51 protein-coding genes and 1 other RNA gene (1 of these 52 running past the window's edge) are annotated in these 49,094 nt (G+C 57.8%); 30 read left to right on the top strand and 22 right to left on the bottom strand.

All coding sequences use genetic code 11. The features are described 5' to 3' along the window. Positions 1-50: 50 nt before the first annotated feature. Positions 51-527, bottom strand: a complete 477-nt coding sequence (locus LSG25_RS20415; protein WP_232742695.1) for an Lrp/AsnC family transcriptional regulator — start codon at positions 525-527, stop codon at positions 51-53. A 220-nt stretch (positions 528-747) separates the two neighbouring features. Between LSG25_RS20415 and hppD the strand changes: the two genes are divergently transcribed. After that, complete coding sequence (gene hppD / locus LSG25_RS20410; protein WP_232742694.1) at positions 748-1,860, top strand: 4-hydroxyphenylpyruvate dioxygenase; 1,113 nt, start codon at positions 748-750, stop codon at positions 1,858-1,860. Positions 1,861-1,894: 34 nt separating this feature from the next. Here the strand turns inward: hppD and LSG25_RS20405 are convergent, their stop codons facing one another. Beyond that, positions 1,895-2,239 (bottom strand): c-type cytochrome, encoded by a 345-nt coding sequence (locus LSG25_RS20405; RefSeq protein WP_232742693.1) that lies wholly within the window; start codon positions 2,237-2,239, stop codon positions 1,895-1,897. Between the two features lie 116 nt (positions 2,240-2,355). Between LSG25_RS20405 and lgt the strand changes: the two genes are divergently transcribed. Then, the gene (gene lgt / locus LSG25_RS20400) at positions 2,356-3,153 is read left to right on the top strand and encodes a prolipoprotein diacylglyceryl transferase (protein WP_232742692.1); all 798 of its coding nucleotides are present in this window, start codon (positions 2,356-2,358) and stop codon (positions 3,151-3,153) included. On the opposite strand, the gene LSG25_RS20395 is transcribed toward lgt, so the two are convergent. From LSG25_RS20395 to zapB, 4 genes are all read right to left on the bottom strand, one after another. After that, positions 3,104-3,844, bottom strand: coding sequence for an SIMPL domain-containing protein (locus LSG25_RS20395; protein WP_232742691.1), 741 nt, complete (start codon positions 3,842-3,844; stop codon positions 3,104-3,106). The two genes, lgt and LSG25_RS20395, sit on opposite strands and share 50 nt — an antisense overlap. A 48-nt stretch (positions 3,845-3,892) precedes the next feature. Further along, positions 3,893-4,075: non-coding RNA, 6S RNA (gene ssrS / locus LSG25_RS20390), on the bottom strand. A gap of 46 nt (positions 4,076-4,121) precedes the next feature. Further along, complete coding sequence (locus tag LSG25_RS20385; protein ID WP_232742690.1) at positions 4,122-4,433, bottom strand: cell division protein ZapA; 312 nt, start codon at positions 4,431-4,433, stop codon at positions 4,122-4,124. Then, positions 4,433-4,843: a cell division protein ZapB gene (zapB, locus tag LSG25_RS20380; RefSeq protein ID WP_232742689.1), complete on the bottom strand. Its 411-nt coding sequence runs from the start codon at positions 4,841-4,843 to the stop codon at positions 4,433-4,435. Before zapB ends, LSG25_RS20385 begins: the two co-directional genes overlap by 1 nt. Before the next feature lie 528 nt (positions 4,844-5,371). On the opposite strand from zapB, the gene LSG25_RS20375 reads away from it, so the two are divergent. The 3 genes from LSG25_RS20375 to LSG25_RS20365 all read left to right on the top strand — a co-directional run bounded on the left by LSG25_RS20375 (position 5,372) and on the right by LSG25_RS20365 (position 8,377). Further along, positions 5,372-5,833 (top strand): tripartite tricarboxylate transporter TctB family protein, encoded by a 462-nt coding sequence (locus LSG25_RS20375; protein ID WP_232742688.1) that lies wholly within the window; start codon positions 5,372-5,374, stop codon positions 5,831-5,833. A gap of 13 nt (positions 5,834-5,846) precedes the next feature. Continuing rightward, on the top strand, positions 5,847-7,352 hold the full coding sequence (locus tag LSG25_RS20370) for a tripartite tricarboxylate transporter permease (RefSeq protein ID WP_232742687.1): 1,506 nt from the start codon (positions 5,847-5,849) through the stop codon (positions 7,350-7,352). Positions 7,353-7,471: 119 nt separating this feature from the next. Further along, positions 7,472-8,377: an NAD(P)-dependent oxidoreductase gene (locus tag LSG25_RS20365; RefSeq protein ID WP_232742686.1), complete on the top strand. Its 906-nt coding sequence runs from the start codon at positions 7,472-7,474 to the stop codon at positions 8,375-8,377. 100 nt (positions 8,378-8,477) lie between these two features. Here the strand turns inward: LSG25_RS20365 and LSG25_RS20360 are convergent, their stop codons facing one another. The 6 genes from LSG25_RS20360 to LSG25_RS20335 form a co-directional block, all read right to left on the bottom strand. Further along, positions 8,478-8,858: a hypothetical protein gene (locus tag LSG25_RS20360; RefSeq protein ID WP_232742685.1), complete on the bottom strand. Its 381-nt coding sequence runs from the start codon at positions 8,856-8,858 to the stop codon at positions 8,478-8,480. Between the two features lie 1,195 nt (positions 8,859-10,053). After that, the gene (locus tag LSG25_RS20355; protein ID WP_232742684.1) at positions 10,054-11,589 is read right to left on the bottom strand and encodes a tripartite tricarboxylate transporter permease; all 1,536 of its coding nucleotides are present in this window, start codon (positions 11,587-11,589) and stop codon (positions 10,054-10,056) included. A gap of 3 nt (positions 11,590-11,592) precedes the next feature. Beyond that, complete coding sequence (locus LSG25_RS20350; protein ID WP_232744779.1) at positions 11,593-12,006, bottom strand: tripartite tricarboxylate transporter TctB family protein; 414 nt, start codon at positions 12,004-12,006, stop codon at positions 11,593-11,595. Between the two features lie 243 nt (positions 12,007-12,249). Continuing rightward, a complete protein-coding gene (locus LSG25_RS20345) occupies positions 12,250-13,743 on the bottom strand; it encodes a sensor histidine kinase (protein ID WP_232742683.1) in 1,494 nt (497 codons plus the stop codon). Between the two features lie 3 nt (positions 13,744-13,746). Next, positions 13,747-14,424: a response regulator gene (locus LSG25_RS20340; protein ID WP_232742682.1), complete on the bottom strand. Its 678-nt coding sequence runs from the start codon at positions 14,422-14,424 to the stop codon at positions 13,747-13,749. Continuing rightward, positions 14,405-14,971: an RNA pyrophosphohydrolase gene (locus LSG25_RS20335; RefSeq protein ID WP_232742681.1), complete on the bottom strand. Its 567-nt coding sequence runs from the start codon at positions 14,969-14,971 to the stop codon at positions 14,405-14,407. Before LSG25_RS20335 ends, LSG25_RS20340 begins: the two co-directional genes overlap by 20 nt. 66 nt (positions 14,972-15,037) lie before the next feature. Here LSG25_RS20335 and LSG25_RS20330 point away from each other — a divergent pair, with 66 nt between their 5' ends. The 12 genes from LSG25_RS20330 to LSG25_RS20275 all read left to right on the top strand — a co-directional run bounded on the left by LSG25_RS20330 (position 15,038) and on the right by LSG25_RS20275 (position 25,327). Then, positions 15,038-16,771, top strand: coding sequence for a proline--tRNA ligase (locus LSG25_RS20330; protein WP_232742680.1), 1,734 nt, complete (start codon positions 15,038-15,040; stop codon positions 16,769-16,771). A 72-nt stretch (positions 16,772-16,843) separates the two neighbouring features. Then, positions 16,844-17,269 (top strand): tol-pal system-associated acyl-CoA thioesterase, encoded by a 426-nt coding sequence (gene ybgC, locus LSG25_RS20325; protein ID WP_232742679.1) that lies wholly within the window; start codon positions 16,844-16,846, stop codon positions 17,267-17,269. Between the two features lie 2 nt (positions 17,270-17,271). Next, positions 17,272-17,946, top strand: coding sequence for a protein TolQ (gene tolQ, locus LSG25_RS20320; protein WP_232742678.1), 675 nt, complete (start codon positions 17,272-17,274; stop codon positions 17,944-17,946). Then, positions 17,946-18,395, top strand: coding sequence for a protein TolR (gene tolR / locus LSG25_RS20315; RefSeq protein WP_232742677.1), 450 nt, complete (start codon positions 17,946-17,948; stop codon positions 18,393-18,395). The genes tolQ and tolR overlap by 1 nt, the downstream gene beginning before the upstream one ends. A 35-nt stretch (positions 18,396-18,430) precedes the next feature. Then, positions 18,431-19,540, top strand: coding sequence for a cell envelope integrity protein TolA (gene tolA / locus LSG25_RS20310; RefSeq protein WP_232742676.1), 1,110 nt, complete (start codon positions 18,431-18,433; stop codon positions 19,538-19,540). A 15-nt stretch (positions 19,541-19,555) separates the two neighbouring features. Then, the gene (tolB, locus tag LSG25_RS20305) at positions 19,556-20,866 is read left to right on the top strand and encodes a Tol-Pal system beta propeller repeat protein TolB (RefSeq protein WP_232742675.1); all 1,311 of its coding nucleotides are present in this window, start codon (positions 19,556-19,558) and stop codon (positions 20,864-20,866) included. Between the two features lie 33 nt (positions 20,867-20,899). Further along, positions 20,900-21,394 carry a peptidoglycan-associated lipoprotein Pal gene (pal, locus tag LSG25_RS20300; protein ID WP_232742674.1) on the top strand — a complete coding sequence of 165 codons (495 nt, stop codon included), beginning with the start codon at positions 20,900-20,902 and terminating at the stop codon, positions 21,392-21,394. Between the two features lie 75 nt (positions 21,395-21,469). Further along, the gene (ybgF, locus tag LSG25_RS20295; protein WP_232742673.1) at positions 21,470-22,156 is read left to right on the top strand and encodes a tol-pal system protein YbgF; all 687 of its coding nucleotides are present in this window, start codon (positions 21,470-21,472) and stop codon (positions 22,154-22,156) included. Beyond that, the gene (locus LSG25_RS20290; protein WP_232742672.1) at positions 22,156-23,208 is read left to right on the top strand and encodes an iron ABC transporter permease; all 1,053 of its coding nucleotides are present in this window, start codon (positions 22,156-22,158) and stop codon (positions 23,206-23,208) included. Before ybgF ends, LSG25_RS20290 begins: the two co-directional genes overlap by 1 nt. Positions 23,209-23,211: 3 nt before the next feature. After that, positions 23,212-24,024 (top strand): ABC transporter ATP-binding protein, encoded by an 813-nt coding sequence (locus LSG25_RS20285; RefSeq protein ID WP_232742671.1) that lies wholly within the window; start codon positions 23,212-23,214, stop codon positions 24,022-24,024. Between the two features lie 8 nt (positions 24,025-24,032). After that, positions 24,033-24,848, top strand: a complete 816-nt coding sequence (locus LSG25_RS20280) for an alpha/beta fold hydrolase (protein ID WP_232742670.1) — start codon at positions 24,033-24,035, stop codon at positions 24,846-24,848. Positions 24,849-24,883: 35 nt separating this feature from the next. After that, positions 24,884-25,327: a PaaI family thioesterase gene (locus LSG25_RS20275; protein WP_232742669.1), complete on the top strand. Its 444-nt coding sequence runs from the start codon at positions 24,884-24,886 to the stop codon at positions 25,325-25,327. Positions 25,328-25,374: 47 nt separating this feature from the next. On the opposite strand, the gene LSG25_RS20270 is transcribed toward LSG25_RS20275, so the two are convergent. After that, positions 25,375-26,328 carry a 2-hydroxyacid dehydrogenase gene (locus LSG25_RS20270; protein WP_232742668.1) on the bottom strand — a complete coding sequence of 318 codons (954 nt, stop codon included), beginning with the start codon at positions 26,326-26,328 and terminating at the stop codon, positions 25,375-25,377. Positions 26,329-26,456: 128 nt separating this feature from the next. Between LSG25_RS20270 and LSG25_RS20265 the strand changes: the two genes are divergently transcribed. The 4 genes from LSG25_RS20265 (at position 26,457) to LSG25_RS20250 (ending at position 30,610) form a co-directional block, all read left to right on the top strand. Continuing rightward, on the top strand, positions 26,457-27,377 hold the full coding sequence (locus LSG25_RS20265; RefSeq protein ID WP_232742667.1) for a bifunctional helix-turn-helix transcriptional regulator/GNAT family N-acetyltransferase: 921 nt from the start codon (positions 26,457-26,459) through the stop codon (positions 27,375-27,377). Continuing rightward, a complete protein-coding gene (locus tag LSG25_RS20260; RefSeq protein ID WP_232742666.1) occupies positions 27,374-28,267 on the top strand; it encodes a DMT family transporter in 894 nt (297 codons plus the stop codon). Before LSG25_RS20265 ends, LSG25_RS20260 begins: the two co-directional genes overlap by 4 nt. A gap of 75 nt (positions 28,268-28,342) precedes the next feature. Further along, complete coding sequence (locus LSG25_RS20255; RefSeq protein WP_232742665.1) at positions 28,343-30,085, top strand: IlvD/Edd family dehydratase; 1,743 nt, start codon at positions 28,343-28,345, stop codon at positions 30,083-30,085. A 96-nt stretch (positions 30,086-30,181) separates the two neighbouring features. After that, complete coding sequence (locus LSG25_RS20250; RefSeq protein ID WP_232742664.1) at positions 30,182-30,610, top strand: VOC family protein; 429 nt, start codon at positions 30,182-30,184, stop codon at positions 30,608-30,610. Between the two features lie 22 nt (positions 30,611-30,632). Here the strand turns inward: LSG25_RS20250 and LSG25_RS20245 are convergent, their stop codons facing one another. The 6 genes from LSG25_RS20245 to LSG25_RS20220 all read right to left on the bottom strand — a co-directional run bounded on the left by LSG25_RS20245 (position 30,633) and on the right by LSG25_RS20220 (position 36,105). After that, positions 30,633-31,703: a nitronate monooxygenase family protein gene (locus LSG25_RS20245; RefSeq protein ID WP_232742663.1), complete on the bottom strand. Its 1,071-nt coding sequence runs from the start codon at positions 31,701-31,703 to the stop codon at positions 30,633-30,635. A gap of 19 nt (positions 31,704-31,722) precedes the next feature. Next, complete coding sequence (locus LSG25_RS20240; protein WP_232742662.1) at positions 31,723-32,874, bottom strand: YbfB/YjiJ family MFS transporter; 1,152 nt, start codon at positions 32,872-32,874, stop codon at positions 31,723-31,725. Positions 32,875-32,979: 105 nt separating this feature from the next. Continuing rightward, positions 32,980-33,690: a class II aldolase/adducin family protein gene (locus tag LSG25_RS20235; protein ID WP_232742661.1), complete on the bottom strand. Its 711-nt coding sequence runs from the start codon at positions 33,688-33,690 to the stop codon at positions 32,980-32,982. 31 nt (positions 33,691-33,721) lie between these two features. Further along, complete coding sequence (locus LSG25_RS20230; protein WP_232742660.1) at positions 33,722-34,708, bottom strand: tripartite tricarboxylate transporter substrate binding protein; 987 nt, start codon at positions 34,706-34,708, stop codon at positions 33,722-33,724. A gap of 290 nt (positions 34,709-34,998) precedes the next feature. Further along, entirely contained in the window at positions 34,999-35,346 is a 348-nt protein-coding gene (locus LSG25_RS20225) for a carboxymuconolactone decarboxylase family protein (protein ID WP_232742659.1), read from the bottom strand. Between the two features lie 108 nt (positions 35,347-35,454). Beyond that, a complete protein-coding gene (locus LSG25_RS20220) occupies positions 35,455-36,105 on the bottom strand; it encodes an HAD family phosphatase (protein ID WP_232742658.1) in 651 nt (216 codons plus the stop codon). A gap of 132 nt (positions 36,106-36,237) precedes the next feature. Here LSG25_RS20220 and nadA point away from each other — a divergent pair, with 132 nt between their 5' ends. Then, on the top strand, positions 36,238-37,371 hold the full coding sequence (gene nadA, locus LSG25_RS20215; protein ID WP_232742657.1) for a quinolinate synthase NadA: 1,134 nt from the start codon (positions 36,238-36,240) through the stop codon (positions 37,369-37,371). Continuing rightward, positions 37,368-38,252 carry a carboxylating nicotinate-nucleotide diphosphorylase gene (gene nadC / locus LSG25_RS20210; RefSeq protein ID WP_232742656.1) on the top strand — a complete coding sequence of 295 codons (885 nt, stop codon included), beginning with the start codon at positions 37,368-37,370 and terminating at the stop codon, positions 38,250-38,252. Before nadA ends, nadC begins: the two co-directional genes overlap by 4 nt. A 4-nt stretch (positions 38,253-38,256) precedes the next feature. Here the strand turns inward: nadC and nadB are convergent, their stop codons facing one another. Further along, the gene (gene nadB / locus LSG25_RS20205; protein WP_232744778.1) at positions 38,257-39,912 is read right to left on the bottom strand and encodes an L-aspartate oxidase; all 1,656 of its coding nucleotides are present in this window, start codon (positions 39,910-39,912) and stop codon (positions 38,257-38,259) included. Positions 39,913-40,147: 235 nt separating this feature from the next. Between nadB and LSG25_RS20200 the strand changes: the two genes are divergently transcribed. The 5 genes from LSG25_RS20200 (at position 40,148) to LSG25_RS20180 (ending at position 43,099) form a co-directional block, all read left to right on the top strand. Next, the gene (locus LSG25_RS20200) at positions 40,148-40,627 is read left to right on the top strand and encodes an SRPBCC family protein (protein ID WP_232742655.1); all 480 of its coding nucleotides are present in this window, start codon (positions 40,148-40,150) and stop codon (positions 40,625-40,627) included. Between the two features lie 203 nt (positions 40,628-40,830). Beyond that, the gene (locus LSG25_RS20195) at positions 40,831-41,190 is read left to right on the top strand and encodes a DUF1428 domain-containing protein (RefSeq protein WP_232742654.1); all 360 of its coding nucleotides are present in this window, start codon (positions 40,831-40,833) and stop codon (positions 41,188-41,190) included. 92 nt (positions 41,191-41,282) lie between these two features. Beyond that, positions 41,283-41,729 (top strand): thioesterase family protein, encoded by a 447-nt coding sequence (locus tag LSG25_RS20190; protein WP_232742653.1) that lies wholly within the window; start codon positions 41,283-41,285, stop codon positions 41,727-41,729. A gap of 93 nt (positions 41,730-41,822) precedes the next feature. Beyond that, positions 41,823-42,764 (top strand): DnaJ C-terminal domain-containing protein, encoded by a 942-nt coding sequence (locus LSG25_RS20185; RefSeq protein WP_232742652.1) that lies wholly within the window; start codon positions 41,823-41,825, stop codon positions 42,762-42,764. Positions 42,765-42,766: 2 nt separating this feature from the next. Further along, a complete protein-coding gene (locus tag LSG25_RS20180; RefSeq protein ID WP_232742651.1) occupies positions 42,767-43,099 on the top strand; it encodes a chaperone modulator CbpM in 333 nt (110 codons plus the stop codon). A 664-nt stretch (positions 43,100-43,763) separates the two neighbouring features. Here LSG25_RS20180 and LSG25_RS20175 read toward each other — a convergent pair. Next, the gene (locus LSG25_RS20175; protein WP_232742650.1) at positions 43,764-45,803 is read right to left on the bottom strand and encodes an AsmA family protein; all 2,040 of its coding nucleotides are present in this window, start codon (positions 45,801-45,803) and stop codon (positions 43,764-43,766) included. Positions 45,804-46,004: 201 nt separating this feature from the next. Here LSG25_RS20175 and LSG25_RS20170 point away from each other — a divergent pair, with 201 nt between their 5' ends. After that, positions 46,005-46,709: a glutathione S-transferase N-terminal domain-containing protein gene (locus tag LSG25_RS20170; RefSeq protein ID WP_232742649.1), complete on the top strand. Its 705-nt coding sequence runs from the start codon at positions 46,005-46,007 to the stop codon at positions 46,707-46,709. A 247-nt stretch (positions 46,710-46,956) separates the two neighbouring features. Beyond that, a complete protein-coding gene (locus LSG25_RS20165; protein ID WP_232742648.1) occupies positions 46,957-47,772 on the top strand; it encodes an NAD(P)-dependent oxidoreductase in 816 nt (271 codons plus the stop codon). A gap of 828 nt (positions 47,773-48,600) precedes the next feature. Here LSG25_RS20165 and LSG25_RS20160 read toward each other — a convergent pair. Beyond that, on the bottom strand, positions 48,601-49,094 hold the 3' portion of the coding sequence (locus LSG25_RS20160; protein ID WP_232742647.1) for an enoyl-CoA hydratase/isomerase family protein. Its footprint extends 244 nt past the window's final position; the window shows 494 of its 738 coding nt (coding positions 245-738); its start codon lies beyond the right edge, outside the window; its stop codon occupies positions 48,601-48,603.

Below are 49,094 nucleotides of genomic sequence, written 5' to 3'. Positions count from 1 at the left end.
TTAGAGCCAGTTAAAGCCAGTTCACAAAGGCCGCCCACAAACCACTCCGGCTACACAGCAATTTCGGTAGTTTCCTTAATACGCTGCAACGTAAAACTTGAACGCATATCGACCACGGCGGGGTGCTGCATCAGCTTATCCATGGCGAATTTCGAGAATTGCGTCAGATCCTCGACCTGCACGCGCAACAAATAATCCATATCGCCGGTCATGGCATAGCACTCCACCACTTCCGGCCACAGCTGCACATCGCGCGCGAAATCGGACATAGGAGCATGACTGGCCCGCGCCGTTTTATTCAGCCGCACCGACACATACGCCAGCAAACCCAACCCAACCTTCTCCGCGTTCACCAGCGCCACATAATTTCGAATATAGCCCTCCTCCTCCAGACGCCGCACCCTTCTCAAGCACGGGCTGGGGGACAGGGCCACGCGGTCGGCCAGATCCTGGTTACTCAGCCGCCCATTGCGCTGCAATTCCATCAAAATTTGCCTGTCTGTCCTGTCTAAAGAATTTTGAGCCATATCTAACCCTAAAAACATATTATTACGACATTAAATTGCTTAATAAGCCAATATTCAAGCCATTTTTGCAATCGTCTGCTCCGGGTTTTTTCTTAAAATCTCCACTTGGCCGAGGGTATCGCAACACCACTCGTCAATCTTGACCAGGCAGGCATCTCAACCAGGCTCACCGCCTGGAACAACCCGGCCCATTTCAATCAACACTATTTGGAGCGCAGACATGAACACCGGTTTTCAGCCCTGGGACAACCCTATGGGCACAGCGGGATTTGAATTCATTGAATATGCGGCCCCCGACCCGGTGGCCATGGGCAAGGTATTCGAAACGCTGGGCTTCAAAGCCATCGCCCGTCATCGCAATAAAAACGTAACGCTCTATCGCCAGGGCGATGCCAACTTTCTCATCAATGCCGAGCCCGACTCCTTTGCCCAGCGCTTCGCCAGGCTGCACGGCCCCTCCATTTGCGCCATAGCATTTCGCGTGGACGATGCCGCCAAAGCCTACAAACGCGCGCTTGAACTGGGAGCCTGGGGCTTTGACTCGCGCAGCGGCCCCATGGAACTCAACATCCCAGCCATCAAGGGTATAGGCGATTCGCTTATCTATCTGGTCGATCGCTGGCACGGCAAAAAAGGGCATGGCGGAATCGGCGACATCAGCATTTACGACGTCGATTTTGAACCCATAGACGCCTCTACCGCCCAGGCCGACGTCAGCCACAAGGGCGCTGGACTGGCGCTCGTCGATCACCTGACACACAACGTTCACAAAGGGCGCATGGACGAATGGGCCGAGTTTTACGAGCGCCTGTTCAATTTCCGCGAAGTCCGATATTTCGACATCGAAGGCAAAATCACCGGCGTGAAATCCAAAGCGATGACATCGCCTTGCGGCAACATCCGCATTCCCATCAACGAAGAAGGCACCGAAGAAAAAGGCCAGATCCAGGAATACCTCGATCTGTACCACGGGGAAGGCATACAGCATATCGCCCTGGCCAGCACCGATATATACAGCACTGTCGAACAACTAAGGGCATCGGGCCTGCAATTTCTAAGTACGCCCGACACCTATTACGAACTGCTTGACCGCCGCTTGCCCGAACACGGAGAAAATGTCGAGCGCCTGAAAAAAAACCGGATCTTGCTGGATGGTGCTCCGGGTGGAGGCCTATTGCTGCAGATTTTCACCGAAAACCAAATCGGCCCCATCTTTTTCGAGATTATTCAGCGCAAAGGCAATGATGGGTTCGGCGAAGGCAATTTCAAAGCCTTGTTCGAATCGATCGAACTTGACCAGATGCGTCGCGGCGTCCTGAAAACGGTCGAATAACCGGAGAAGGCAACCGCCAGCAATTCCGCCGCGCTCAGGGCTTGCGTGCCGGCGCCTGATCGAGCGTCAATATCCATTCGGCAATCGCCTTGGCCTGCTCCGGACTGACCTGCGGCTGTGCCGGCATGGGCACAGCCCCCCACCGCCCCCGGCCGCCGCTGCGTATGGTCGAAGCCAGATAGTCCACGGCCCCCGCCTGTCCCGCAAAACGCCGCGCCACCAAGGTAAAGGACGGGCCGACCCGCCTTCCGTCCACCTGATGGCAGGACAGGCAATTACTGGCCCGGGCCAGATCCAGCCCCGTCGTTTGCGCGGTAGCCGGCAGTGCACAAAAAAGACTTGCAAGGCCCAGCCATGCACCAAAAAACTTTAAATTCATAGATCCTATTCCAGCCCGACGAAAAAACATAAAACAAGATTTTCGCACTACATCTTTCCAAGCTTCATCTCGGGGTATTATCGACGATATTTAATCCTAACCAAGAAAGCTTGCCCATGCTCCATTATCCCCAGTTCGACCCTATTGCCCTGCAAATCGGCCCTCTCGCCGTGCACTGGTACGGACTCATGTACCTGCTCGGATTCGGCCTGACCTGGGTACTGGGGCGATGGCGCATCAATCACGGTAAAACCGACCTGAGCGTGGGCGACCTCGAAGACATTATTTTCTACAGCGTACTCGGGGTAGTCATAGGCGGGCGTCTCGGCTATGTACTGTTCTACCAGCCATCCGAGTATTTTGCCCATCCGCTGGAAATTTTCTATCTATGGCAGGGCGGCATGTCGTTTCACGGCGGCTTGCTCGGCGTGATATTGGTGCTGTTTTTATTTGCACGCAAAAAAAACAAGACCCTGCTGGAAATCGGAGACTTCGTCGCGCCGCTGATCCCATTGGGCCTGGCCGCGGGTCGACTGGGAAATTTCATTAACGGCGAATTATGGGGCCGCCCGACAACGATGCCCTGGGGCATGATTTTCCCGCAGACCCATGACGGCATCCCCCGCCACCCCTCGCAACTCTACGAAATGGGCCTGGAGGGATTCGCCTTATTTGCCCTGGTATGGTGGTTTGCCCGCAAACCCAGGCCGGCCGGCCAGATCAGCGCTGTTTTCCTGATGGGCTATGGCACATTCCGCTTTCTGGTGGAATTTACCCGGGCACCCGATTATTTCCTGGGCCTGCTGTTCGAGGGTCTGTCGATGGGCCAACTGTTATCGATACCCATGATCATCGCAGGCGCGATCATTTTTGTGCTGAGTGCAAAAAAATCGAACCGCGCACCGAAACCGTGACCATCTCGGTTCCGCCTTCAAGCGGGACCGCAGCCTTGTCGGCCGCCATGGCCATCATGCGAGGCGCAGGCGCGTAATGCGCCCCGCCCCCGCTCAGATCGACATTGCGCACGGTATACGAAGCAAAGCCAAAGGCCTCGGTCAAGGCTTTTGCACGCTCGCGGAAGGCCTGCGCCGCCTGTGCCAGCAAGGCCTGCTCCTGCTTGGCGCGGGCTTGCGCTGACACGGAAAATGCCAGATTGGCAATCGGCATGCGATCGCTTACCTTGGCGGCCAGTTCTGATGCGGCGGCCAGATCGGTGGATTCCAGATATATTTCACCCCGGCCATGCCAACTGCTGATTTTGCCGTGATCATTATTCATGGGCCACACACGAAAGTTGCCGCTGCTGGCCTTGACCTTCGATTTGCCGCTGACTTCCTGCATGACGCTTGCCAGCGTCTTGCTGAGCTGATCGGCCACTTTGGCCTGGGACGCGCCATCGAGTTCGGATGCAAGCGTAATCTTGACGGTATCTTGCGCCACCTGTGCCGAAGCTTCGGCGCTCAGTGAAGCCTGCGGCCACTGCGCGTGGAAGGAATGCGCCGTTGACGCGGCTTCTTGCGCCTGAGCGGGAAGGATCAGGAAGCTTGCTCCGCCAGCAAGCAAGGCACCTAACAGCCATTTACGTTTTTCTTTAGACAGATACATATGGATCTCCATAAATGAAAAGCCCGCCGCGATGGACGAGCTTTTCAAAATTGCCCCGCATGTGCCGTCAAGGCCGGCATCCTGGAACCGAGGGTTCAAGGTGGTCGCTTTCAGTCAAGCTTCGGGTTCGCCTAAAAAGGAGATCACACCTACTTGCCAATCCAGCAACCTGTATGCCAATAGCATTGGTTCAAGGAATGTATGGCCATGTCACGAACACTGCAGGGACTAACCGCTGAACCGTCTTGCCAGGACAAGACCGTTCGAAATCTTTATTTCATTTGCCTGGAACAGCCCCGACCAGAACCTGATCAATCATGCTGTTCATGTCTTCAATTCTACGCTTGAAATCGCCAAGCGCAAGATTACTTAAAGGGCCGTCGGGAGCCCGCATGGATAAAAGCTCTCCGGCGATCTGTATGGCGGCCATGACCGCGATGCGCTCATTACCGGATACCTTGCCCGAACCTTTGATGCGCAACATGCGCTGGTCGACAAGCTTTACAGCACCCAATAAAGGGTCCTTTTCTTCAGGCGAGCATGCCAATGAATAGTCACGCCCCAATATCGATACGTCGACACGCTCCATCAGCTTTGCTCCTGGGCAGCGCCGGGCAGGCGCATGAGAACGGCGTCGATGCGTTCTCTGGCAACGTTGGCGGCGGCACGCAGACGCTGCGAATCAGCCTGGCTGACTTGCAAATCGTGCCTGACCGTTTCGTACTCGGCCTGATAACGTGTCGCCTCGACACGCAATTCAGCCTGGGCCGCATCGGACTGGGTGCGCAATGCATCGACTTCAGCCTGATGCTGATCGAGACGATCGGCGATGGATTGATGATCGGCATCACGGCGCTGAAGCTGATCGCGCAGGGCATTGCGTTCCTGCTCCAGGCTTTTGAGCCGTGCACGCAAGGTATCGCGCTCGGCCTGCATCAAGCGGGCGGCCTGAACCAATTGCCCGATTCGGGCAGCGAGAGAATCTAGATCTTGCAACATGGGCGTTATCGTAAACCATCCTGCCTCATAGTGGAAAGAGGCAATACGTATCCGAATAAGAGAATTGGCTCAACTCTACTATCCAACAAGCCGGCAATATAAGCAGCACGGCAAAACCGCAAGTATAGCCGCAGGCGCTCGACAAATGAGCCGTATCGCCCGGATCGGGCGAAAGAATCAGTTGGCGTCCGAAACGCAAGCGGAACAATGATGAGCAAATATTGAGCGATCGCAGCCGGCAGCCCCTGCGAATCCTTTCACCCCTCTTTCCTTCACCTTTCATTATTCTTTCAATTTCGCATCGACAACACCCGTGGCCAGGCCGAGATAATTCAAATTTGCCAAATTCTAGGGAAAACCCCAAACAAGCAAGGGGAAATCAGGGTTTTCAGCGGACGCCCAGTCCTTTACCATTGCCCACCTTTCAACTATTTTAAAGCCACCTTTCAATTGCCTAACACCAAACTTAAACGTTCAGGGGCGATTAAAGCGTGATTTCCACCACGCTGTCACGGAGATAGGATCACTATGCAGCTTAAACATAAACAGGACTTCTGGTCCGGAATTATGTTTGTCGCCCTGGGTGCGGGGTTTGCCCTGGGTGCGACAAGTTATTCAATGGGCACCGCAGCCCGAATGGGCCCCGGCTACTTTCCCTTCTGGCTGGGTATCTGCATGGCTGTGCTTGGTGCGCTGGTAACAGTAAGTGCCCTGGCAGCCAAGGCCGAAAAATCGGAAATCGAGAAATTCGACTGGAGAATCGCCCTCGTCGTCATAGGCTCGGTTGCCTTATGCGGAATCGTGCTGAATTTCCTGGGTGTCTACATTTCTGTCTTTCTGCTGGTTTTTCTCAGCAGCTTTGCCAGCCACGAATTCAACTGGAAAGTTGCGGTAGCCAACGGGTTCTTCCTGGTGATTTTCGTCTGGCTGGCATTCATCAAGGGCTTGGGTTTGATCTTCCCCTTGTGGCCCAGCTTTCTAAGCAACTGAAGGAGAGATCACTATGGAATTACTCGATCACCTGATGCTGGGTTTTTCGGTGGCCCTCACACTTGAAAACGTGGCTTATTGCCTGCTGGGCTGCCTGCTCGGCACCCTGATCGGCGTGCTGCCCGGCATAGGCCCGGTTCCCACCATTGCCATGCTGCTGCCGATTACCTATGTGTTGCCGCCCGTGGCCGGCCTGATCATGCTTGCGGGCATCTACTATGGCGCCCAATACGGCGGCTCCACAACCGCCATCCTGGTGGCATTGCCGGGAGAAACTTCGGCGGTGGTCACTGTGCTGGACGGCCACCAGATGGCACGCAACGGCCGGGCGGGTGCCGCGCTGGCCATTGCTGCGCTGGGCTCATTCTTTGCCGGCTGCTTCGCTACCGTCCTGCTGGCCGCCTTCGCGCCGCCATTGGCCGAAGTGGCATTCAAGTTCGGTCCAGCCGAATATTTCTCACTCATGGTCCTGGGCCTGATCGGCGCGGTCGTGCTGGCGTCGGGCTCCCTGCCCAAGGCCATCTGCATGATCCTGCTCGGCTTGCTGCTGGGCATGGTCGGCACCGATGTGAACTCCGGAGTAGCCCGCTATGACTTCGGCATTCCCGAACTCCAGGACGGCATCGATTTCGCCGTGGTCGCCATGGGCGTATTCGGCTTCGCCGAGATCATGACCAACCTCGAACTTAAAGACCAGCGCGTCGACATTACTGGCAAAGTCGGATCACTTTACCCCAACAAACAGGAATTCAAGGAAGCCTGGCCCGCCAGCGTGCGCGGCACCATGCTGGGTTCCGCTCTGGGCATCCTGCCTGGCGGCGGAGCAGTATTGTCTTCATTCGCTTCGTACACCCTTGAGAAAAAAATCTCCAGGAACCCGGAACGCTTTGGCAAAGGCCATCCCGCCGGCCTGGCAGGCCCTGAATCGGCCAATAACGCCGCTGCCCAAACCTCGTTCATCCCACTGCTGACGCTCGGAATTCCAGGCAATGCGGTCACGGCGCTCATGGTCGGCGCCATGACCATACACAATATCCAGCCTGGCCCGCAGGTCATGACCAGCCACCCGGACCTGTTCTGGGGGTTGATCGTCTCGATGTGGATCGGCAACCTGATGCTGGTCGTTTTGAATCTCCCGCTGGTGGGCCTATGGGTAAAATTGCTTAAAGTCCCGTATCGCATACTGTTCCCTGCCATTCTGGTGTTCTGCACGGTCGGTGTGTATTCACTGAACTACAACGTCTTCGATATCTGGATGACGGCAGCCTTCGGCCTGATCGGCTATATCTGGGCGAAGCTCAAATGCGAAGGCGCTCCACTGCTGCTCGGTCTGGTGCTTGGCCCCATGATGGAGGAAAACTTCCGTAGGGCCCTGCTCCTGGCTCGCGGTGACTTCACCACTTTCGTCACTCGGCCGCTGTCCATGTCGCTGTTGCTGGCGTCAGCCATTCTGATAATCATCGTGGCACTGCCATCGATCAGGAAGAAACGCGAAGAAACCTTCGTCGAAGAAGGCTAGATCCATTTCTCCCAAGTTTGAAAAGCGCCCTGCGGGGCGCTTTTCTTATCCACTCCCGAAACGAGATGCCGAATGCGGTAATCTTATGCCTTGCCCATCCAACTCACCGGAGAATTGCCATGCCTTCCATCAATGCCAAATCCTATAATCCCACCCCCGTTTTAAACGTAGCCTTTCTTGGGCTGGGCGTTATGGGCTTTCCCATGGCCGGCCATTTGAGCCGGGCGGGGCATCAGGTGACGGTCTACAACCGCACATTCGGCAAAGCGGAAGCATGGGCCAAGGAATTCGGCGGGCGTGCCGCCAAGACCCCAAAGGAAGCGGCGCAAGGCGCAAGCATCGTGTTCTGCTGCGTAGGCAACGATGACGACCTGCGCAGCGTTGTACTGGGCGAAAACGGCGCCCTGGCGGGCATGGGCAAAGGCACGATTTTCGTGGATCACACGACCGCCTCCGCCGAAGTCGCTCGCGAGCTGTATCAAACGGCCAAGCAACAGGGCATTGGCTTTGTCGACGCCCCTGTCTCGGGCGGCCAGGCGGGAGCCGTAAACGGCGTCCTTACCGTCATGTGCGGCGGCGACGAAACGCATTTCAACACGATCCAGCCCATTGCCGCCGTCTATGCCCAAGCCGTTACGCTATTGGGTGAATCCGGCGCGGGCCAACTTTGCAAAATGGTCAATCAGATTTGCATCGCGGGCCTGGTACAGGGGCTGTCGGAAGCCATTGCGTTTGGCCAGGCATCCAAGCTGGACATGCACAAGGCACTGAAGGTAATCAGCAAAGGCGCGGCCCAGAGCTGGCAGATGGAAAATCGCGGAACCACGATGGTGGACGACAAGTTCGACTTCGGTTTTGCCGTGGACTGGATGCGCAAAGACCTGGGCCTGGTGCTGAGCGAAGCCAAACGTAATGGCGCCAGAGTACCGGTGACCGCACTGGTCGATCAGTTTTACGCGGACGTACAGCATATGGGCGGCAATCGCTGGGATACTTCCAGCCTGATCAAGCGCCTTCGCGGCTAAGGCCAGCGTATTTTCTTCCCTCACGGCCCACACGGGCCAAGCGAACAAAAATGGTCGCGGTGGCGGCCCTTTCCCCTAACAGGAGAAAGGGCCATTTTACTTACCAGGTGCTTGTCGAGGTGCTGAAATCTACCTTTGTAAGCAGATCGGCCTTGTCATATTGCATGACAACTGTCTGCGACTGAACCGTCTTGCGCTGGTAGCTTGTGAATGAGTAGCTATACACCTGCGAAGACGTTCCATTCGAGCTTGTCGACGATGAAATTGGAGCACCTAAGCGTTGCGAGACGACGCTTTTCGATGTCCCCTTGGGGAACATGGTGTTTATGCTGGATTCCGTTGCCGTAGCCAAAACCGGCGAACCCGTTGCCTTGTCCGCCAAGGCGCCTCCCGGCGCGTACATGCTCGATTCGTTGTAACCTGAATAGAATGGAATACAGCCACCCAATACAGTGCTGGCCAGGATAATCGCGATCGACATTTTTTGTTTCATTTTGCCCCCGTTGGTTAATTTTTGAAAATATATCAGCAAAACATTCAGAGAATCGTAAGTTTCTTTAGGCTGATCAATGTCGTCGCGGAATAACCACGCAGAAAAATAAATCTGGTGTTTTCAAAAATTCTTTGGGTATTTTTTTATGGTCGAAAGTATGTGCTAGCGCATTTTCGATTCGAGTGTTTACAGCACAGAACGTGTTTCAGTGACTTTGTTTTTGAGCCGTTTTTTGGCTTGGGTAGTGACTTTGGGCTGTGCGTTGCTGTGTTGTCTGTGCGGGCGGTTCGTTCTATAAAGACGCCGCAGGGTGGGCGGTGCTGTGCAGTCCGGCACGTCCAGCGGTCGTGGTGCTGCGCACCCCGACTGCCCGGGTCTGCCTCGTCCAGGCGGGCGTCGGGCGAACTCGCGTCGCCCCGCGGCGCGGGGCGACACTCAGACAGCGCCCGCCGAAAGCCCCCGCCTTCCCTTCGTCAGCACCCGGCGCTGGACTACCGCCGGACTACACAGCACCGCCCACCCTGCGGCTTGCGTTGAAGCAATGCATCGGGGTATATGTTGGGGAAGTGGCGTTTAGCCAATCACAGGCTACGCTGAGGCGTCGGGCGCATAGTAAATCCAGGGTTTGGCACAGCGTGGTGTAGTGGCCACTCGATAGAGGCATGAGTGCGGGCACGTTAACTGTTGCATGGGTGCAGGCCCATTAACGGTAGGTGCAAGCAAGTTCATTCCAGGCAAGTCCTAACGTGAGCCGTCTATCGGGGCTTGGGGTCAGGACCGGCGTAAGGCGTGCGCCGGATGCTACCGTAGGGAAGGCGGGGGCTTTCGGCGGGCCATGTTTGAGCGCAGCCGCGCCAGCGGCGTAGCGAGTTTGGCCCGACGCCCGCCTGGACGAGGTAGATCCGGATCCAGCACGCCGTGCCGGCCCTGACCCCAAGCCCCGATAGACGGCGTCTTTAAATACCTATCCTCCACCCATCGAATCCCGTAAACCACTCGAACCAAAAATGCGCTAAATGTGTACAAGGGATGCCCTTGTGAGCACCCTCGCCATCCAGACCATTATGTATTGCACCGGACACGTGGGCCACTGTCGAACATGCCCTGTGCATCAAAAAAAACCCCGGACAAAAAGCCCGGGGCTATTTTTCCGGCAAGCAAGCGCTTGCCAAAGATCCGTCATTTAATCGGCAAAGACCGTTTCCTCAACCTTGGGAAGCTCAGGCTTACTTCGCTTCTTTCGCAGGAAAGAAATCACCTGCAGCAGTATCAGCAGCGCCGAGGCACCCACAAACCAGGCACTGATCGGACGCTCCACGAAGACGAATATATCGCCGCGCGACAGCAGCAACGCGCGCCGGAAATTTTCTTCAACCATGGGACCCAACACAAACCCCAGCAGAATCGGGGCGACCGAAAAATCCAGATAGATGAGAATGGCGCCAATAATACCGAAGACCAGCACCTCGCCAACCTGGAACAGACTGTTTTGAGTACTGAAGCAGCCTACTGCTATGAAGAACAAGGCCGAGGGAAACAAATACTTATAAGGTACCTGCAGCAGCTTGACCCAGAAACCGATCAAGGGAACATTCAGCACCAGCAACAACAAGTTGCCGACCCAGAAGCTGGCGATCAGGCCCCAGAAAATATCCGGGTGCGAAATGATCAGCTGCGGCCCTGGCTGTATGCCTTGTATCAGCAAAGCGCCCAGAATCAAGGCCATCACCGCATCGCCTGGAATGCCCAGGGTCATGGTAGGAATGAAATCGACCTGTGTTTTCGAGTGGGAAGCGGCTTCCGGCGAGGCAACACCTTCAATCGCACCATGGCCGAAACGCTCGGGATGCTTGGATATCTTGCGTTCCAGGGCATAGGCGACAAAAGTCGTAATGGTCGGTCCAGTACCTGGCAAGGCCCCAAACAGTACGCCAACCAGCGTGCCGCGCACCAATGGGAAGAAGGATTGCTTCAATTCCGCCATGGATGGGCGCATATCGCGCAAGCTCATCTTCATGCCGCTGCCGACGATCGACATGCGATTGACGCTCAATAGAAACTCGGCAACACCGAACAAGCCCATGGCAATGGCAACCAGATCGACGCCATCCTCCAGGCTCAGCATGCCAAAGGTGAAGCGCATCGTGCCGGTGTTGACGTCCGTGCCGGCTACGCCAATCAGCAGGCCGAACAGTGTCATGGCCACCCCTTTGATGGGCGACCCCTTGGACATGGTGGAGCCGGCCAGCAAGCCCAGCAGCATAATGGAGAATATTTCGGCGGGCCCGAATTTAAACGCCACTTCAACCAGGAGCGGTGAGAAAAACACCATGACCAGAATACCCACGGATGCCGCGAAAAACGACGCGATCATCGTGATGCCAAGAGCCGTACCGCCCTTGCCGTTCTTGGTCATAGGATAGCCGTCCAGGCATGTCACGGCGTGCGGCGGATGGCATGGCAGATTCAACAGAATCGCACCGATCGCCCCGCCATACATGGACCCGTAAAAAATCCCGGCCAGCATCAAGATGGCAGGCACCGGATGCATAACGTAAGTCAGGGGCAACAAGATGGAAATGGCAGACAAGGCCCCCAGCCCAGGCAAAACTCCGATCAGATTTCCGACCACGACGCCGAAAACAGACCACATCAGATTATGCAGTTCAAACGCAACACCGAACCCATACCAGAGGTCGATTAATGATTTCATTATCATGATTCAACCCCAATGCAACAGCGGAAACTGTAACTGCAGCGCCCACCAAAAAATGACAATGGCCACGACGCACATGGAAAGAGACAGAATGACGGCAGCCTTGATCGTGTTCTTTCTATCACCCAAAGCAGAGATAAACACGACAGCGAACGTGGCGGGCAGCAGGCCCGTGTATTCACCCAACACAATAAACGCCGCAATCCCGCCCAGAATACAAAACCAGCCTCGCCATTCGGGAGGCAGGTCATGAGGACCGGCAACGTTATGGTGTCCCCGCCCCCCAACTGCAATCAGCACCCCCATGAGCGCCATCAAGCCACCCACGGCGGCAGGGAAAAAGCCCGGCCCCATATGGCTTAACGAACCGATCTGGTAGCTCGTTCCCTCTAGTATGGCACCGAGCCCTAACACCACCATTAGGGCCCCGCCGTAATAATCCTTATTGATATTGCCCTTGAACACTGAAACAACTCCTATGCGAAATTCTGCCGAAATATCAGTGACTAAGGGAATAGAAAGTCACTCTAAGGACAGTCTCAAAAGTATGAAGGAGTGCTCTTTACAGAAAGCTGAATTCTAGGGTTTATCCCTAAGACAAAATACCAAGCACGAGTTTGAAAAGAACTAACCCGGAAAATGCTCGCCATGTCCAGGGAACCGTTATCTGAATCGCGGGATTTTCAACACCGCGCACAAACCGACCCCGCCATCGATCCCTGGCTCACCGTCCTTCAAGACCACGGTACCGCCATTGCGTTCGGCATAGGCCAGGGAGATGGCCAGGCCCAGGCCGGAGCCGGAACCCCTGGGCCCCTGTCTTTGCGTATTGCCACGCTCGAATCGCATGAAAACACTCTCGCGCAGCAGCGGATCGAGCCCATGGCCATTGTCGGACACCGACGCCCAGGCCCAATTTTCATCCATGCCGACCTCAACCGTTATCGTGCAGTCTCGCCCCGCATGATTAATGGCGTTGTGCACCAGGTTGGCCAGGGACTCATGGATTTCCGCTTCACTGCCCAATGCCCACACTTGAGACGGCGAGACCAAGGGAAGAACCTCGGCCGGTTCGGCCCAGCCCAGGTCCTGATTCTGTTCTCGCGCCAAGGGCAAATACTGTAGAACCACATCTCGCGCAAGCACGTTCAGGTCTACTTTTTCCTGGCGCGCGCCACCTTGCCGGTTCGCATGCGCCAGGGACAGCAGTTGCTCGGTCAGGCGAGTCATGCGGCCCAATTGCATCACTATGGCCGACAAGGATTCGCGCAGCCTGACGATATCCGGTTCGCGTCGTGCGTATTGCGCCTGCGTCAGCATGATGGCCAGCGGCGTGCGCAACTGATGCGATGCGTCGGCCAGAAATTGCGCCTGCTTGTCCAGAATGCCGCGATACAGGTCGATATGATGGTTGACCGCGTTAACCAGCGGCACAACCTCGCGGGGAACGTGCTCCGCATCCAGCGGCATCAAGTTATCGACCCTGCGCGCCCTGACCTCGTGCCGCAGGCGCTTGAGCGGGCGCAACGCCCATTCCACGCTGAACCATACCAACAGGACAACAATCAGCATCATGCGCCCGTCGCGGAACAAGGCGGCGATCCCGGCTTCGTGCTCGGTGCGCAAACGCACACTCATGCTTTCGCCAACCAGCACAATAATCTGCCGGTGTACCCCGTGATAGTGAAGATCGCGCCACAAGGCCACCATGCGCACCGCATCGCCGCGATAACTGGCATCGTAAAACACCGGCAAGCCTTCGTTATCGGCCAGATTGGCCGGACGCGGCAGGCCCTGCATGCCCAGCAGGGTTCTGCCTTCGGACTGCTGGGCATTGGTTCCCGCAAGACTGAGTACGCCCGGGGTCACTTCTTCGACTCGAAAGTACTTCCGGCTCCCGGCCCGCGACTCCAGCATGACCTGCGCATAAAATGGCGGATCAATGCGCAAAGTTCCGTCCGTATTGAATTCAACACTGGTTTCCAACACTTTGGCCGGTTCGAGCAAAGCACTGTCGTAGACCTGCTCGGTAATATCGGTCAGCGATCTGTAGTCGTTCCAGCTATCAATAAGCAGCAGGGTGACCACGCCCGGAATCAAAAGCACCAGCAACCAAAAACGAATGCTGCCCAAGGTTTTACGCTTTATCCACGCCATGGGTTACAAGCTGCCCTGAATGCTTTCAAGCATATAGCCCAGGCCGCGCACCGTGACGATACGCACGTCGCTGCCCGCCAGTTTTTTCCGCAAACGGTGCAGAACCACCTCGATGGCATCCGGACTGGCATCGCTTTCGTGCTCGAACACTTTGCTGAACAACTGGTTTTTTTCGACCGGCACCCCCGCTCGCAGCATCAGCGCCCCCAAGGCCGCATGCTCGCGGGGGGTAAGGTGGACGATCGCGCCATCCAGAGAAAAAGAACGGCTTTCATTATCGTACTCGAGCGCCCCGCACTGCAGCCGCGGGACCGGCCGGCCGCGGCTGCGACGCACCAGGGCGGTAAGGCGTGCCTCGAGTTCTTCCAGCGCAAACGGTTTGGTTAAAAAATCGTCCGCGCCCAGATTCAAGCCCCTCACTCGATCATGCAAAGCTCCTTGGGCCGTCAGGATCAACACCGGCGTCACATCGCCGCTGGCACGCAGCTCGCGCAACAAAACCAGCCCATGCTTGTCGGGCAGGCGCAAGTCCATCACAACGGCGTCGTATTCCGTCTCGGCAAGCTTCTGTTCGGCGGTACGGGCATCGGCGGCATGGTCCGGCACAAAGCCGCTCTGCGCAAGAGCCCGCTCGAGCCACGATGCCATTTCGCGCTCGTCTTCAACCAGCAGTATGCGCATGATCCTTGTGATTGTTAAGATCCGGATTGCGTTGGCCGTGGGTCCGCTGACGCAGAAAACGGGTGTCCTGCCCACGTTTGAACAAGATTACCGCCAATTCGTTCAAAGCTAACGTATATACCTCTCGTTTAAACTCGATGACCGCCTCGAGCGGCACCCAGTATTGACTCCAACGCCAGGCGTCGAACTCCGGATGATGGCTGGCACGCAGACTCACATCGGTGTCGCGCCCGACCATTCTCAACAAAAACCAGATCTGTTTTTGCCCCTTATAGTGGCCGCGAGAATCGCGCCGAACAAAATTGCTCGGCACGTTGTAACGCAGCCAATCACGCGTACGCCCTAATATCCGAACATGTTCGGGCTGCAGGCCCACTTCCTCGTGAAGCTCTCGGTACATGGCTTGAACGGGACTCTCGCCATATTTGATGCCTCCTTGCGGAAACTGCCATGCATGTTCACGAATACGTTTACCCCAGAAAACCTCGTTTTTTTGGTTTACGAGGATAATGCCGACATTAGGACGGTAGCCTTCACGGTCTAACATAGGCCACCCCAAAAGCGAATTCAATACAATTACGCCTGATTATACGTATCTGTCGAGATCCCCACCATGCGCGCATCCAAGTATCACATTAATACACTCAAAGAAGCTCCTGCCGAAACCGAAGTCGTCAGCCATCAACTCATGACCCGGGCGGGCATGATCCGCAAAGTAGCGGGCGGCATCTATACCTATATGCCTCTGGGCCTGCGGGTCCTGCGCAAGATAGAAGGCATCGTGCGCGACGAAATGAACAACGCCGGAGCCATCGAGCTGCTCATGCCCGTCGTCCAGCCGGCCGAGCTCTGGGTGGAATCGGGGCGCTGGGAACAGTATGGCGCCGAGCTTCTGCGCATCAAGGATCGCCATCAGCGCGATTTCGTCTTGCAGCCGACATCGGAAGAAGTCATTACCGACATCGCCCGCAACGAAATCCACAGCTGGCGCCAGTTACCGGTCAATTTCTATCATATCCAGACCAAATTCCGCGACGAACGCCGCCCCCGATTCGGCTTGATGCGGGGGCGCGAATTCACCATGAAAGACGCCTATTCGTTCGATCGGGACGAGGCTTCGGCACAATCCAGCTACGACGCCATGTACCAGGCGTACATGCAGATTTTCACGCGCCTGGGCCTGGAATTCCGAGCCGTGGCGGCCGACACAGGGTCGATAGGCGGCTCGCGCAGTCACGAATTCCAGGTTATCGCCGATACCGGCGAAGACCTGATCGTCTATAACCCCGATTCCCAGTATGCGGCGAATATCGAACTGGCGGCAGCCCCCAGCCTGATCGCCAAACGCGGCACAGCCACCGAAACGCTGGTCCAGGCCCCTACCCCGGATGCGGCCAAGTGCGAAATCGTGGCCCGGCAGCTTCAACGCCCGCTTACCGATACGGTAAAGTCGATCGTGCTGGCGACCGAGGCGGCCGACGGTAAGGGTGATGCAACAATATGGCTCCTGCTGCTGCGTGGCGACCACGAACTGAACGAAATCAAGGCGGGCAAGCTGGCGGGGTTTGAAAACGGCTTCCGCTTTGCGTCGGAAAATGAAATTCTCGATACCTTCGGCTGCGTGCCCGGATACCTCGGACCGCTCAAGCCTTTAAAACCCGTTGCCATCATTGCCGACAGCACGGTTGCCAACATGAGCAATTTCATTTGCGGCGCCAATCGCGAAGGTTTTCACTATACGGGCGTCAACTGGGGCCGCGATTTGCCCGAACCCGAAATTGCCGACCTGCGCAACGTGGTCGCCGGCGATCCGGATCCGCAAGGCGGGCATCTGGCTATTCAACGAGGCATCGAAGTGGGCCATGTGTTTTTTCTGGGCGACAAATATTCAAAAGCCCTGGACGCCACTTTCCTCGACACCGACGGCAAACCGACACTGTTGCAAATGGGTTGCTATGGAATCGGCATCAGCCGGATTGCGGCGGCGGCAATCGAACAGAGCCACGACGAAAAAGGCATAGTCTGGCCCAGAGCCATTGCCCCTTTCGAAGCTGTCATCTGCCCGATGGGCTGGAATAAAAGTGAAACAGTTCGCAACGCCGCCGACACCCTGTACCGCGATCTGCTGGCCGCCGGCGTGGAAACCATACTCGACGACCGGGACATCCGCCCCGGAGTCATGTTTGCCGAATGGGAGCTCATCGGTGTGCCTTTACGCATCACGATCGGCGACCGCGGACTGAAAGAAGGCTTGGTCGAGATTCAGGCGCGATGCGACGACACCGCCGCCAAGGTGCCGGTCGGCGACGCCCTGGAATCTTGCATCGAGCGTTTAAAATCACTTTGACGGGCCACCCGGCGATTGCCGGCCGGCTTCGCTGGGGCGAAGCCGTGGCTGTCACACCGCTTAACCATTCTCATGTCCACTGAAACACCTGATAAATTTTCTACTCTGCAGATTCGCGTATATTACGAAGACACCGACGCCGGAGGCGTGGTGTTTTACGCGAATTATCTAAAATTTCTCGAAAGAGGCCGCACCGAATGGCTACGCCGCCTGGGGGTGGACCAGTCCGAACTGGCCAAACGCGAACATCGAATGTTCGTGGTCAAAACAGTTGAAATACAATATCGCAAACCAGCCCGACTCGACGATTTACTCACGGTACACAGTAAAATCACTCGCCTTGGCCCCGCCTCGATCAATTTTCGGCAATATGCCGAGTGCGGCGGGGAACTGCTGTGCGAAAGTACCATCCAAGTCTGCTGCGTGGACACGAATACGTTTCGCCCTGCCGCATTAACTAAAGAACTTAGAACTCTTCTGGAAAAGGTTCAGGAATAATTATGCAAGCCTCCAACGACATGTCGTTGCTTACTTTACTGCTCAACGCCAGTATTCCAGTTCAGCTCGTCATGCTGGTCCTGTTGGCTATTTCGGTTTTGTCATGGACATACATCTTCAGCAAGCGAGCCACGCTCAAGCGCGCAAACGAACAAACGCGCCGCTTTGAAGACGATTTCTGGGCCGGCGGCGATCTGTCCGTTCTACAGCAGGCTATTTCCAGCCGCCGCGCCGAACATGGCTCCCTGGCCCGAATTTTCGATGCGGGCATGGCCGAATTCGTCAAGGCGCGCCGCAGCAACGGCGGCGGCGAATCCATGCTCGACGGCCCTCGCCGCGCCATGCGCGCCACCTACCAGCGCGAAATGGATGGCCTCGAGTCCCACCTCAACTTCCTGGCCTCGGCCGGGTCGGTAAGTCCTTATATAGGGCTGCTCGGAACAGTCTGGGGGATCATGCACGCATTCATAGGCCTGTCGACCATGCAACAGGCCACACTGGCCGCGGTTGCGCCGGGGATTGCCGAAGCACTGATTGCCACGGCCATCGGCCTCTTTGCGGCGATTCCAGCCGTCATTGCCTACAATCGCTACACGAACGAAATCGATCGCCTGTCCATCCGTTTCGACAGTTTCATCGACGAATTTCTTAACATATTGCAACGGCAGGTGCGCTGATGCCCTCCAACCGCGGCGGCAACGGCCGTTCGGGCCGGCGCCTGAAAAACGAAATCAATGTCGTGCCTTATATCGACGTCATGCTGGTGCTGCTGGTTATCTTCATGGTGACGGCACCCATGATTACCCCTGGGCTCATCAATTTGCCCTCGGTCGGACAGGCTGCCGAAGTCCCTGCCGCGCCTCTCGAGGTGCAGATCTCCGAAGATGGTTCCATTGCACTGAGGAAACGCGAGCCCGGTGCGGAATTCGAGAAGATAAACAGCGAGAGTCTCGTCAGTGAAGTGCAGTCGCGGCTTACTGCCGAAACGCCGGTGGTCATTGCCGCCGATGGCAAGGTCCCTTATGAGTCGGTAATGAAAGTCATGGATCAGCTACGCTCCAACGGTGTCACCCGATTAGGTTTGCTCGTCGATCAGAACGCCGGCGCAAACACGCTTAAAAAATAGCTTGAAGCCAGGATCGAGGGACATACACCCCACCCATGAAGCAAAAAAAACCTACTCGCCCCGTAAAACTCAGAACGCCCGAAGAACAGGATGAGCGTCGTGGTCTGGGGTACGCCGTATCGATTCATGCCCTGCTGATCCTGCTGATGCTGTTTGGGTTCCTGGCTACTCCAAAAAACCCGAATCCGGTTCAAATCGAGTTATGGGCCAATGGCACGACGCCGACGGCAGCCGAACCCGATACAGAACCCGACACACCCGACACACCTACCCCACCGCCCAAGCCTGCGCCCAAGGAAACTCCTCCCCCGACGCCTGTTCCACCGACCCCGCCGGTGCCGACGCCTCCGCCCGCCGCCGTCAAGGCTGCGCCAGAGCCCAAGCCTGAAATCGATCCTGAAATCGCGCTGGAAAAGGCGCGCAAGGAACGCGAGAAAAAAGAAAAGGAAAAGGCAGCCCAGTTGGCCGCTGAAAAAGCTGCGGCCGAAAAAGCCGCCGCGGCTGAAAAGGCGGCTGCTGAAAAAACGGCCAAGGCCAAAGAAGACGCCGCCAAAAAAGAGGCCGCCGAAAAGGCCGCCGCCGACAAGGCTGCCCGGGAAAAGGCCGCGCACGACAAGGCGGTAGCCGACAAAAAAGCCAAGGAACAGGCTGCCAAAAAGGCCGCGGACGAAAAAGCGGCCGCAGAAGAGGCCGCCCAGGAAAAAGCCGCTGCCGACAAGAAAGCCAAGGAACAAGCCGCCAAGAAAGCCGCTGAAAAAGCGGCCGCCGCCAAACGGGATGCGCTCAGAAAGGCCATGCGCAGCGATGCGCTGGGCGCCGCCGGCATCCCGGGCGGCACGGCCGATCGCAACCAATCGGGCGGAGGCGGCAACGACAACGGCTATGCGGCCAAAGTGCGGGCTTGCATACGTCCGCGCGTGGCCTATCCCGTGCCGCCCCGTGCCGGGTCAAACCCGACGTTACAATATAGGGCCAGCCTCGATCCCCAAGGTATGGTTACCAAAGTGGAAATACAGCGTTCCTCGGGCATTACGGGCTTTGACCATGCCGTCGCAACGGGAATTCAGAATTGTTCTCCATTCCCGAAACCCCCTTCCGGTAGGTACCCTTCGTATATCGATGGCGAATACCGCATGTATGAATGACAGGAGATTGCAGATATGACAGCCGCCACTCTAGCCAAAACCGACCTCACCAGGTTGTGGCGATTCTGGGCTTGCGGGCTTCTTATGCTCGTAACCAGCCTTATCGCCATCCGACCGGCCCATGCACAATTGCGCGTCGACATTTCAGGGGTCGGAGCAACCCAGTACCCGATCGCCATCGCCGACTTCGCGGGCAACCCCCAAGGGCAGGCCGTTGCCGAAGTCATTCGTGCCGACCTGAGCCGCTCGGGGCAATTTCAACTGATCAATGCCGCCGGTGCCAACCTGAACACCGAAAGCACGATTGATTACGACCAGTGGCGCAATCGCGGCGCCAACTATCTTGCCTATGGATCCATCACGCAATCCGGCGGACAGTACAGCGTCAGCTACCGGCTGGTCGATTCGGCGCGCAAAAGCCAGCTCGATGGAGTTGCCTTCACCGGCACCGAAAAAGAGCTGCGTCGAATCTCACATCAGATCGCCGATCGTATCTACGAAAAGATCACCGGCGTGCGCGGCGTGTTCTCGACGCGCATTGCCTATGTGTTGCAAACGGGCAACAATTATGAGTTACAAATTGCAGATGCCGACGGCCAAAATCCACAGGTCATGCTGCGCTCCAAACAGTCCATCATTTCACCCGCCTGGTCCCCCGATGGAAAGCGTCTGGCCTACGTCAGCTTTGAGTCCGGCAAGCCGGTCGTCTACATCCAGACCCTGGCCACAGGACAGCGTTTCCCCATTGCGAACTTCAAGGGAAATAACAGCGCACCCGCCTGGTCGCCCAGCGGCGGCCAGATGGCCATCGTGCTGTCGCGCGACAGTATTTCGCAAATTTACACCATCAACCCAGACGGCTCGGGCCTGCGCCGCGTCATGCGCTCGCCACTTATCGACACCGAACCGCAGTACACCCCCGACGGAGGCTCCCTGGTCTTCACGAGCGACCGCGGCGGCAGCCCCCAGATCTACAAAGTTGCGATCGGCGGCGGTGAAGCCCAACGCGTCACTTTCAATGGCACCTACAACGTTTCTCCTCACATGTCTCCCGACGCAAACAACCTGGCATATGTGACCCGCCGGGGAGGGGCATTTCGTATCGCAATGCAAAATATGGCAAGCGGATCTGAACAATTGCTGACCAACGGACCCGATGATCAGTCCCCAAGTTTTGCACCGAACAGCATGCAAATCCTTTATAGTTCTGTTCAAGGTGGTCGCAGTGTTTTAGCAGTCGTTTCCGTTGACGGGCGTGTGCGCCAAACGCTATCCGCCCTCAACGGGAAAGTACGTGAACCCACCTGGGGACCATTTACCAACTAATTTTCAGTGTGACTCTTTTTCAAAGGAACTTAAATGAGCTCGCGCATCGCCAAAAGCCTCACTATCGCCGCATTGGTTGCCTCATTGGCAGCCTGCAGCTCCGTACCTCTCGACAAGAACGCCGGTGCCGGTTCTGGGTCCGGTTCGGCCAATTCGGGGCAAATCATGGACCCGTTCAACCCTCAAAGCCCTCTTGCCCAGCAACGCTCGGTCTATTTTGACTTCAACAGCTATGTTGTGGCCGATCAATACCGCAGCCTGGTTGAAATGCATTCGAAGTACCTGACAGCCCACAACCAGCAGAAAATCCGCATTGAAGGCAACGCGGATGCGCGCGGCAGCTCTGAATACAATCTGGCCCTCGGCCAACGTCGCTCCGACGCAGTCGCTCGCATGATGACCCTGTTGGGCGTCAACAGCAATCAGATCGAAGCCATCAGTTTCGGTAAGGAAAAACCCAAAGCCTTGGGCAATACCGAAGCGGATTACGCCGAAAACCGTCGCGCCGATATCGTGTACCAACGCTAATATCCAACCGCGGCAGTCCTAGCAGCGCCGTGGCGGCAACCCGCCGCGGCGTTTTTATTTGAACGGGAACCCAATATGAGCTTTTATTCCTTGTCCTTGCGCACAGCCGTGCTAGCCACAACGATTGCCATATCGTCGCTGGCCGCTCCAGCCCATGCGTTTGCCGACGACGAGGCGCGTCGAGCCATTCTTGATCTGCGCGCGCAGATCAAGCAGATTACCGATCAAAATCAGCAAGCGCGCCTGCAGCTTGCCGACCAGTTGGAAACCCTGCAGCACGAGGTCACCACCATGCGTGGAGAACTCGAAAAAATGCAGTGGCAACAAGACATGGAGAAGCGTGCTGGCCAGGATCAATCGGGCGGCAACCACCCGCAGGTCGACAACGCCCAGGAACAAGCGGCTTTCGACCAACCCATGGGCCTGTTTCGCAGCGGCAAATACAAAGAGGCCGCAGCAGCCTTTGGCAGCTTTCTTCAAAACTATCCTAACAGCCAGCTGTCTGCCGAAGCCAAGTTCTATCAGGGCAGCAGTTTTTATGCCAGCAAGAATTTCAAAGGCGCCATCCAGGAACTGCAAGGCCTGGTACAAGCGGATCCCAAGGACCCTCGTGCCGCCGATGCCCTGCTCGTCGTAGCGGCCAGCCAGGTCGAGCTCAACAGCATGGCCGGCGCCAAAGCCACTCTGCAGAAAATTGTAAAGTCCTACCCCAATACATCGGCGGCAGACACGGCTAAAAGCCGCCTCAAGCTCTTGCAATAATGCCCGACGACCCCGGCTGCGCCAACTCCAGGGCCTATCAAAGCGTCTGGCGCCGCAGGAAAGGCTTTTTAGTCCTGCTGCTGGGGGTCATGATCGGCTTGCTGTGTATCGACGTGCTGGTGGGTCCTGCCGGCCTGAGCGCCGACGTATTGGGGCGGGTGCTGCTGAACCCCCGTGGCGCCGATCCCACCATGGCGATTATTGTCTGGCAAATTCGCCTGCCGCAGGCCTTGATGGCAATCGTGATAGGCGCCGCGCTGGGTCTGGCCGGCGCCGAAATGCAGACCGTACTGAACAATCCTCTTGCCAGCCCGTTCACTCTGGGCATCTCGTCGGCGGCGGCCCTGGGAGCCTCTCTCGCCCTGGTCTTCGATTTCAATCTGCCATTTGTCCCAAACCAGTATGTGCTGGCCGCCAACGCCTTTGTCTTTGCGCTGTTCTGCGCCTATCTGCTGGATCTCGTGGCACGCAAGGCGCGCATAGGCACGGCGGGTATCGTTCTGTTCGGGATAGCGCTGGTCTTTACCTTCAACGCCCTGCTGTCCCTGGTTCAATTCACGGCCAGCGCCGCCGCGCTGCAGGATCTGATTTTCTGGATGATGGGAAGCCTGGCCCGCACCGACTGGCCGCGGCTGGGCGCCATGTCCCTGGTGCTGGCCATCGTCTTTCTGTATTCGCTAAGGCAATCCTGGCAACTCACCGCCTTGCGCTTCGGCGATGAACGCGCCACCAGTTTTGGCGTCGACACGCAAAAAGTCCGGCGCGCCGCATTGATCCGCATCAGCATTCTGGCGGCCCTGGCGGTTGCCCTGGTGGGCGTGATCGGCTTCATAGGGCTGATCGCGCCGCACATTGCCCGCAGGTTCTGGGGTGAAGACCATCGCTGGTACTTGCCCGCCAGCGCCCTGACCGGCAGTGTCATTCTGATTGCCGCGTCCATTGCATCGAAGCTTCTCGCCACCGACGCGGTGCTTCCCGTGGGTATTGTCACCACGCTGGTCGGCATCCCTTTCTTCCTGATTGCGGTATTGCGCAGGAAAGTGCTGCAATAGGCCATGGCACAGGAATCCTCGATCAGCACGCTGCATATCCGCGGGGTCTCAACCACCCTGGGTTCGCAAACAATACTCGAGCAATTGGATATGCCCGATTTACCCATGGGCAGCCTGGTGGCCCTGCTGGGCCCCAATGGCAGCGGCAAATCCACATTGCTGAAAAGCATTGCCGGCCTGCTGCCCGCGACGCTGGCCGCACTCGATCTGGGAAAGATCGACTTGAACACTCTCGGAGCAACCGAACGCGCCGAGCATGTTCGCTACCTGCCGCAATCCTTGCCCGGCGACGTGCATTTGACGGTGCTTGAAGCGCTGCTGGTTGCGCTCCAGGCGCGTGGGCAGGATCGCCATGCAAGACTGCGTCCGGCCCACGCCATCGCCAGCGTGGAAGCAATCTTGCACGACCTGGGCATAGCCGCCCTGGGTCCTCGCTACCTGGACGAATTGTCTGGCGGGCAAAAACAGCTGGTCGGTCTTGCCCAGGCGCTCATCCACGAGCCTGCCGTATTGCTGCTCGACGAACCCCTCGCCTCGCTCGACCTGAACTACCAGCATCACGTCATGCATCTGTTGCGGCGACTGACCCGCACCCGAGGCCTGTTGACGATTCTGGTGCTGCACGATCTGAATATCGCCTTGCGCTACGCCGACTACGCCCTGCTCATGAAACAGGGAACGCTGTTGGCCAGTGGAGCGCCGCAAGACGTGATCAATCCCGATATACTCGCAAAAACATTCTCGATCCGGGCACGCATCGAAACCTGCAGTCTTGGGTATCCCTGTGTGCTGGTCGACGACCTGATACAGATCTGAATCCCTTCATGTCCACCGCAGACACACTACCTCAATACATTGCCCCTGGCCTGGACTACCCTATGGCCTATACGATGGCGGGCAGCGGCCAGGCCGTGCTGCTGATCCACGGGTCTTTGTGCGATTACCGCTACTGGCGCTGGCAAATACCTGCGTTCAGCCAGCAACGGCAGGTGCTCGCACCCAGCCTGCGCGGCTATTGGCCTTCGGCCTTTACCGACGACAATCCAGCCTTCGGTGTCGCTCGACATGCGCAGGACCTGATCGAATTCATACGCTTGCAACAGACGGAGGGGCCCGTACACATACTGGGCCACTCGCGCGGCGCGCATGTGGCCCTTGAACTGGCGTGCACGGCTCCTGAACTGGCACGCTCCCTTACTCTGGCCGACCCCGGGTTCCGCTTCGAACAAGAACCCGTGCTGCAATCCTTTCAGCTCGATGTAGTGCAAAAGCTCAAGACGGGCGATCTTGACGGTGCCTTGGCCGAATTCGTCGACACGGTAAATGGTGCCGGCACCTGGCGCCAAATGGTCAGCTGGTTCAAAACCATGGTCAAAGACAATGCCGGCACCCTGCTGTCGCAAATCCACGAAATCGACCAGAGCTTTCGCCTGGAGCGGGTCCGCAAGCTGAGCTGCCCGGTGCTGTTGCTGGGCGGCGCAAACAGCCCCGCCCGTTATGGCCAGCGCCTGGACATTCTGCAGCAGGCTTTGCCAGGCGCCGAAAGGGCGACCATTCCGCTGGCTGCTCACGGCATGAATCTTGCCAACCCCAAAGCGTTCAACGAACGAGTGCTGCAGTTTCTGAATGCACGCTCATAACACCCCCTATGCTGAAAAACATTGATCGGACTGCCATGAATTCCGCCGCTGCCACACCCAGAATTACTGTTGCCCAGTTCAATAAACTGCTCGAGCAACAGCACCCTTTTGCCGCACAGCTGGAAATAGAGGTGCTGGAAATCGGCTACGGCACCGCGCTATTGCGGCTGCCGGCACGCAGCTCCAACCAGCGTCTGGGCGGCATCGTGGCAGGCCCCATGCTCATGGGCCTGGCGGACCTGGCGCTTTATGCCGCAGTGGTGGGTGCCAGCGGCAATGCCGAAGCGGTCACAGCCAGCCTGACCATCAATTTTCTGCGCAAAACACCGGCGGGCGACGTGCTGGCCCACGCCCGCCTGCTGAAAATCGGCAAGCTCACCGCCGGAGAAGTATTGCTGGAGCCGGCCGACGGCGGCGACCCGGTTGCCCAGGTCGTAAGCACCTGGGCCTTGCCCCGCAACACATCGCCCGCGGCCTGACCCCATCCCCGCAGCCCTTTGCCACGCTAGCGTGCTGTTTGCTTAGATCAGCCTTCGGCCAGGACCGGTGAAACCACCCCGCGATTCGCAAAATGGCCGCCGATGTTTTCCAGAAACCGATCAAGCGAGGCCTGCATGGCTTCAGGTGAACGCCCTCCCACATGAGGAGTCAGCACCACATTGGGCAGATCGATCAAGGATTCCGGCGCCAAGGGTTCGCTCTCGTACACATCCAGGCCTGCCGCAGCAACGCTGCCACGGCGCAAGGCCGCGGCCAGCGCCTCGGTATCCACCACGCTGCCCCGCGAGACATTGACCAGCACGCCTTGCGGTCCAAGAGCGTCGAGCACCGGCGTATTGATGAGATGCCGCGTAGCAGGCCCCCCCGGTGTGGCAACAATCAGAAAATCGCACCATTTGGCCAGGTCCTGAACGCTATCGAAGTACGCATAGGCCACATCGTCGCGCCGGCTGCGGCTGTGATAGCCCACCTCCATGTCGAATCCGGCTGCCCTCTTGGCGAGTTGCCGCCCTATCATGCCCAGGCCCACAATACCCAGGCGCTTGTTCGCCACGGTAGGTGAGTAGGCGGGCAAAGCATCGCGGAACATCCCGCTGCGAACGGCATGGTCCAGTGTTACGATGCCGCGCACCGCCGCAATGAGCAGGCCGAATGCATGATCGGCAACACAGGCATCGTTAGTACCGGCGCCGTTGGCAATAGTAATTCCCCGCTGCCGCGCCGCGGAAATATCGATATTTTCGTAACCCACGCCCAGCGAGCAAACGATCTCCAGCTCCGGCATGGCCTGCATCTCCTGGCCGGTCAACCCAATCGTTCCTATGGTCAGCACCCCCCGAATACGCGCCCCGTCCCGGGCAATGGCCTCGTTGCGTGCGGCCTTGTCCGGCGCATACACCATGTCGTAAGCCTGGGAAACCTGATCCCGGTATATCGTTTGAAGCGGAACGAGCACCAATAGGGGTATTTTTTGCGACATGTCCTGAGCCTGGCCTGATTGCGAATAAGTAAGATCATAAAACACTCCGTATATTCTACGCACAGCCATTTTTTAATTGCTAAAAGCACATATATAATTGCTTCTAGCAAATTTTGGGAGAAATCAAAATGGACGCCAGGCAACTCGCAGATCGGGCCGAAACGGTCCGCCGCTTCAACCGTTTCTACACCCGCCAGATCGGCGTGCTGCGCGAGCATCTGCTGGACAGCAAGTTCTCCCTGACCGAAGTCCGGATTCTTTACGAGCTGGCTCATCGAGCCAAGCTGACAACAACCGATCTGGTGAACGAACTGGGCTTGAATGCCGGCTATCTCAGCCGTGTCATCGCAGGCTTCGAAAAACGCGGGCTCATCGAGAAAACACGTTCCAAAACCGATGCGCGAGCCTCTCTGCTTGCCCTGACTCGCCAGGGCCGTGCCAGCTTCGAGCCCTTGGACAAGGCCTCGCACCAAGAGGTGGCAGCCATGCTGGAACAGCTTACACAAGCCGAGCAACAGCAACTGGTCGACGCCATGCACCAGATCGAAGGCTTGCTGGGCAAGCCCAGCCAAACCTATCTGCTGCGAGAACCGCAAGCGGGCGACATGGGTTGGGTCATTCACCGGCACGGAGCCCTATACGCTCAGGAATACGGCTGGAATACCGATTTCGAAGCACTGGTGGCGGAAGTCATCGCCAAGTACATCAGATATTTCAACCCCGCATGGGAGCGCAGCTGGATTGCCGAAAAGAACGGCGCGGTCGTCGGTTCGGTGTTTCTGGTGCGGCATACGGCAGATACTGCAAAACTGCGACTGCTGTACGTGGAGCCCGGAGCCCGCGGCCTGGGCATCGGCAAGCGCCTGGTGGAAGAGTGCATCCGACATGCCAGGCAGTTGGGCTACCGGAAACTGGTGCTCTGGACCAACAGCATCCTGATCGGCGCACGCCGCATCTATCAGAACGCCGGCTTCAAGCTGGTCGAAGAAGAACCGCACCATAGTTTCGGCAAAGACCTGGTCGGCGAAACCTGGGAGCTCCTTCTGTGAATGCATACCGGCTCGCGCTGGGCGCCGCCGCGGCCACGGGCGTGCTCGTTGGCGCCGCAATGGTCGCCACCCGAGTCGTCGCTCCTGCCGTGTCTCCGGTAACGCTGGCGTTTTTACGCTATCTGATAGGCCTGGCCTTTCTGCTCATACCCCTGCTCGGCATTCGCTGGCCCAAATATACGGCCAAGGATATTGTGGCCATCGCAGCGCTGGGAATCCTGCAGTTCGCCGTGCTGATCGTGCTGGTGAACTATGCACTCGAATCGCTGTCGGCGGGGCTGTGCGCGCTGATTTTCTCGACCATGCCCCTGGTCACTATGTGTCTTGCACTGGCGCTGCGCCAGGAAACCCTGGATGGCACCAAAACAATCGGCATCCTGCTGGCGATTACCGGGGTGGCGGTTTCTCTCAACCCCTCGTCCCTGGCCGCGGGCGGTGGCACAGGCTGGACATCGCCCGCCGCGATCATCGGCGCAACCATCGTCGGCGCAAGCTGCAGCGTGCTGTACCGGCCCTATCTGAAGCGCTATCCCGCCCTGCCCACAAGCGGAATCGCAATGTTCTCTTCTGTAGTGTTTCTGGCCGTCGCCTGCCTATCCACGGGCCAGGCGCTTTGGCCGCCGCTGAACCTCGTCCAGTGGCTGAATGTCGTATTCATGGGTTTCGCCAGCGGGCTTGGCTATTATCTCTGGCTGTGGGCACTCGGCCGCATCGAGGCCAGCCGCGTCGTGGCTTTCCAGGCACTGGGGCCGGTTACCGCCGCACTGATCGAATTGCCGATAGAGCAACACCTGCCATCCTGGACCTTGTGCCTTTCCATTGCGCTGGTCGTGTCGGGGCTGCTGCTGGTGCAACGCATGCAAGCCCGCAGGCCGGCCCGGATCAATTAAATATTGCATTTATCCAGGCCTTGTCTAAAAATGAAGACAGTAATCCCAGCGAACAGCGGAACAAAGAAACAGGCCATGCCCAAGAAATCAGCCACACCCAATGTCGACGCCACCGGTTTGAACAAAGGCCTGACCAGCTATGGCGATAACGCCTTCTCGCTTTTCTTGAGAAAGGCTTTCATCAAGGGCGCGGGCTACACCAATACGGCGCTGGACCGGCCCGTCATCGGCATAGCCAATACCGGCAGCGCCTATAACCCCTGCCACGGCAATGCTCCGCAACTGATGGAGGCCGTCAAGCGCGGCATCATGCTGGCGGGCGGCTTGCCCATGGATTTCCCGACCATATCCATCCATGAAAGCTTTTCATTTCCAACCAGCATGTATCTGCGCAACCTGATGTCGATGGATACCGAGGAAATGATCCGGGCGCAGCCCATGGATGCCGTCGTGCTGATAGGCGGCTGCGACAAAACCGTGCCTGCCCAGCTAATGGGCGCGGCCTCGGCCGGCATACCGGCGATTCAACTCATTACCGGGTCCATGCTGACCGGCTCGCATCGTTCCGAGCGTGTTGGGGCCTGTACCGACTGCCGCCGATACTGGGGCAAATACCGAGCCCAGGAAATCGATGACGTGGAAGTTGCCGAGGTTAACGACCAACTGGTAGCCAGCGTCGGCACCTGCTCGGTCATGGGGACGGCCAGCACCATGGCCTGCATCGCCGAAGCCCTGGGCATGACCGTTCCCGGCGGGGCTTCGCCTCCGGCGGTAACGGCCGACAGAATGCGCATAGCCGAACTGACAGGCGCCCAGGCCGTACAGATTGCCATAAAACGCCTTACAATCGACAAAATACTGACGGCCGACGCATTTGAAAATGCCATGCGCGTGCTGCTTGCCATCGGTGGCTCCACCAACGGCATCGTGCACTTGACTGCAATAGCCGGCCGCCTGGGGCTGGATATCGACCTCAAGGCACTGGATCGTATGGGACGCGACACGCCCGTTCTGCTGGATCTGAAACCGTCCGGCCAACACTATATGGAAGACTTCCACAAGGCCGGCGGCATGGCCACCTTGCTGCGCGAGCTAAAGCCCTTGCTCAAGCTGGATGCCCTGACCGTCACCGGGCGAACCCTGGGCGAGGAAATGGAGCTCGCGGGCGCCGGGTTTGCACAAAACGTGGTGAAAACCATCAAAGACCCCATTTACCCGCAAGGCGGGATTGCCGTACTTGAAGGCAATCTGGCCCCGGATGGCGCCATTATCAAGCAGTCGGCAGCGCATCCGAAACTGATGGAGCACGAAGGCAGGGCTGTCGTATTTGAAAACGCCGCAGACCTGGCTAACAGAATCGACTCCGACGATCTGGACGTGAAGGAAGACGATATCCTGGTCCTGAAGAACATTGGGCCCAAAGGTGCCCCGGGCATGCCGGAAGCCGGCTACATCCCGATTCCCAAAAAACTGGCCGTTCTAGGCGTCAAGGATATCGTGCGAATCTCCGACGGCCGCATGAGCGGCACCGCATTCGGCACGATTGTTTTACATGTCACCCCCGAATCGGCCATCGGCGGCCCGCTGGCATACGTCCGGAATGGCGACCGGATCCGGCTGAGCGTAAAGAACCGGGAAATCTCCCTGCTGGTTTCCAGCGCCGAATTGCAAAAACGCATGAAAGAAAAGCCTGTTACCCCCCCCACCGCCGAACGAGGATATCAAAAGCTGTTTCTGGATTCAGTCACCCAGGCCGACAAAGGTGTGGATTTCGATTTTCTGCGAGCCGCGCATATCAAAGGATCAACACCCAAATAAATCAGGCCTCACACACCTCTGCCACGGAACCGATTCTTGCAAGTTGCGTTTGCCGGGCCGGCTTCATGAACAGAAAGTACTCTAGCGAGAGACATCATGTTCAAAATCCAACACATCGACCACATCGTGCTGCGCGTTTCGAACCTTCAAGCCATGCTGAGTTTCTATCTGAACGCGTTGGGCTGTTCAATGGACCGCATCCGGGACGACCTGGGGCTGTATCAGATCCGCGCCGGCAATTCGCTGATCGACCTGATCACCATCGACGGCATACTGGGCCGCGAGGGCGGCGCCGCGCCTGGCCGGGAAGCGCGCAATCTCGATCACTTCTGTTTAAGCATAGCGCCTTTCGATGCCAAAGCAATACAGGCGCATCTGCGGCGGCACGATGTCCAGGTAGGAGACCCCGTATCCCGCTACGGAGCCCAAGGCGAAGGGCCTTCCCTCTATATCAACGACCCGGATGGCAATCTCGTGGAGCTCAAAGGGCCCGCCTGGGAAATGGCCGCCCCGCAGGAAATGTAGCAGCGCGCCCGGCGAAAAGCCGTCAAGGCAGCCATAGCTGCGCATCATCCCAAAGCGAGCGGGCAAGCTCGCGCGCCGGCCGATCCGAAGCCATGCCCGCGGATTGCCCCGCCCACGCCTGCATTCTTTGTATGTCGCCGCTTTGCTGGGCCGCCTTGCGCATGGCCGCCGTCAGGCCGCGCTGCACCGGATAAGGCGCCGGAACCGGGGCCGTGGCGGCGCTCGCCGCCCGCACATAATCGGTAGCAATGCTGCGGCCGGCCCGGCCGCTGAACGAACGGGTTACGACGGTGCCTTCCGGTGCCGCATCGGCCAGGGCCCTGGCCCAGGCCGGATTAAGCTTGGCTTCGGGGCAGCGTAAAAAACCCGTGCCGATCTGTACCGCGCTCGCCCCCAGCGTCAGTGCCGCCGCAACGCCTCGCGAATCGGCGATGCCGCCCGTGGCGACAACAGGTATCTTCACCGCGTCCACAACCGCGGGCAGCAGGGAAAACAAGCCTACCTGCTGTATCTCGGCCTGGCTGGCATCGAAACACCCCCTGTGCCCTCCCGCTTCCATGCCCTGGGCAACCACCACGTCCGCCCCGGCGGCTTCCGCCGCTCTGGCCTCGGCCACGGTGGACACAACGGCAAACCAGGCGATGCCCCGGGCCTTGAGCTCTTTGACGAATTCGGCCGGATACAGGCCCATGATCGAGGAAACGATAGGCGGCCTGGCCTCGAGCATGGCTTCGCACTGAGCGGAAAAATCGGGCGGCGACGCGTCGGCGGCATCCGCGGGCACAGCCGGCCCCCAAGCGGAAAGGAACTCGCGAATCGAGGCTTCGTGCCGCGCATCGCGCACCGGCTTGGGATCGGGTATCCACAGATTGAGCTGGAACACGCCCTGGGTATGCGCGCGAAATTCTGCCACCCAGGCGGCGATGTCGGCCGCCTGCATCAACAACACGCCGCAAGAACCCAGCCCGCCCGCATCGGCCACCGCGATCGACAGCGACGGCGGACATGCGCCCGCCATCGGCGCCAGCAAAATGGGCAGGCCCAGCCCATAACGTTTACAAAACAGATCGGCGCGAGTGCGTACGGTGCTCATCGGAATCCTTTTTCACTGATTATGTAGTGGAACGACGCCGCAATAATGTAATTGCGGCGGCCAGCAACAGGCAAGCCGCCCCCACACTGGGGTAGAAAATCGATTCTTGCAATGTGCCGGGCGGAATTGTCAAAGGCCCCAGCAATTGCCCGACGGCGAAAGCAGTAGTCATGGCGGCGATCAGCCTTGAAGCGTCGGCGCCTGCCACCAAGCGCGCCTCGCGCAGGCCCGCCATCGTCACCACCATGAAGGTGCCGCCCACACAGAAGGTGCTGATCACGACCGTCGCCAGGCAGGGGTACAGGGCGGGCGCCAGAACTCCGACGGCCGTCACGACAAGGCTGTATGCCCATACATTTCGCGGCAATGCCTGTTTGAATAGATAGGCGGAGATTATGGTCGAGAGGGCCGCGGCCGCCCCAAATACCGGCCAAACCCAACCGAACACGGACGGATCGCTGATCAACTGGCGTGCAAACGCCGGCAGGAATGTGGCCGGAATGATGTAGCCAAAGCCAAAAGCGCCATAGCAAAAAGTAATTTTCCAACCCTCGACACCCATGCGTTGGGCCGTGTGCGCCGCCACGGCACGCGGCGCGCCTGCCCCCCAATTGAGCGGACGCCACGCCAGGACCAACACCGCAACCGCAAAGACACCCATGGCGAGCCATGCATGGTCGGGAGATTGATGCCAGACACCGGCCGCCAGACCGGTAAACCCGGCAAGTATCATCCCCAGGCCGACTCCGGCAAAGACCCAGCCATAAAAAGTCGAGGGTTGTTGCGAAAGCACATTCAATACCCACGACGAAATGCCGATCAGGGCATAGGCGCTTGCCACGCCGGTAAGCAGACGCAGTACTACCCACGCCTCGAACATGTGTGTCAACCCGGTGGCAATCGTCAGCACCGCGATCCAGAGAAGGCTGAGCCGCGCCGCACGGCCCGGCGCCGGATTGAAAATCAGACTGACGAGCGCTCCCAGAAGGTACCCAATATAGTTTGCGCTTGCCAGCCAGGCGCCCTGCCGCAGGGTCAGGCCGAAGCTCTGCTGCATCAGGGGCAGCAAGGGTGTAAACGCAAAGCGCCCTATACCCATCGCGGACGCAAGTCCGAGCGCGGCGATCAAGGTTGCAGCAATCGGTGTGGGAGGTCTATTCAAAGTATTCATGAGGCCTTATGCTAGCCGCTTTATTGATTTTCGTATAACGAATGCAGGAAGGGCTGCGAAACCGCAGCCCTTCTGTCGCACAAACATGACACAAGCTGGAGCGAACTACAAGGCGCCCACCTTTTGCTTCCAGAGTTCCCACGGCCTGTGCATAACGCCCCGGATCGTGGCATCCGCATTTTGCCCTTCCTGCTCATCCAGATAAATGATTTCTCCACCGAGATTGATCGCCTTCTCTTGCAGGGAGGCATTCAATTCCGTATAGATGGCACGATACACCGCAACCGACACGTCGCCGCCAACAGCAACAAAACCGTGGCCGCGCATCAGGGAAACACTGGATCCATCAAGGATTTTCGCCAACTCGGCCCCATGTTCGGCGCAGGTGACCAGCAAATCCGTGCAACCGAATTTGCTCTTGATATCGAATACCGGCGCACCGCCGGTGAGAAAGCCCGCCATGTGATAAATAGGGCGCAGGCGTACGCTGGACGCGGCGAATGGAATGACCGAGGGCGAATGGCTGTGCACTACCGCCTGTACATCCGGCCGCTGCTTATAGATTTCTCCGTGAATAAAACGTTCAAGATACGGTCTTCTCGAATCGCCGTTTACCGCCACGGAGTCGAGGTCATATTCAATAATGTCATTTTGCGCAACCAATTCAGGCGCCAGGGAACGCGACAAAAAATAATGTTCCGGCTTATCGGGATTGCGCATGCTGACATGCCCAAAGCCGTCAAGCACGCCATATTTCGCAAGAATGCGATTTGCAAACACCAGGTCTTCCACACCGAATTGCAGCTCATTGCTCATGGCCGTGCTTTCCTTGAATCTTTATAAAGTGTTATTTCAGCGAAATGTGCGATTGATCAGCCAGCTTCTTGTAGGTGGCCAAATCGTTATCGACCCGTTTGGCAAAATCCTTGGAGTTCAGGACATCGACCTCGTAATAGCGGTCTTTATATTCGCCCTGAAGCTTCTTCTCTTTCATGGTGGTCAATACCGCCGACTCAAGTTTCTGGCGGACGTCCTCCGGCAGGCCTGCCGGCGCAAACAAGCCGAACCACACCGATATGTCCATATCTGAAAACGGCGGTGTCTCTGCAATGGCGGGCACGTCATTCATGAACGACAGCCGGTTCTTCGAGGCAACGCCAAGCATCCGCAGCTGCCCCGCCTCGGCATGCGGCGCCACATTGGGAATCGTGCTGAACAAGATCGGCACCTGATTGCTCAAGCCATCGTTCACGGCTGGCGCGCACCCTTTATATGGCACATGCAGAATGTCCAGCCCCGCCAGCAAATTGAAATCGGCACCGGCGAAGTGCTGTGGAGTTCCGGTTCCGCAAGAAGAGTAGCTCAAGCTGCCTTTATGCTGCTTTGCATACGCCACCAGATCGGCCACGCTTTTCACCGGCAGTTTGCTGTTCACCGCCAGGGCAATGGGCGTGGACACCAGGTTTGCAATAGGCTCCAGGCTCTTCTTGACGTCGTAGCCCTGCGTGAAGCCGAGGCTGCCATTGATCGTCATGGTGCTGTTGGTCAGCAGCAGGGTATATCCGTCCGGCTTGGCCCGCGCCACATAATTGGCGCCGATATTTCCGGATGCGCCGGCCTTGTTATCGACGATGATGGATGCATTACCCAAATTCTTGGACAATTCCTGCGCCAAGAGCCGCGCGACGATATCGGCGCCGCCGCCCGCCGAGAACGGGACGACTATCGTCATCGAATGACTGGGATACGTGTCGGCACGGGCATTCATCGCAATCCACGGCAGCATTCCCAGAAGTGCTGTCACCCCCAGTTTCAAGGCAAGTCTTGTATTCATTATGGTTGTCTCCGGACAGGTTTATTCTTGCGTATGGATGGATACCGCCAATATGAAATTGGCCGACGGGCAAAATGCCGCCGCTACGCATGGCTGCTTCTATAGCAGCATCTGCATCCGTTCGATTTTGTCGTTTTCCATATATGAATAAAAATGAAAATTTCATATCATTCATATTGAAATTCGTATAGCTACCAGACCAGGTGACTCTTTTTAAGCGCTATTCATGTCCACCGGAGTGTCGAGCCCGATGGCCCGACTGTTGCCATGACTATTGCGAAGAGTGACGTTCAGGCGCTGTGCCGGTTTTTTGCGTGATTGATCGTATCCAGCGCCAGGGCGGAATGGGCATAGGCTCCGCCCGCCCGCATTTCCGAAGCAACCCAGATGGCCTCCATGATTTCCTGTTCGCTGGCGCCCTCCCGTACGGCAAGTTCGGTATGACCACGAATGCAATAGGGACATTGCGTGACATGCGCGACGGCCACCGCAATCAGTTGCTTCATTTTTTTGGGCAGGGCTCCCTCGGCGAACACCTGCGCGCTAAATGCCTTGAACGCGGCCATAGTCTCCGGCGCCAGATCGGCGCGTTGCTTGGCGAGCTCTTTAGTCATGGCGGGAAATATCGATTGATCCATATTCATGCTCCTGGTTCCAACTGCATTATGAAAACTTCAAGCCTGTTGTCAGGACCTATCATAGTCCTCGCTTCTTCATAAAGCCGCCGAAGGCCGCGGGCCAAAGAATCACATCAATAAGTCAGGCAGCGCCGCCATGTCGGTGAAAACCGCCGAGGCCCCGGCCTGAAACAGAGGCTCGTCATGGCCCAAAGGGGAGTAGGCAAAAACCGTGGCACCGGCAGCGACACCCGCCGAAACGCCTGTTACGCTGTCTTCAACAATGGCGCAACGCTGCGCGGCCACATCCAGCGCCTTGGCGGCAGCCAGGTACACATCCGGAAAAGGCTTGTTTCTGGCAACCTCATAGCCGCTGAACATCCTGTCTTCAAAATACCCCAGCAGCCCGACTTTATCGAGCTGCAAGCTGATTTTTCCGCGATCCGCCGCCGAGGCGCAGGCAATGCCGGACTGCCAATACGGCGAAATCCGGGACAGAACCTCGTGAATACCTGGCACCGCCTCAAGATTCAGGCTCAGCGCGCTGTTGCGCCGAATCCTGAATTCATCGATCCAGCCCTGGCCCGGCTTCCTGCCGGTGTGCTGCTGGATAATCGCCAACTCATCCTGGACGGCCTTGCCCACAAACAATGCATGGCACTCCTGGTGACTTAAAGGCCAGCCTAATTCCTCGAGCATTTCTCTGAGCACCCCCGTGGTAATTGCCTCGCTGTCCACCAGGACACCGTCACAATCGAAAATGACCGCATCGAATTTCATTGAATATCCCACCTCTTTTGTCCTGCGCCGCCGCGCCGGAACCATCTGTTTCATGCTCATTACAACACGCTGGTTTGACGGCCGGCCTCGGTGACGTATTATTGCGTTCTCCTTTCTTTTTCTCGTTCCTCCATGTCGAACCTCAAAGCCATTGAATTTGAACGGCCGCATATGTCATCGGGCTGCAGCACCAGTGCCCAGGCATGGGCGCGCATCGCCGCCCCTCCCTCCCCAGACCAGAAACACGGACTGAAGGAACGTATCAGGCGCCTGCTTGCGCAGCAACAGGCCGTGCTGGTGGCGCACTATTATGTCGATGCCGACATTCAAGACCTGGCGGAAGAAACCGGCGGCTGTGTGTCCGATTCGCTGGAAATGGCCCGTTTCGGGCGCGACCACGAGGCCCGCACACTGATCGTGGCGGGAGTACGCTTCATGGGCGAAACAGCCAAAATCCTGAGCCCCCACAAGCGCGTGATCATGCCCGACCTGGAAGCGACGTGCTCACTCGACCTGGGGTGCGATGCCACCGAATTCACCGAGTTTTGCGACACCCATCCCGATCGTACCGTGGTGGTTTACGCCAACACCAGCGCCGCCGTGAAGGCGCGCGCAGACTGGATGGTCACCTCATCCATCGGATTGGACATCGTGGCGCACCTGCATGCGCAGGGCAAAAAAATACTCTGGGCGCCCGACAAACATCTAGGCGGCTACATCCAGAAAGAAACCGGCGCCGACATGCTGCTGTGGCAAGGCTCGTGCCTGGTGCACGACGAGTTCAAGGGACTGGAGCTGGAACTGTTGCGACAGGAACATCCCGCCGCCAAGGTGCTGGTGCATCCCGAATCGCCCGCGGCCGTGGTCGCGCAGGCCGATGTAGTGGGCTCGACCTCGCAACTCATCGCCGCGGCACAAAGGCTGGACGCAAGCACATTCATTGTGGCGACCGATATGGGCCTGTTGCATAAAATGCAAGGTGCGGCGCCGGGCAAATACTTTATCGCCGCACCCACCGCGGGCAACAGCGCAACGTGCAAGAGCTGCGCGCACTGCCCCTGGATGGCGATGAACTCGCTGCAGAATCTGGCCGATGCGCTGGAATCCGGCGGCAACGAAATAACCCTGGACGCGGACATCGGCAGCCGCGCGGTCGTGTGTATCGATCGTATGCTGGATTTTGCCGCCCAGCGCAAAGCCAATGTTCGCCCCAGCGGCGATCTCGCCAAAGAACACGCCCTTTTTTCTGGAATAGGCCCCGCATGAATCAGCAAGCCTCGACCCTGCGCAATCCCTTGGCGCCTTTCGATGCCGCGCTCCAGGCCGCCTTCATGGCCAACATCGACGCCGCGCTCGCGGAAGACGTGGGTAGCGGCGACACCACCGGGCTTCTGGTACCCGCTGACGACTTTAAAACCGCCGAACTGAAAGTGCGCGAAGACGCCGTGCTCTGCGGTGCGCCATGGTTTGAGGCCGTCATGCAGCGCTGCGATCCACGCACGCGCATCGAGTGGCAGTACGCGGAAGGCGATGTCATGCGTGCAAATAGCCTGGTGTGCCGTATTCACGCGCCGGCCCGTGGCTTGCTGACGGCGGAGCGCAGCGCGCTCAATTTTCTGCAATTGCTGTCCGCCGTGGCAACCGCGACGCGCGACTACGTCCGTGTCATTGACGGCACCCGGGCGAAAATCCTGGATACGCGCAAAACCCTGCCTGGGCTAAGGTTGGCCCAGAAATACGCGGTCCGCGTGGGCGGGGGCAGCAATCAGCGGCTGGCTTTGTACGATGGCGTGCTGATCAAGGAAAATCATATCGCGGCGGCAGGCGGAGTGGCCGCGGCAATGAAGCGCGCGCTGGCTCTGCCGCAGGCGGTGCCGATCCAGATAGAAGTAGAAAACCTGAGCCAACTTCAGCAAGCCTTGGAGGCGGGAGCCACATCGGTCTTGCTGGATAATTTCGATCTCGACTCGATGCGCGCGGCAGTGGCGATTACCGCCGGCCGTGCTTTGCTGGAAGCATCAGGGGGAATCAACAAAGAAACCGTGCGCAATATTGCCGAGACCGGAGTGGATCGCATTTCAATCGGCAGCCTGACGAAAGACATCCGGGCCGTCGATTTTTCAATGCGCATCGTCGCAACCGCGTAAGGCGCTATCTGACGCCGGGCGTCAGCACGGTCGGCAGCGCTTTGGGCAATGAGTAAGGATAATCCTGGCTGAAGTGCAGGCCGCGGCTTTCTTTACGCAACAAGGCGCTTTCCACAACCAGTGCCGCCACCTGAACCAGATTGCGGCACTCCAGCATATTGCCATCCACCCGATAAACGCGGTAGTACGCCTCGATCTCGTCCCGCAGCAAACCGATGCGATGCCGGGCGCGCGCCAATCTTTTGTCGGTGCGCACGATCCCCGCGTAGTCCCACATCAATCGCCGCAGCTCGTCCCAGGCATGTGAAACCACTACGGCTTGATCGGGGTCGGTAACCTGGCTATCGTCCCAATCGGGTATCGATTCCCGCAAACCCGGTTCCACCCGAACCTCCTGGCACTCAATATGCCGGGCGGCGTTGCGCCCTATCACCAGGCATTCCAGCAAGGAGTTGCTCGCCAGCCGGTTGGCGCCATGCAAACCAGTGCAGGCGGTCTCTCCCACGGCATACAGGCCCGGAATATCCGTGCGGCCCTCGAGATCGGTCACCACCCCGCCACACGTGAAATGCATGGCGGGCACAACAGGAATAGGCTGGCGCGCAATGTCGATGCCGTAGCTCAGGCAGCGGGCTTGAATAGTGGGAAAGTGTTCCTCGATAAATGCCGGCGAACAATGACTGATATCCAGATCCACATGCGTGAGGCCGCGCTTTTTTATCTCGAAATCGATCGCGCGCGCCACCACATCGCGCGGCGCCAGCTCCATCCTCTCGTCATGATGCTGCATGAACCTCAGGCCGGGATCCGCCGATGCATCGAGCGGGATCTTCAATATCCCGCCCTCGCCGCGCAACGCTTCGGAAATCAGGAACGATTTGGCGGCCGGATGATAAAGACAGGTTGGATGAAACTGCATGAACTCCATATTGCTCACCCGACACCCGGCCCGCCAGGCCATGGCCATGCCGTCGCCCGTGGCCGTGTCCGGGTTGCTGGTGTGCAGATAGACTTTGCCGGCACCGCCTGTAGCCAGCACCGTGTGGCTCGCAAGAATGGTTTTCACGCCGCCGCTGATTTCGTCAAAGACATACAAGCCCAGGCATTGCGCGGGTTCCGCCAGACTGTCGCCAGCGGTGCCGTCTTCGGCTGCTGGATCGATTTTTCCGCGAAAAATTCTGCTGGTGATCAACTCCACGGCGGAATGATTTTCCAGCAGAGTAATATTCTTGTGCGCCCGTATCTTTTGTTCCAGCGTAGTTTGCACCACGTGGCCGGTGGCATCCGCGGCATGAATGATGCGACGCTGGCTATGTCCGCCTTCGCGCGTCAGGTGAAAGCCCAATTCGGCGCTGGCATCGGGGGTGAAGGGCACGCCCTGTTCAATCAGCCAGTCTATCGCCGGCTTGCCGTTCTCGACAATATGGCGCGTCGCCGCCTCGTCGCATAGCCCCGCACCCGCCGTCAGCGTATCGGCAATATGCTGGGCGTGACTATCGTGAGAATCCAGCACCGCGGCGATGCCTCCCTGCGCCCAGTTGCTGGCGCCATCGAGCAAGGCCTTCTTGGAAATAATGACTACTTGTTTATCCCGGGCCAGGTGCAAAGCCACCGTCAGGCCGGACAAACCACTACCCACAATGGCTACATCGAATTTGATCATCGTCGCGAGATATCTCAGCATTTTTGGTGGCAATAGCATAGCAGGACATTCGCATCGGGTCCTCCCGCCATGGCCATCGGCGCCTCGGGCAATGGCGGCCAAAAAACTTGCCGCTACAGATCGGATCCAGGAGATATAAAATACAGGCTAGGCTCGGAAGCCTTAAAGGAGACCTGCTATGCAGGCAGTCGCGCACGTCCTGAAAGCCAAGCCACTTTGACCGGCACGACCCATGACAGAATTTCGTTTCGTCACTACATGGCGCATCGAGGCGCCTTTATCGCAGGTGTCCGACGCCATTTTTTGCTGCTCGCAATGGCCGCAATGGTGGCATAGCGTAGAAAAGGTGGTTGAAACCGAGCGAGGCGACGGCAATGGTGTTGGCAGCCTACGGCGCTTTACCTGGAAAGGCCGGCTACCTTATCGGCTGACCTTCGATATCCGTGTCATTCGAGCCGTGCCGCTGGAGGTTCTGGAAGGTCTTGCCAGCGGCGAACTGGAGGGTATCGGCTGCTGGCATTTATCCCACGAGGCCCCGCTTACCACCCTGCGCTATGTGTGGCATGTGCATACTACCAGCCCCTGGATGAATTTCCTGGCGCCGATCGCAAAGCCGCTGTTCAAATGGAATCATGATCAGGTTATGCGGCAAGGCGCACAAGGACTGGCCCGGCTTCTAAATGCCAGGCTGATCGACGCGGCGCATCACTAATCGAATGCGCCGATGCAGTGCCGGCAGCCCACGCCGCCACGGCCTGTTTGCGGCAAGGTGCATTGCTTTTCATGCGCAGCGTAAATCGTGTATGCTACATCTTGTGGACACCGTCCACAAGATGTTTTTCAAAACTCCGACTCATCGACTCGACAAGTTGCGGCAGGCGCCCACACACGTCTGCGGCACCAAGGAGAAACAGCATGGAATACGTCGACGGATTTGTTCTTCCTCTCCCCAAAAAAAATGTAGAGGCCTACAGGAAAATGGCCAACACATGCGGCGCAATCTGGCGCGAACACGGCGCCTTGCAATACCGCGAATGCATAGCCGAGGACGTGAAGCCCGGCAAACTCACCTCCTTCCCGCAAAGCGTCAATCTTGAGGATGGCGAAACCGTCATCTTCGCCTGGATCGTATATAAGTCGCGCGCCCATCGCGACGAAGTCAACGACAAGGTCATGAAGGATCCACGCATGGCACCCATGATGAACGCCGCTTCCATGCCATTTGACGGCAAGCGCCTGATATACGGCGGATTCGATGTACTGATCGACCTCTGACAAGAAACAATAAGGCTATTATTAACGGCAGCCACGGCGATGCACCGCCAGCGCCGGGTTTGCCGCCACTTTGCAAACATCACCTACTCCCCATGACCAAACCTCAGCCGCGCCATCGTTCCGAGTTCAGCCACTCCACGTCCATTACAACCCGCTGGATGGATAACGACGTCTATGGGCATGTGAACAACGTCACCTATTATTCTTATTTCGATACGGTTGTGAACCGCTACCTGATCGATGCGGGCGTACTCGACATCGAAAAAAGCGAGGTTATCGGGCTGGTGGTCGAAACAGGTTGCCACTATTTTTCCTCCCTGGCCTTTCCCGATACCATTGAAGCGGCCGTTCGCGTGGCGCATCTGGGCAATTCGAGCGTCCGGTATGAAATCGGCATTTTCAGGCAGGGCGACCCGCTTTCGGCGGCGCATGGCCACTTCGTGCATGTCTACGTCGACAAGCAGTCGCGTCGGCCTGTGCCTTTACCGCCGACGCTTCGCAAAGCTCTTGAAGCCTTGATTGCTCCCCCGGGACCCTAGCGCAACGGGGCAGGCGTCGCCGGCTTTGCCATTGTCTGCGTTCATTGTTAATCTTGACACGTTTCAGTCTTGGTTCATCAAAGCGGAGTCTCAATGAAATACGTCGACTACTACCAAGTCTTGGGTATTGAACGCAATGCCACGCAGGCCGACATAAAAAAGGCCTACCGCAAGCTGGCTCATCAATACCATCCCGACGTATCCAAAAATGCAGACGCCGAAGAAAAATTCAAGAACGTGGCCGAGGCGTATGCCACACTGAAAGATCCGGAAAAGCGCGCCGCGTACGATAATCTCGGGCCTCACTCCCAGGGCGAGGAGTTCGTACCGCCGCACCAATGGCAAGAGCATTTCCACGAAACCCCAGCCGACTTCAACGACGTCGACCTCGCCGACCTGCTGGCCGCTTTCGCCGCGGCGCAGCGCGCCGGCGGGCGCGAACACACACAACGCCCCCTGCATGGGCAGGATTTCGAATACGCCGTGCCGGTCACTCTGGAACAGATCTACAGCGGCGCGGAAACGGAAATCAGCATCGCACTGCCCGAGTACGATGCACAAGGGCTGCTGCACCGCATCCCGAAGACATTCAGAGTACGCATACCCAAAGGCGCAACCGACGGCCAGCGCCTGCGTCTTCCTGAAAAAGGAGGAACCGGCCTGCACGGCGGCAAGCCGGGCGACTTATATCTCGTCATCAAGATCCAGCCCCACAAGCTGTACCGGGTCAGCGGCAACGACCTATACATCGACTTGCCCCTGACCCCCTGGGAAGCCGCGCTGGGAGCCAGCGTCCAGATACCGACACTGGGCGGCACGGTAGAAATGAAGATTCCCGCGGCTACCGTTGCCGATCGCCAGCTCCGTCTGGCCAAGCGGGGCCTGCCGGCTGCCTCGGGCGCTCAAGGCGATTTATACGCCGTGGTACATATCGACGTGCCCAAGGCGCTGACCGAAACCGAACGCGATCTGTTCACCAGGCTTGCCGCGGAATCGAAATTCAACCCGCGCGCGCAACTCTATACAGGAGCCTAGCCATGACTATTCACATCACTGAAAGCATATGGCTGAATACGTCGGATATCTGCTCGCTCGAACATGTAGTCGAGGTGTCGGGCCTGACTCAGGACGTCTTGCTCGACCTGGTGGAAACCGGAATCATCGAGCCCTCGAATGACGACCCGCGCAATTACTTCTTCCATACCAATTGCATAGCTGTAGCCCGCATGGCGCGCCGCTTGCGCGACGATTTCGAACTGGATGCGCATGGCCTGGCGCTGGCATTGAACCTGCTGCGCCGCATCGACGCGCTCGAAGTGGAGCTGGCAAGCCACAGGGCAAAGCCTGGCCACAGAAAGAACCCCTCTTAGCCGCCAAGTCCTTGGCTAGCGCATTTTTGATTCGAGTGGTTACGACACTCGATTGTTTACGAGGTTCGATGGATAGGTATTTAAAGACGCCGTCTATCGGGGCTTGCCTGGAATCAACTTGCTTGCATCTACCGTTATGGGCCTGTACCCATAGAACAGGTAACGTGCCAGCACTTATGCCTCTATCACATGGCCACTACATCACGATGTGCCAAACCCTGGATTTACTAAGCACCCACCACCTCAACGTAGCCTGTGATTGGCTCAACGCAGCTTCCCCAATGTATACCTCGCTGCATTGCCTCAACGCGAGCCGCAGGGTGGGCGGTGCTGTGTAGTCCGGCGGTAGTCCAGCGCCGGGTGCTGACGAAGGGAAGGCGGGGGCTTTCGGCGGGCGCTGTCTGAGCCCGGCCTCGCGAGGCCGGGCGAGTTCGCCCGACGCCCGCCTGGACGAGGCAGACCCGGGTAGTCGGCTAGCGCAGCTAGCCGACCGCTGGACGTGCCGGACTGCACAGCACCGCCCACCCTGCGGCGTCTTTATAGAATTAACCCCCCAAGCCAACACGGCAAACACAGCCCAAACTCACAACCCCAAAAAACAACGGCTCAAAAACAAAGTGACTGAAACACGTTCAGCGCCATAAACACTCGAACCAAAAACGCCCTAGCGAGCCCTCTTCTCATGGGAGGGAAGCACCTTTTTCGTTTTGCGCGCCGAAGGCACCTTGGGCTTATCACTGACGGCAGCCAGCATGGCATTGCATCCATTGGAATCGCTCGAGCCTGGATTCAGCAAAGGCAAGAGCGCCGCAAACGGCGTGGCCACCACGCCCAGAACGATGGCCGCCCCGGCCCTGGCCAGCAAAGGCCCCTTATAGAGACCCACATCGGGGTTCTTGAAAGTACCCTTGACGTACAACGGAGTTCGCAAGGTAAAGATACGAAAGGATTTGTTTTCGGGCTTGATATCCAACGCAAACCGCTCGTCCGCCAGACTGATCTGCCCGGTAACGTCCACGATGGCATCTTTCGTATCAAGCTTGAACGTACGCGCCGTCATAAGACCGTTCTTGATGCCGAAATCGGCGGCCATGCAGTTCAACTCCACCTGATTGTCTCCAAAAAGTTTGACGATGACGATGTTTGCCACATTCAAACCCGCCGTTTCCAGCAAGAGATGGCTAATCGTGCCTTTACTGACCAGCGCCTGGACCGTGCCATTCGAATGGCCCAGCAAGGCGGCAATGGAATTGCCCCGAGCCGAAACCGAGGCATCACCATGAAGTTCGCCAAAGCTCGCATTCATCGTCTGTGCTGCGGGAAACATCTTCTTCAGCTTGAGATGGCGCGCCGATATCGTCATCTTCGCGTTCAAGGGCACGGCCTTGCCATCGATCCGTATATTGGAAGCAAGAGTCCCACCCGCGACGCCAAAGGACAAGGGATCCAAAGTCAGCACGCTATCGTTCAACTTGATATGGGCACGAATATCGTCCAGCGGCAAATCTTTATTGCGCAGGATTTTCCGGCCGGTAAAAGTCACGTCGGCATCCATAGTGCCCCAGCTTTCGGTGTGAATAGGTTCGACTGGCAAGACCTTGCCTGCCGGCGGCTGCACCGCGCCGCCGCTCTGGGCTTTATGATCGCTGGAATCCACGCCAATCAGAGGGCCGAGATCCTTGAAGCGAAGCAGCTTCGACTCCAGCGTGCCGCTAAGCAGCGAACGGGGCTTGCGGGCAATGTAATCGAGAGTCCCGTGCAGATCGCTGGATCCCACTGTACCTTTGAAGTTCTGATAAGACCACCTGTTCTCGGCGCGATCGAGCACACCGACAAGATGGCCTTCAGTGCTGTACGCGGGAGTATTGGGCAAGGCGACGCCGAGTATCGGGTATAAGTCGGCCATGGTGGAACCCTTGAGCTTCAGGTGCACATCGAGCGCCGCCAATGCTTCGGGCCGGGTTACGGAACCGCGAACTGCAATGGTGGTTGCACCGATCCTGATGTTTCCCTCAAACGGAAATGGCTTGCTTCCCTGCCGCAGCGACAAGACCCCGGCCGACTGCCCGGCTCCGGCAATCACGGCGCGCCTGAATTTGCCCTTGGCCTTCCAGCCCAGGTCGTAACCATCCGGCGTCGTACTGTCCAGGGTGTCGAGCTCGGTCTTGAGATCCAGTTGACTGACCGCATCCTCGACATGCACGCCGACCTGCTGCAAAGCCACCTGCTGAAGATCGAACGTCCAGTCCGATGGTGGCGCGGTATCTTCCTTCTTCAGGCTCCAATTGTTTTGTCCATCGCGGCCTCGTGCCAACAGCACCTGGACCGACCCGAGCTCCAAAGTCGAAATCTGAATGACGTGATCGAACAGGGCCAGGGGATTGATCTGCGCGGCGAAATGACCCGCCTCGACCATATTGCTTTCCTGCGGACTCCAGGGCGGATTGCCAATGACGACCTGCTCGGCCCCGATGCGTGGCCACGGTACCCATGCACGCCAGCCCGTTTCTGTTTTCGGCCATTGCCACTGTATAGATAGATCGCCATTGATCGACACCGGACGATCCACCAGCTCGCTGAGTTGCTGACTGACCCACGGCCGCGCGTGGTTCCAATTGACGGTCAGCAACAGCACAACACTGAAAACCAGAAGGATCAGCAGACTGCCGAATCCCCATAAAACAAGCTTTGCATATCTGGGCATTTTCACTCCGGGTATTCCTCTCGGGACGCATCGGACGGCGCAAGCCTGTTTTCATTCTACGCGCCGCATGCGAGCTTCCAGGAATATCGGCGCAACAATATGTAAACGGATCGGATAAGCCGACGGACTCCCCCGCCACTTTCATTGCCAGGCTTTTCTGGGTATTCTGGCAAGCCGATACCCACCCCGCAAGGATCCAGCATGACCGATCTCTCCGTCTTTGCCATCACCCGGAAATGGCCCGCGCAGCACCCCGACCGTATCCAGCTCTACTCTTTGCCCACGCCCAACGGCGTCAAAGTGTCGATCATGCTTGAAGAAACCGGCCTGCCTTACGAGCCTCATCTCGTCAAATTCGACACCCAGGATCAAATGTCGCCGGAATTTTTATCGCTGAGCCCGAACAACAAAATCCCGGCCATCCTGGATCCCAATGGCCCGGACGGCAAGCCTCTTCCTCTGTTCGAATCCGGCGCGATCCTGATCTACCTTGCCGACAAGGCCAAACAATTCATACCGAGGGATTGCGCCGGCCGCTACGAGACGATTCAATGGCTGATGTTTCAAATGGGTGGAATCGGTCCGATGTTCGGCCAGCTTGGGTTTTTCAATAAATTTGCCGGCAAGGATTACGAAGACAAGCGCCCGCGAGACCGCTACGTTGCGGAATCGAAGCGCCTGCTCGGCGTCCTGAATCGGCGCCTGGCCGATCGGACCTGGATCGCTGGCGAAAGCTATACCATTGCCGACATGGCTACATTCCCATGGGTGCGCAACCTGATCGGCTTCTACGAGGCAGGCGACCTGGTGGGAATCGCGGATTTCCCAAATGTCACACGAGCCCTGGATGCGTTCCTCGCCCGCCCCGCCGTGGCGAAAGGCCTGGATATTCCCAGGCGGACCTGAAGATTTTATATCTTATCGTACAACAGAATATTTCTTATATTCAGCCGCACGCAATCGACGACGAATCGAGTGCCTCCCATATAAACATCTAGGACTTCTCCTTAAATTACTTAGAGACTATTGACAAGCCAAAGTAAAAACCTTGACAATTACAAGTTGTCAGACAACTTATAAGCAGCTTGAAAAGGCCTTTTAGAACTGGCAGGCTGCAGACAACCCCATGCGCAACACAGGATCCGGACCCGAAATGCACAAAACAACTCCCAAAGTTCATCAAAAGCTGTTGCTGACCGGCGCGGCGGGCGGCTTGGGTAAAGCACTGCGCGAACGCCTTAAAGACAATTGTTCGGTATTGCGCCTGTCGGATGTCCAGCCGTTCGGCGACGCGCTTGCGGGCGAGGAAATCGTACTGGCCGACTTGGCCGACGCCGCGGCGGTAAACCGTATGGTCGAGGGAGTGGACGCCATCATCCACCTGGGCGGCGTGTCCGTGGAAGGACCTTTCGGCCCTATCCTGCAGGCCAACATCCTCGGCATATACAACCTGTATGAAGCAGCTCGCCGGAACGGCGTCAAGCGTGTGGTGTTTGCCAGTTCCAATCACGTGACAGGCTTCTATCGCCAGAGCGAAACCATCAACGCCGACCATCCCGCACGGCCCGACGGCATGTATGGCTTGAGCAAAGCGTTCGGAGAAGACCTCTCACGCTTCTACTTCGACCGTTATGGAATCGAAACCGCGTGCGTGCGCATCGGCTCTTCATTTCCCGAACCCAAAGACCGCCGCATGCTGGCCACCTGGCTCAGCTTCGATGACCTGCACCGGTTGATTACCGCATGCCTGACCACGCCGGTGCTGGGCCACACCATTGTTTTCGGGATGTCCCGCAACGCCGTCACATGGTGGGACAACTCCCGTGCGCACCACGTGGGCTACGTGCCGCAAGATAGCTCCGATGTATTTCGGGACGCCGTCTATGCCCGCACGCCCGCGCCAGACCTGAGCGACCCTGCCGTGCAATTCCAGGGCGGCGGCTTTGTCAAGGCCGGCCCTTTCGAATAAGTTCGAACATCGAAGCGGCTGTTGCCAAGCTGCTAGAGCTTTTTCGGTTTAAGTGTATACGGAACTGGACGCGTTTCAGTGGCTTTCGTTTTGATCTGTTCAGGTTTTGGTTATTACATTGGACGGGTAGTTCTATTAAGACGCCGCAGGGTGGGCGGTGCTGTGTAGTCCGGCACGTCCAGCGGTCGAGGTGCTACGCACCCCGACTGCCCGGGTCTGCCTCGTCCAGGCGGGCGTCGGGCCAACTCGCAGTGCCTCGCGCGCGAGGCACTGCTCAGACAGGGCCCGCCGAAAGCCCCCGCCTTCCCTTCGTCAGCACCCGGCGCTGGACTACCGCCGGACTACACAGCACCGCCCACCCTGCGGCTTGCGTTACGGGAATGCATAGAGAAGAAGCATTGAGGTCATGCATCGAGGTATACGCTGAGGCCGGCAAGTTCATTCCAGGCATGCCATTACGCGAGCCGTCTATCGGGGCTTGGGGTCAGGGCCGGCGTAAGGCGTGCGCCGGATGCTACCGTAGGGAAGGCGGGGGCTTTCGGCGGGCCATGTTTGAGCGTAGCCGCGCCAGCGGCGTAGCGAGTTTGGCCCGACGCCCGCCTGGACGAGGTAGATCCGGATCAAGCACGCCGTGCCGGACCTGACCCCAAGCCCCGATAGACGGCGTCTTTATATACCAAAGCTACCAATCCATCGAATGCCGTAAACACTCTAGCCAACGCAGGATTCAGCGAACCATTCGGATTTTTTTCAAGTCTGTTCTAGGATGCATGGATGACACGGCGATTACCATAATCGCTATGACTAACGCAGACCACCCCGGGCGCCCTACCGCTTCTTGTCATTGATAACGGCCAGGCGCGCACGGAGTTCGGGCGATGCCAGCGATGCGGTGTAATGGGCGCGCAAGACGTCTTGATCGGCACAGCCATACGCAGTCGACATTACATCGGCTTTTATAGTGGCCAGCACGTTGGGTTCGCAGGCCAGAATAGACTCAATATAAGTTCGCACTGCGGCGTCGAGCCCGGAGGGATCGACCAGTTCTGTTAAAAAACCGACGCGCAGCATTTCAATATCATCGATGGCTTGTGCGGTCATAAACAATTTTTTTGCCGTGCTCAGCCCCAGCACGCCCACATAGCGCCGGATGCCGCCCGGATAATAATGCAGACCGATCCTCGATGCAGGCATCAGCATTTTGCTTCCCCTTACGCCCAGCCGGAAGTCGCAGCACAGCGCCAGATCAGTACCGCCGCCATAAACACTGCCATTCAATGCGCAGATCGTTGGCAGTGGGAACTGCTCGAGACTATCAAGCA

The sequence above is a fragment of the Paralcaligenes sp. KSB-10 genome (assembly GCF_021266465.1).
Classification (GTDB): Bacteria; Pseudomonadota; Gammaproteobacteria; order Burkholderiales; family Burkholderiaceae_B.
The sequence above is the reverse complement of the archived record's forward strand: the minus strand, read 5'-3'. Positions and strand labels throughout refer to the sequence as shown.

What these genes read in the sequence shown, in the direction of transcription:
- LSG25_RS20345 (WP_232742683.1), bottom strand. Translation starts at nt 13,743, where the DNA reads ATGGCGTGGATAAAGCGTAAAACCTTGGGCAGCATTCGTTTTTGGTTG.
- LSG25_RS20270 (WP_232742668.1), bottom strand. Translation starts at nt 26,328, where the DNA reads ATGTCGCAAAAAATACCCCTATTGGTGCTCGTTCCGCTTCAAACGATA.
- LSG25_RS20360 (WP_232742685.1), bottom strand. Translation starts at nt 8,858, where the DNA reads ATGTCGATCGCGATTATCCTGGCCAGCACTGTATTGGGTGGCTGTATT.
- LSG25_RS20375 (WP_232742688.1), top strand. Translation starts at nt 5,372, where the DNA reads ATGCAGCTTAAACATAAACAGGACTTCTGGTCCGGAATTATGTTTGTC.
- LSG25_RS20370 (WP_232742687.1), top strand. Translation starts at nt 5,847, where the DNA reads ATGGAATTACTCGATCACCTGATGCTGGGTTTTTCGGTGGCCCTCACA.
- LSG25_RS20250 (WP_232742664.1), top strand. Translation starts at nt 30,182, where the DNA reads ATGTTCAAAATCCAACACATCGACCACATCGTGCTGCGCGTTTCGAAC.
- LSG25_RS20385 (WP_232742690.1), bottom strand. Translation starts at nt 4,433, where the DNA reads ATGGAGCGTGTCGACGTATCGATATTGGGGCGTGACTATTCATTGGCA.
- pal (WP_232742674.1), top strand. Translation starts at nt 20,900, where the DNA reads ATGAGCTCGCGCATCGCCAAAAGCCTCACTATCGCCGCATTGGTTGCC.
- LSG25_RS20185 (WP_232742652.1), top strand. Translation starts at nt 41,823, where the DNA reads ATGAAATACGTCGACTACTACCAAGTCTTGGGTATTGAACGCAATGCC.
- LSG25_RS20290 (WP_232742672.1), top strand. Translation starts at nt 22,156, where the DNA reads ATGCCCGACGACCCCGGCTGCGCCAACTCCAGGGCCTATCAAAGCGTC.
- zapB (WP_232742689.1), bottom strand. Translation starts at nt 4,843, where the DNA reads ATGTTGCAAGATCTAGATTCTCTCGCTGCCCGAATCGGGCAATTGGTT.
- tolA (WP_232742676.1), top strand. Translation starts at nt 18,431, where the DNA reads ATGAAGCAAAAAAAACCTACTCGCCCCGTAAAACTCAGAACGCCCGAA.
- LSG25_RS20265 (WP_232742667.1), top strand. Translation starts at nt 26,457, where the DNA reads ATGGACGCCAGGCAACTCGCAGATCGGGCCGAAACGGTCCGCCGCTTC.
- LSG25_RS20170 (WP_232742649.1), top strand. Translation starts at nt 46,005, where the DNA reads ATGACCGATCTCTCCGTCTTTGCCATCACCCGGAAATGGCCCGCGCAG.
- LSG25_RS20275 (WP_232742669.1), top strand. Translation starts at nt 24,884, where the DNA reads ATGAATTCCGCCGCTGCCACACCCAGAATTACTGTTGCCCAGTTCAAT.
- LSG25_RS20355 (WP_232742684.1), bottom strand. Translation starts at nt 11,589, where the DNA reads ATGATAATGAAATCATTAATCGACCTCTGGTATGGGTTCGGTGTTGCG.
- tolR (WP_232742677.1), top strand. Translation starts at nt 17,946, where the DNA reads ATGCCCTCCAACCGCGGCGGCAACGGCCGTTCGGGCCGGCGCCTGAAA.
- LSG25_RS20175 (WP_232742650.1), bottom strand. Translation starts at nt 45,803, where the DNA reads ATGCCCAGATATGCAAAGCTTGTTTTATGGGGATTCGGCAGTCTGCTG.
- tolB (WP_232742675.1), top strand. Translation starts at nt 19,556, where the DNA reads ATGACAGCCGCCACTCTAGCCAAAACCGACCTCACCAGGTTGTGGCGA.
- LSG25_RS20200 (WP_232742655.1), top strand. Translation starts at nt 40,148, where the DNA reads ATGACAGAATTTCGTTTCGTCACTACATGGCGCATCGAGGCGCCTTTA.
- nadA (WP_232742657.1), top strand. Translation starts at nt 36,238, where the DNA reads ATGTCGAACCTCAAAGCCATTGAATTTGAACGGCCGCATATGTCATCG.
- LSG25_RS20255 (WP_232742665.1), top strand. Translation starts at nt 28,343, where the DNA reads ATGCCCAAGAAATCAGCCACACCCAATGTCGACGCCACCGGTTTGAAC.
- LSG25_RS20195 (WP_232742654.1), top strand. Translation starts at nt 40,831, where the DNA reads ATGGAATACGTCGACGGATTTGTTCTTCCTCTCCCCAAAAAAAATGTA.
- LSG25_RS20225 (WP_232742659.1), bottom strand. Translation starts at nt 35,346, where the DNA reads ATGGATCAATCGATATTTCCCGCCATGACTAAAGAGCTCGCCAAGCAA.
- LSG25_RS20405 (WP_232742693.1), bottom strand. Translation starts at nt 2,239, where the DNA reads ATGAATTTAAAGTTTTTTGGTGCATGGCTGGGCCTTGCAAGTCTTTTT.
- LSG25_RS20190 (WP_232742653.1), top strand. Translation starts at nt 41,283, where the DNA reads ATGACCAAACCTCAGCCGCGCCATCGTTCCGAGTTCAGCCACTCCACG.
- LSG25_RS20415 (WP_232742695.1), bottom strand. Translation starts at nt 527, where the DNA reads ATGGCTCAAAATTCTTTAGACAGGACAGACAGGCAAATTTTGATGGAA.
- LSG25_RS20330 (WP_232742680.1), top strand. Translation starts at nt 15,038, where the DNA reads ATGCGCGCATCCAAGTATCACATTAATACACTCAAAGAAGCTCCTGCC.
- LSG25_RS20340 (WP_232742682.1), bottom strand. Translation starts at nt 14,424, where the DNA reads ATGCGCATACTGCTGGTTGAAGACGAGCGCGAAATGGCATCGTGGCTC.
- LSG25_RS20165 (WP_232742648.1), top strand. Translation starts at nt 46,957, where the DNA reads ATGCACAAAACAACTCCCAAAGTTCATCAAAAGCTGTTGCTGACCGGC.
- LSG25_RS20245 (WP_232742663.1), bottom strand. Translation starts at nt 31,703, where the DNA reads ATGAGCACCGTACGCACTCGCGCCGATCTGTTTTGTAAACGTTATGGG.
- ybgC (WP_232742679.1), top strand. Translation starts at nt 16,844, where the DNA reads ATGTCCACTGAAACACCTGATAAATTTTCTACTCTGCAGATTCGCGTA.
- LSG25_RS20285 (WP_232742671.1), top strand. Translation starts at nt 23,212, where the DNA reads ATGGCACAGGAATCCTCGATCAGCACGCTGCATATCCGCGGGGTCTCA.
- LSG25_RS20365 (WP_232742686.1), top strand. Translation starts at nt 7,472, where the DNA reads ATGCCTTCCATCAATGCCAAATCCTATAATCCCACCCCCGTTTTAAAC.
- LSG25_RS20395 (WP_232742691.1), bottom strand. Translation starts at nt 3,844, where the DNA reads ATGTATCTGTCTAAAGAAAAACGTAAATGGCTGTTAGGTGCCTTGCTT.
- LSG25_RS20230 (WP_232742660.1), bottom strand. Translation starts at nt 34,708, where the DNA reads ATGAATACAAGACTTGCCTTGAAACTGGGGGTGACAGCACTTCTGGGA.
- LSG25_RS20220 (WP_232742658.1), bottom strand. Translation starts at nt 36,105, where the DNA reads ATGAAATTCGATGCGGTCATTTTCGATTGTGACGGTGTCCTGGTGGAC.
- tolQ (WP_232742678.1), top strand. Translation starts at nt 17,272, where the DNA reads ATGCAAGCCTCCAACGACATGTCGTTGCTTACTTTACTGCTCAACGCC.
- LSG25_RS20235 (WP_232742661.1), bottom strand. Translation starts at nt 33,690, where the DNA reads ATGAGCAATGAGCTGCAATTCGGTGTGGAAGACCTGGTGTTTGCAAAT.
- LSG25_RS20280 (WP_232742670.1), top strand. Translation starts at nt 24,033, where the DNA reads ATGTCCACCGCAGACACACTACCTCAATACATTGCCCCTGGCCTGGAC.
- lgt (WP_232742692.1), top strand. Translation starts at nt 2,356, where the DNA reads ATGCTCCATTATCCCCAGTTCGACCCTATTGCCCTGCAAATCGGCCCT.
- LSG25_RS20240 (WP_232742662.1), bottom strand. Translation starts at nt 32,874, where the DNA reads ATGAATACTTTGAATAGACCTCCCACACCGATTGCTGCAACCTTGATC.
- nadC (WP_232742656.1), top strand. Translation starts at nt 37,368, where the DNA reads ATGAATCAGCAAGCCTCGACCCTGCGCAATCCCTTGGCGCCTTTCGAT.
- LSG25_RS20180 (WP_232742651.1), top strand. Translation starts at nt 42,767, where the DNA reads ATGACTATTCACATCACTGAAAGCATATGGCTGAATACGTCGGATATC.
- LSG25_RS20335 (WP_232742681.1), bottom strand. Translation starts at nt 14,971, where the DNA reads ATGTTAGACCGTGAAGGCTACCGTCCTAATGTCGGCATTATCCTCGTA.
- hppD (WP_232742694.1), top strand. Translation starts at nt 748, where the DNA reads ATGAACACCGGTTTTCAGCCCTGGGACAACCCTATGGGCACAGCGGGA.
- LSG25_RS20350 (WP_232744779.1), bottom strand. Translation starts at nt 12,006, where the DNA reads ATGGTGGTGTTAGGGCTCGGTGCCATACTAGAGGGAACGAGCTACCAG.
- ybgF (WP_232742673.1), top strand. Translation starts at nt 21,470, where the DNA reads ATGAGCTTTTATTCCTTGTCCTTGCGCACAGCCGTGCTAGCCACAACG.